Genomic DNA, 57,281 nt, shown 5'->3' on the forward strand with positions numbered 1-57,281 from the left:
TTTATCTCTTTACTATCAGCCATCTTTCAAGGCTCCCTCACGTACTTTTTTCAGGAACGGGCCAAAACCGTTATCACCCAGCCAGAAATCAAACATATGCTGAACACCGTTAGAAGTCAGGGTTGCTCCAGACAGCCCATCTACACCGTAAGGGTTATCACCTGCACCGCCACGGACGATCTTAAGTGCCGGAACACCTTGTGGGTTATAGAGTTTTTTACCTACCCACTGCTTACGCCACTGTGGGTTATCAACTTCACCACCCAAACCCGGGGTTTCACCATGAGAGTAGTAAGTGATGCCGTGAGATGTGACCCCATCTATATCAATGGAAATAAAAGCATACATCATTGACCACAGGCCAGAACCGTATATTGGCAGAACCAGCTCAGTCGTTTTACCGCTTTCATCCTTAACCAGATAGATTTCGGTCATATTGGCTCGCCGGCGGATCTTCGCCAGATCTTGCTCTGGTAACAAAGCAATACTGGTTTCATCACTGCGCAGGGCATTATTCAGGTCAAAATTACCATTGCTTTTTTTCAACGTTGCTGTTTTCAAATCAAGCAATTCAGGCTGAATACGGCTCTTATAGATTTCGTTGATTTCCGCCGTTGTCATGGCAGGTTTTAGTAAACCCGCCACATCCAGAATATTACGCTGCTTATCCAGCAACTTCTGTTCCTGCTGCTGCGCTTTCAATCCCACGGCTGAACCCGCAACCACAATCGAACAGACAAGACACAGCACAAAAACAACGAGGAACGTTCTGCCGATGCTATCATTATTTCTTGGTTTATCATTAGCCACGGGCTTTTCTCCGCTTAATATTGGCCTGTACGACCAGATAATCGAACAGTGGCGCGAACAGGTTAGCGAACAAAATCGCCAACATCATTCCTTCAGGATACGCTGGGTTTACAACCCTGATCAAAATGCACATAGCACCGATCAGGATACCGTATGCCCATTTCCCTTTATCCGTAAACGCTGCGGATACAGGATCAGTCGCCATAAAGATCATGCCGAAAGCGAAGCCTCCCAAAACCATATGCCAGTACCACGGCATAGCGAACATTGGGTTAGTGCCAGAACCAATCGCATTAAACAGATAAGACGTTGCAATCATACCGATCATCACACCAGCAACGATACGCCATGAAGCAATACGGGCAAACAGAATGATGGCACCACCGATAAAAATCATCAAAGTGGATACTTCACCAACTGAGCCTGGAATGTTACCAATAAAAGCGTCCATCCAGGTGATTGGCTGACCGGTGATGGTATTTATCAGACCGTGGCTACCCGCTGCTGCCCATTGGGACAACGGCGTTGCCCCCGAAAAACCGTCAGCCGCAGTCCAAACCAAATCACCAGAAATCTGGGCCGGATAAGCAAAGAACAGGAAAGCACGACCCGCCAAGGCTGGGTTCAGGAAGTTACGACCCGTACCACCAAAGATCTCTTTCGCAATCACCACGCCGAAAGTAATCCCCAAAGCCGCCTGCCACAATGGCAGTGTTGGTGGAACAATCAATGCGAACAGAATGGAGCTAACAAAGAAGCCTTCATTAATTTCATGTTTGCGGATAATGGCAAACAAAACTTCCCAGAAGCCACCCACGACAAACACAACCGCATAAATTGGCAGGAAGTAGGTCGCTCCCAACAGCATCTTACTGCCCCATCCGGCATCTGGTGTTAATGATGCACCAAGATACTGAGCAAGGACATAATGCCAGTCAGAAGTCAGAATCTGCTGTAAGGCATCTCCGTTATATAAATGAGTCAGAGCAGGTATTGCCTGATTGCCGACGTTATACATGCCCCAAAACATCGCAGGGAAAACAGATAACCACACCAGGATCATCATGCGCTTGAGATCGATGGCATCACGGACATGAGCTTTCCCTTTTGTCACTGTGCCCGGCGTATAGAAAACGGTGCTCACTGCCTCATAGAGAGGATAATACTTTTCCAGTTTGCCACCGGCCTCAAAGTGGTGCTCTACTTTTTCAAATAAATTTTTCAGGCCCATGAATTACCCTTCCAGCTCAATCTTCGTCAGCACTTCACGCAGTACTGGACCGTACTCATATTTGCCTGGGCAAACATAGGTACACAATGCCAAATCTTCTTCATCCAGCTCCAGACAACCCAGCGCCTGAGCGCTATCAGAATCACCTGCAAGCAAGTCACGCAGTAGGTGAGTTGCCATGATATCCAGTGGCATAACACGCTCATAGTTGCCAATTGGCACCATAGAACGTTCCCCACCGTTTGTTGTGGTTGAGAAAGCAAAACGTTTCTTTTTCAGGAAATGGCCGATTGTGGTGCGGGTAATCGAGAACTTATTAGCGCCTGGCGCGATCCAACCAAACAGCTCTTTTTCCCGACCTTCAGCAAGTACAGAAACCAACGTATGGAAGCGGCCAAGATAATGACAAATGTCATCTGATTTTGTACCACACAGTACGGAACCAGAAACAATACGGTTTTCACCCTCTTGCAACTGATTTTGCGTCAATTCCCGCAAATCAGCGCCCAACCGAGTACGTACCAAGCGTGGCGATTTGACCTGTGGTCCCGCCAGAGACACCACACGATCAGTGTAAAGCTCCCCCGTGGTAAACAGTTTACCGATAGCAATAACATCCTGATAACCCAGATGCCAAACCATTTTTTGGGCACTAACAGGTTCAATAAAATGAATGTGAGTCCCCACCAAACCGGCTGGGTGTGGGCCAGTAAACTGGTTATAGGTGATTTGAGCATGATTTCCCACGGTTGGAATATTTCCAGCGCCGTAACAAACGTGGACTTTCCCCTCCGTCAATTTTGACAGAATATTCAGGCCATCAACAAAAGCCTCTTCCTGAGTTGCGATAACGACGAGTGGATCAGCAGCCAGTGGCTGGGTATCCATTGCCGTGACGAAGATTGCCTTTGGTGTGGAACCGGAGACAGGGGTACGGCTGAAAGGACGTGTACGCAACGCTGTCCACAATCCTGACGCCAGCAGATTTTTCTCTACTTGTTCACGGCTCAGACCAGCAAGTTCAGCACGCTCATAGCGATCGAATGTGACTTTCTCATCGCCACTTACTTCAATAACAACAGATTGCAAGACACGACGTTCACCACGTCCAATGGTGACAACTTTCCCGCTTGCGGGACTCGTGAAAACAACCCCTGGATTCTTCTTATCTTCAAAAAGAATTTGCCCTTTTTTGACATGCTCACCTTCCTTAACCAGCATAGAAGGACGCATTCCAACATATTCTTCACCCAGTAAAGCAACATGGCGAATTGTTGGACCATCTTCTATAACTTGGGCAGGCGCTCCTGCTATCGGGAGGTCGAGTCCTTTTTTAATTTTAATCATAAGATTTGCACAAGTTTATCAGTTAAATCATATACTACAGATTACCTTGCGGTATTCCCGTGAGGTAATGCAGCGACTCTAGTAATACAAAAAACCTTGAGCAATATATGTCTCAAGTTATTCACTCCGATAATCGTTACAAAGTTTCTCTTAATTTTCGCCGGGGTAATTCTAACACCTCCCCCACTGACTGTCTGATTAATCAAGTGACACAGTTCAAGCAAATAAAAATAATTTCTCTGCTAAACCGTCAACCATTCGATAAAGACGAATGTTTTTATCACTTTTCTCTACGTCAGGGCAATTTTCAATCAAAAATTAATTATCGCGCCGTTAATTTGAGTCTTCCCAATGAGTTCGATAAATCAAAAGGATATTCCGGCAGGAATTTAATGGAAGCGGCACCAAAATAACGACAATGACGTGTTTTGGAAACAATGACAGCCCGCCTATGCGTATTTCGTCCAAAATAGTATCCCTGCCACAGTTAACGTAATAGACGGGCAATATGTCATTAATGTAAAACCAGAAAACCAATCACCCTTTTGGAACAGAAAATCAAATTATCCTCTCTCCAAGATGAAAAAGCACATAATCACCTGATTCAATACGGTGCCAAACTTCATTTCCGGTTAAAGGTTGGGTGGCAATCACGGATACGACATCCCCTGGCTGGGTGTGCTGCTGGAAATCGATTTCAACATCCTGATCAAGTAATTTAGCCCTGCCGAAAGGGGCACGACGAGTAATCCAATGCAATTGAGTCGAACAGTAAGCCATGACAAACTGTCCGTCTGACAACAGCATATTGAAAACACCTTTCTTTCTCAGGTGATCCGCCAGGGAAGCAATAAATTTAAATACCGCAGGCCAATTGGAAGGTCGCTTGGGATATTTCAACGATAATTGATGTAATATCCAGCAAAATGCCCATTCACTGTCTGTCTCACCCACCGGACGGTAACTACCCGTTTTCAGCTTACTGTATCCCTTAAGCTGACCATTATGGGCATAAGTCCAATATCTTCCCCACAGTTCACGGGTAAATGGATGAGTATTGGCCAGGGAAACATGACCACTGTTTGCCTGACGAATATGGGCAACAATCACTTCCGATTTGATTGGATAGCCTTGTACAAATCGAGCTACAGGTGAATGGCAACTGGATTGGTGATCTTTAAATGTCCGGTATCCCAATCCCTCATAAAAGGTAACGCCCCAACCGTCTTTATGCGGACCGGTATGCCCACCACGCTGAATTAAGCCACTCAGACTGAAAACAATATCTGTTGGCACGTTGGCACTCATGCCAAGTAATTCACACATCACCTACCCCTAACGCCGATTCCTAATAAAAAGCAATCAGGCTTTTACCATTTCTTTTTCAATCAATTGAATCAAGATGTGAATGACTTTGATGTGAATTTCCTGAATACGATCTGCATAACCAAAATGTGGCACCCGAATTTCAACATCTGCCGTTCCTGCCATTTTTCCGCCATCTTTGCCAGTCAGCGTAATGATTTTCATGCCCTTAGCGCGGGCTGCCTCAACGGCTTTAATGATATTACCGGAGTTTCCAGAAGTTGAAATGCCCAGCAGTACATCACCTTTTTGACCGACAGCTTCAACATAGCGGGAAAATACATAGTCATAACCAAAGTCATTACTCACGCAAGATAAGTGGCTGGGATCAGAAATCGCAATGGCCGGATATCCCGGACGATTTTCACGGTAGCGGCCGGTCAATTCTTCCGCAAAATGCATAGCATCACAATGCGAACCACCATTACCACAGGAAAGCACTTTTCCTCCGGCCTTGAATGAATCAGCCAGCAAAACCGCAGCTTTTTGAATGGCGTCGATATTTGCATCATCATTGAGGAAATTAGCCAACGTATCTGCGGCTTCGGATAATTCACTGCGAATCAGTTCTTGATACATGGAACTCATACTCCTGAAAAGTCTTCGGGATTAATAATGTCAGTCAACAAGTGTAACGGATTCCCCCATCTGAAAGAAGATATCATCACATCTCGAAAGAATTATCGTTTGCAAAACTAACTCGACTTTGTGAGCTGGATTGTAATTAAGATGTAAATGTATTGATAAATACACTTTCCTCATCTAAAAAAGAAGAACATCCAAACAGGTCAGACCTCTGACAACTCAACCTGAGATTTACAGGAGTTTTACTATGACCGCTTTCAGCATTATCTTATTTTTAGTCTTGATTGGCGGGCTTTGTTACCACAAAGTCAGCTTAACGCTCAGTAGCTTACTGCTTGTTGCCTATACATTCGTTATGGGCATAACCGGTCTTTGGAGTTACTGGCTGCTGTTACCACTCGCTATCGTCCTGTTCCCGCTGGTCTTTACACCAGTACGTATCTCTTTATTCTCTGCGCCCGGCCTAAAAGCTTTCCGTAAAGTTATGCCAAGCATGTCCAAAACGGAGAAAGAAGCCATTGATGCAGGAACCACATGGTGGGAAGGCGATCTATTCCGTGGTAGCCCTGACTGGCAAAAATTGCATAACTATCCAAAACCGCAATTAACTGCTGAAGAACAGGCATTTATTGATGGTCCGGTAGAAGAAGCCTGCCGCATGGCAAATGATTTCCAAATCACCCATGAACTGGCTGACTTACCCCCAGAGCTTTGGGCCTACCTGAAAGAACACCGTTTCTTTGCCATGATCATCAAGAAAGAATATGGGGGTCTGGAATTTTCCGCTTACGCTCAGTCTCAGGTATTGCAAAAACTGGCCGGCGTATCGGGTATTCTGGCAATTACTGTTGGTGTACCCAACTCCCTGGGGCCAGGTGAATTGCTGCAACACTACGGCACAGACGAACAGAAAAAACGTTACTTGCCCGGTCTGGCTCGCGGTGAAGAAATTCCCTGCTTTGCTTTGACCAGCCCAGAAGCCGGTTCAGATGCCGGAGCTATTCCTGATACTGGTGTTGTCTGTATGGGAGAATGGCAAGGCGAGCAAGTGCTTGGTATGCGTCTGAACTGGAATAAGCGTTACATTACTCTTGCCCCTATCGCGACCGTGCTGGGATTAGCATTTAAACTGTATGATCCTGATCATCTGCTGGGTGATACTGAATCATTGGGCATTACCTGTGCTCTGATCCCAACCAGTACGCCAGGAGTGGAAATTGGTCACCGCCATTTCCCGCTCAATATCCCATTCCAGAATGGTCCAACCCGCGGTAAAGATATTTTCGTTCCTATCGATTACATCATTGGCGGGCCAAAAATGGCAGGTCAGGGCTGGCGTATGCTGGTCGAATGTCTGTCTGTTGGTCGTGGTATTACTCTGCCATCCAACGCAACCGGAGGGTTAAAAAGTGCAACGATGGCAATCGGGGCTTATTCCTATATTCGCCGTCAATTCAAGTTGCCTATCGGTAAAATGGAAGGTATTGAAGAGCCACTGGCACGTATCGCAGGTAACGCTTACCTGATGGATGCGGCTGCAACCATGATCACCGGCGGTATCATGTTGGGCGAAAAACCTTCCGTTCTGTCTGCTATCGTGAAATACCATTGTACGCACAGAGGCCAACGTTCCATCATTGATGCCATGGATATCGCTGGCGGCAAAGGCATCTGTCTTGGGCCATCTAACTTCCTTGCCCGCGGTTATCAGGGTTCACCCATTGCTATTACCGTTGAAGGTGCGAATATCCTGACCCGTAGCATGATCATCTTTGGTCAAGGGGCAATCCGCTGCCATCCTTATATACTGGCTGAAATCGCCGCAGCAGAAAACAACAATGTGAAACACTTTGACAAGGCTCTGTTTGGTCACTTAGGCCATGTTGCCAGCAACACTTTGCGCAGCCTGTGGCTTGGTATTACCAAAGGCAGAAGCAGTCATTCGCCAGTCAATGATGCTACTCGCCGTTACTACCAGCAGATCAACCGCTTAAGTGCCAACCTTGCCCTGCTCTCTGATGTTTCAATGGGCGTATTGGGAGGCAGTCTGAAACGCCGTGAACGCATTTCAGCTCGTCTGGGTGACATTCTGAGCCAAATCTTCCTGGCTTCAGCCGCGTTGAAACGCTATGAAGACGAAGGGCGCCAAAAAGAAGATTTACCATTGGTACAATGGGCAGTAGAAGATAGCCTGAATCAAGCTGAACAGGCCATGAATGAGTTACTGCGCAACTTCCCAAACCGTTTGGTTGCAGGTTTAATGCGTGTAATCGTCTTCCCATTGGGACGTGTACATACCGCTCCATCTGATAAATTGGATCACAAACTGGCCCAGATATTACAGACTCCTTCTGCAACCCGTAGCCGGATTGGACGTGGGCAATATCTGACGCCCAGCGAACATAACCCCCACGGGTTACTGGAAGAAGCATTGCACGATATCATCGCCGCAGAGCCTATCCATGCTCGCTTGAGCCGCGAAGCAGGCAAACATCTAAGTTTCACCCGTTTGGATAAATTAGCTGAACAGGCACTGGCTGAGAACAAAATCACTCAGGAAGAAGCAGAGATCCTGAAACGTGCTGAAAGCAGTCGGCTGCGTTCAATCAATGTCGATGAATTTGAGCCAAATGCATTCGCTGTACCCAATCCAGCAAAAAAGCCTGAAAGTCAGCGTCAAGATAAAGCCGCATGATGCTGACCAGAAAATCTGATTAATGCAAATATGGGACTAAGAAACGGGCAGCATCAACTATGGGACAACGGGGCCGAACCCCGTTTTTATTTAAATGGTTTCCAGCAATAACAACTCGTTGATGGTCTGGCGACGACGGATCAAACGCACCTCCCCCTCGGTAAACAAAATTTCCGGGATCAAAGGGCGACTATTATAATTTGAAGACATAGAGGCACCGTAAGCGCCGGTATGGTGAAAAATCAGATAATCTCCGACACTAACACGAGGCAACATACGTGATATAACTTCTCCGCCTTCCAACTGAGTGAACACATCACCAGACTCACATAACGGCCCCGCGACAATGGTTTCTGCCAATGTGGTTTCCGGCAGCGCGTTTATCGGCAATACAGAAATAGGGTGATAACTGCCATACATCGCCGGACGCATTAAGTCATTAAAACCCGCATCCACCAGCACATAATGCCGATTGCCCATAGATTTAACCGCCCGTACTTCCGCCAGCAAGATCCCTGCCTCAGCAACCAGAAAACGACCAGGTTCGATTTCTAACCCAACGTGATGCCCCAGATGCTGCTCAATACGTTGGCGAGCTTCATGCCACAAGCTGTAATAATGTTCGGTATCGACTGACTCTTCACCGTCCTTATAAGGAATTGATAAGCCACCGCCTGCGGAGATGGCTTGAATATCTTCCCCGCATAACATGACCTGCTCCACCATAGCATTACAGACATTGGAAAGATGCTGATAATCTACTCCTGAACCAATGTGCATATGCAACCCGACTAACTGCAAACCATATTGATGAATTTTTTCAATTGCCAGAGGGAGATCCTGAAACCAGATCCCATGTTTGCTGTTTTCGCCGCCAGTATTGGTCTTTTGGCTATGCCCATGCCCAAATCCGGGGTTGATGCGCAGCCAAACCGGATGACCAGACTGACGTTCACCAATTTGTGCCAACATATCAATAGAACCGGCATTGACCGGAATATCCAGCTCAATGACACGCGACAATGTTGCCTCATCAATCACATCCGCTGTGAATACAATTTCTGCTTTCTCACGCCCAGGTTTAAAACCTGCATAAAGCGCCCGCTCGATTTCACCCAATGACACTGCATCAACTTTCACGCTCTGCTCTTTCATCAAGCGTAAAATATGGGTATTGGAACACGCTTTCTGTGCAAACCGAATGACATCAAACTGTTTTAATTTTTTAATTTGTTTGATGATGCTATCGCCATCATAAACCCACAATGGTGTTCCATACTGAGCAGGTAAACGAAGCAGATTTTCAGGGGTAAAATGTTTCCTTAAGTCATGAGGCAAGGTCGATATAGTCATTGAAGTGTCTCACAAAATCAGCCGATTCCTCATTATTGACAATAATAGGACAGGAAAAAAATATCCATTTAGCTATAGTCTATTCATTTTTGATATCCTTTTGGCCACTTTTCAATCAAAGAGAGCGATATATGCACTCCTGCTCATGGCGACACATTGAAATTTTTCATGCTGTAATGACCACCAAAAACCTGACTGATGCAGCATTATTACTGAAAACATCCCAACCCACGGTCAGCCGTGAACTTGCACGCCTTGAACAATTACTGAAACTTAAATTGTTTGATCGAATCAAAGGGCGCTTGTTTCCCACCGCGCAAGGATTACGGTTCTTCGAAGAAGTGCAACGCTCTTATTATGGGCTGGAAAGAATAATCAATGCGGCTGACAGTATCCGACAATTTGAACAGGCGCAGTTATCCATCGCCTGCCTGCCAATGTTCTCCCAATCTCTGCTGCCAAAAGCCTGTTGCAGTTTTATTGAACACTATCCCGAAGCCAGGCTGACCATCATTCCACAAGAATCTCCCCTTTTGGAAGAATGGCTTTCAGCACAGCGCCATGATATTGGCTTAACCGAACATTTACAGACGCCAGCAGGTACTGAGCGAGAAACGTTGATAACCTTAAATGAAGTTTGTGTTTTACCCATTAATCATCCGCTCGGTCAAAAATCACAACTGACGCCAGCAGATTTTCACAATCAAAAATTTATCAGTCTTTCGATCACAGACAATTACAGGCAACTGATTGATACCATTTTTACTGAGCATCAAATCAATCGCAAGATGGTGATGGAAACCCATAGCGCAGCCTCAATTTGCGCCATGATTAACGAAGGCATTGGAGTGTCTATCGTAAACCCGCTAACTGCATTGGATTATTTAGATAACAGCGCCAAAATTTGCATTCGGCCATTCAGTATCGACATTCCATTCACAGTCAGTTTAATCAAACCCATCCATCGCCCCTCCTCAGAGTCCGTAGAGGCTTTCATTACATATTTAAAACAACAGGTTGCTCTATTTGCCGAAAAATTGACATTAGCGTTTCAACATTAATTGCTGCCAATGAGGTGATATCGCAAACCAATTCACCAGAAAATCCAACAGTGCACGCAAAGTCGCTGGCATATTCTGGCGGCTGGCATAAATGCCATAGATCCCCATTGCTTGAGGTTGGTAATCAGGCAGCAGCTCAACTAACTGCCCTGACATCAAATAAGAAGAAACTGAATAGTAAGGCTGCATTGCAATTCCTGCTCCCTGCAAAGCAGCTTCCATCAATACGGTCGATTCATTGGCACTTAACGTACCACTGACAGGAACTGAACAGTGCTCATGCTGTTTTTTAAATACCCACAAACTTTTGCCGAAAAAGTTATAGGTCAGGCAATTATGTGATGTTAAATCCATAGGGTTGTTGGGAATAGATTTTTCCGCTAAATAAGACGGCGCAGCACAAACGATGGAATGGCAAGTTGATAATGGGCGCGCGATTAGATTTGGCTCCAGATTATTGGTAATACGGATTGCCAAATCAATGCGTTCTTCTATCAAATTGACAACTTTATTATCCATTTGCAAATTGACGGCAATGTGCGGATATATCCGCATAAATTCAGGAATGGCAACTGCCAGCGCACTAATGCCCAATGATTGGGAACAACTCACTCGCAACAATCCCTTCAAGGTTTGTGCTTCCAAAGATTGCTGCGCAGGCATTCCTTCTGCTAATTCCATTAACTTAAGGCTACGCTGATAAGCACTTTCACCTGCCGAAGTCAGGCTAATTTTACGTGTTGTACGATGCAATAAGCGAATACCTGCCCATTTTTCCATTTCAGCCAAATATCGCGATACCATTGCCCTCGACATATCCAACCGTTCTGCTGCCGCGATGAGGCTTCCCTGCTCAACAATCGTAACAAACACTTGTGCTGCGGTGATCCTATCCATTTTCGGCCAACCTATTTTTCGCCCTAATTTGCTCGATTTATGCAACAAATAGTTGCTGGTTATGGGGTTTTTAAATCGGAATATGCAACTTATCATACATACCATTCAAGCTCACAAGCTTTTTGCTATAGGAATTCGACGATGGCTCGCAAAACAACATTAAACATCGCTCTGGCAGCGACACTCTCCTTGGGGATAGCCTCACTGGCTCAAGCAACCGATCTGAAATTGGATATCTACAATCCAGGTGAAAGAGGTGTTTTCCCTGTTTCTTCTGAAATTATCAGTGGTGATCATGAAGTGGTCCTGATCGATGCCCAATTTAAGAAAAATGATGCACAAGAGCTGGTAAAAATGATCCAGCAAACAGGTAAAAAGTTGACAACGATCTATATCAGCCAATCCGATCCTGATTTTTATTTTGGCCTTGATGTGATCACCGAAGCTTTCCCTGACACCAAAGTTATCGCATCACCAGAAACCATCAAAGCAATCAATGAAACCAAAGATGGCAAGCTGGCTTATTGGGGTGGAATTCTTGCAGACCAGGCACCCAAAAAGATCGTCGTACCAGAGCCACTAAAAGGAAATTCCTTCACTGTTGATGGTGAAAAACTGATTATTGAAGGTTTAGATGGCCCGGCTGCAGATCGTACTTTTGTCTGGGTTCCTAAATTAAAAGCCGTTGTTGGTGGTGTGACTGTTTCTGACAATATCCATGTATGGATTGCGGATACCCAGACCAAAGCGTCACGCCAGCATTGGCAACAAACATTGGATCACATCAAGAGCCTGCAACCTAAAACTGTTGTACCAGGCCACTATCTGGGGGATTCATCAATGACGTTGGATTCAGTGACTTTTACCCAAAATTACCTGACTACATTGGAAAAAGAGTTACCGAAAGCAAAAGATTCCAATGCGCTGATTGCAGCTATGAAGAAACACTATCCAGATCTGGCTGATGAATCGAGTCTTGAGCTAAGTGCCAAAGTATTAAAAGGCGAAATGAAGTGGCCTCAGTAAGTTAAACATCATCACGGGCGTTGCGGATAGTAGCGCCCGTATAACAATATTTGAAATATTACCTTAATGCCCCTTTTAATTTTAACGTATCAAAAACGCCAACTAAAAAAACAAAACCTCAGCCCCATTATTAATAAAACCAGTATCAAAATCCATTTTAATACTTTATATTCACCCCCATATAAAAACCGATAATGCATTAACTTTAAAAATGAAAAAAACTTATTAAATAAACATAATTCCTTTTTGATTGATGTGATATTTAACGCCTTTTTATAATTTGAAATAACTAATAAACTTAAGTTGTGATCAATAGTCCATAATCCAATAAATCAGCTTGAATAAAAATCTCATTTTTTTTAAATTTGCAATCAGCGGAGAGATAAGCCAGCAACCTAAAGCTAACTAGATGCTTCCAACGTCTAGAATATGCAGGGCAAGCAGCTTAAGCCAACTAGATGCTTCCAACGTCTAGCGCATACAGGATAATAGCCTAAACCAACTAGATGCTTTTAACGTCTAATGTACGCAGGATGCGCTGCTCAAGCTAACCAGATGCTTCCAACGTCTGGCATATGCAGAAAAGCAGCTTAAAACAACTAGATGCTTTTAACATCTAGCATTTACAGAATGCGTACCGTAGGTTAGGCTCCTGTTCTCTCCGCCACTTTTTATCTATTGTCCCACTTTGCAGATGAATACTATACTCTGCCAATACCATACCCCAGTAATACTATCGCGGATAAACATAAATAAGGCCCAAATGCGATAAATTCAGGAAACGATTTTCTTTTCACTCCAATTATTACAAACCCAAGCACTCCAAATAATGAAGCCATCAGCATCAATATTGGTATCATTTCCACACCCAACCAAGCACCGATCGCCGCGGTTAATTTAAGATCACCATAACCTATTCCCTCCTTATTTAAGATATATCGACATAACCAATACAAAAACCACAAAAAAAGATACCCTGATATGGCGCCATATATTGCACTCTTTATTGAAACCAAATTACCATCAATATTAACCAAAAGCCCAAACCATAATAAAGGAAGAGTGATAATATCTGGCAAGCAATACGTTTTAATATCGATAACGGCCAATAACAATAAGGTACTACAGAAAAACATAACTATTATATGATCTACGTTAATTAAAATAGAACCCTTCCTTTTTCTCACCTGTAATAAATTAAAATCCATTTATAAATAACATCCTTGTTACCGTCTTCTTTCCTTAATTTCCTGACATCAATCAGGACAAGATGAATATTAATTTTTCATTCCGGTTATTGGCAATAAAAATTTAGCTAAAAAAGCAATTATAAAATAAATATGCGAACCAGCTCGCAAGGAGATATCTTGTATTCCTTAAGCCAAGAGATAACTTGATCACGCAAACAGCGCTCATTTATCATGGCAATGAATCAATTTTGTCATATGGCTGTTTGCGCCATACCGGAAGAACCCGGAAATAAAGAAGGAAAGAAGAATATGCGAATACCCCGCATCTATCACCCTGAACTGCTCTCAACAGGAGCGGAAATTTATTTGAGTGACGATGCTGCCAATCACGTTGGTCGCGTGCTTAGAATGAGTAACGGGCAGGCATTGCAACTCTTTGATGGCAGTAATCAGGTTTTTGATGCAATCATCGCGGAAGCCAGTAAAAAAACAGTTAAAGTGTCTATCCTTGATGGCAAATTGTCTGATCATGAATCACCACTGAACCTGCATCTGGGGCAGGTCATGTCTCGTGGTGAAAAAATGGAATTTACAATCCAAAAATCCGTTGAATTAGGTGTCAACACGATTACTCCGCTCCTGTCTGAACGCTGTGGTGTAAAACTGGATACAGAAAGGTTGGATAAGAAATTACAACAATGGAAAAAAATTGCCATTTCTGCCTGTGAACAGTGCGGACGTAACCGAATCCCTGAAATCCGCCCCGTTATACCACTTGAAACCTGGTGTGCAGAAAACGATGGCAGCCTGAAATTGAATCTGCATCCCCGCGCCAGCCATAGCATCAATACCCTCCCACTTCCTTTGGAAAAAGTACGCCTGCTGATTGGGCCTGAAGGGGGATTGTCTGCCGAAGAAATAGAAATGACGGCAAAATATCAATTTACTGATATCCTGTTAGGGCCTCGTGTCCTGAGGACAGAAACGTCGGCACTTACCGCAATTACCGCATTGCAAGTACGTTTTGGTGATCTGGGTTAAGGAGAAAAAATGATCAAGCTCGGTATTGTGATGGATCCTATTTCATCCATCAACATCAAGAAAGACACTAGTTTTGCCATGCTGCTGGAAGCACAAAAACGCGGATGGGAAATCCATTATATGGAAATGCATGATCTCTACCTGCATCAAGGGGAGGCTCGCGCCCGCACACGTTTGCTCACAGTAGAAGAAAATCCACAGCAGTGGTATCAGTTTGGCAGTGAGCAAGAAATCGCCCTTGATACTCTGCAAGTTATTTTAATGCGCAAAGATCCCCCTTTTGATACTGAGTACATCTATGCGACCTATATTCTGGAAAGAGCAGAAATCAAAGGCAGCCTGATCGTTAATAAGCCTCAAAGCCTGCGCGATTGTAATGAAAAACTGTTTACGGCCTGGTTCCCGGAATGGACACCCGATACGCTAGTCACCCGCAGTGCCAAAAAACTACGCGAATTCCACCAAAAACATGGCGATGTTATTTTTAAGCCTTTAGATGGTATGGGGGGCGCTTCCATCTTCCGTCTGAAACAAGATGACACCAATGTCGGCGTTATCATTGAAACACTGACTGAACATGGCAATCGTTATTGTATGGCACAAAATTTTCTGCCTGCCATTAAAGATGGAGATAAACGCGTACTGGTTGTCGATGGTGAACCTGTGCCTTATTGCCTTGCCCGTATCCCTGCTCAAGGAGAAACCCGTGGTAATCTAGCGGCAGGTGGCCGTGGAGAAGCACGCCCATTGTCAGAAAGCGATTGGGCCATTGCCCGTGCAGTTGCTCCGGTATTAAAAGAGAAAGGATTAATTTTTGTTGGGCTGGATATCATTGGTGACCGTTTAACTGAAATCAACGTAACCAGCCCAACTTGTGTTCGTGAAATTGCAGCGGCATTCCCAGACATCTCCATTACTGGCATGCTGATGGATGCTATCGAAAAACGATTGGAAAAACAGATAGCATAACAGGTCAAACAACATTCGTTTCCTGACAATATTTGCCATTTATAATAAGAGCCCACATACTGTGGGCCAGTCATTCTTACATAGCCAAAATAATTATCAGAAAACACATGAATCTACAGCATCATTTTCTTATTGCCATGCCTTCGCTCTCTGATCCTTATTTCAATCGTGCTGTAGTTTATATCTGCGAGCATGATCAAAACGGGGCTATGGGTTTAATTATCAATAAGCCAATAGCCAACGTTTCTATCCAAAGTATCTTACAAAAATTAGATATCCCCCCTAAGGATAGGGATAGTGCGATCAATCTCAATCGGCCAGTGATGGCGGGTGGCCCTCTGTCTGAGGAACACGGTTTTATTTTGCATACGCCACAATCAGGTTTCAGTTCCAGTATTCAGATTTCTGAACACACCATGATCACCACATCCAAAGATATGCTGGAAGCTCTGGGCACATCGCGCCAACCGAAAAATGTTTTGATGACCCTTGGATATTCAAGCTGGGAAGCGGGTCAGTTGGAAAGGGAAATTATGGAAAACAGTTGGCTTACTGTCAGCGCTGAACCTTCCATCATTTTTGATACCCCTATCACTACCCGCTGGCATGAAGCGGCTTCTTTACTGGGGGTTAATATTTACAATCTCTCCTCACAAGCAGGGCACGCCTGATGAAAAACCGGACAATCATCGCTTTTGATTTTGGAACCCGCAGTATTGGAGCTGCCATCGGGCAAGAAATCACAGGCACCGCCAGAGCATTAATCTCTTTCAAAGCCAACGAAGGTTCCCCCAATTGGGAACTTATTGGGAAACTACTTAAAGAGTGGCAGCCCGATCTGGTTATTGTTGGTCTGCCACTCAATATGGATGGCACAGAGCAACTGGTCACCGCACAAGCCCGTAAGTTCGCCAATCGCATACACGGCCGTTTCGGGGTACAAGTTGAACTGCACGATGAACGATTGACCACCGTGGAAGCACGCTCTCACCTGTTTGATCACGGTGGCTATAAGGCACTGAATAAAAGTAAGGTTGATGCCACTTCCGCGGTTATTATTCTGGAAAGCTGGTTTGAACAGCAATATCAGTGATAACAATACTTATAATAACCATATCCGTAATAGCCATACTGATCATTAGGCATGGCTGTTACTGCAAACGGCTTATCCCAGCAATCCCAACGAATTACGTTGTTGTCGGCTTTGCTCGTAAGTTTGCATACCACAATTTGCTCCTGTCTGCATTAATGATGCTATTTGATGATTCTTGCCTTCCCTTATCAAATGACTAACAGCCTGATTAATGACTAAAACTTCATAAATAGCCACCCTGCCCCCCTCTTTAGCAGGCAGCAGTTGCTGAGAAATGACTGCCTTTAAACTTCCGGCTAACTGACTGCAAATCCAACCTTTTTCTTCTGCGGAAAAAACATCCACCAGGCGATCTATCGCCTGAATTGCACCGCGGGTATGCAGCGTCGACAAAACCAAGTGCCCCGTTTCAGCCGCGGTCAGGGCCAACCGGATCGTCTCTTTATCCCGTAATTCTCCCAGCAAGATCACATCAGGATCCTGGCGTAATGCCCCTTTCAGTGCGGTTTGATAATCCGTGACATCTTTACCAATCTGTCTTTGCTGTATCAAACAGTTTCGGCTTTGGTGAACAAATTCGATTGGATCTTCCAGCGTGATGATGTGCTTACAAACATGGCTATTCAAAGCATTAATCATAGCTGACAACGTAGTGGACTTACCGCTTCCCGTCGCACCTGTCACTAATATCAATCCACTCATCTCCTGTAAGGTAAGATGCTGGATGATGTCAGGCGCATAGAGTTGTTCCAACGTCGGGCATTTATTCTCAATCAATCGCAATACCAATGATAAATGAGATTGTTGATAGAATAAATTTCCCCTGAGTCGCTGTTTATCTGGCATCGTTACCACAAAATCGACATGACCGTGATTATGTAACTGCTGTTTCTGCGCATCCGATAATATTTCTTCACTCCACTTTATAAGAGTATTGGATTGAATTTCCTCGCATTGTCTCTGTGGGTATAACACACCATTGATACGCAAAACCGGAACTTGTCCGATACAAAGATGCAGATCAGAAGCATTATGCTTTACACTAAGGGCCACCCATTTTTCCATATTCATTTTTTTATCTCCTGAGTCAACTATGAACAATATCGAACAAAATCTTCACGATGTCAGGAACCGCATTACACTTGCAGCGCAAAAATGCGGACGTTCTCCAGAAGAAATTACCTTGCTTGCAGTCAGTAAAACCAAACCTGTGGATGCCATCACAGAAGCCATAGCCAATGGCCAGCGAGAATTTGGTGAGAATTACGTTCAGGAAGGGGTTGAAAAGATCCAACACTTTAATAACCGTGACGATTTAGTATGGCACTTTATTGGCCCATTACAATCTAACAAGAGTCGTCTGGTTGCAGAAAATTTTGATTGGTGCCATACCGTTGACAGGGTAAAAATCGCCCAACGTTTAAGCGAACAACGTCCTGAAAAAGTCGCCTCTTAATATCCTGATCCAGATTAATATCAGTGGAGAAAAGAGCAAATCTGGCATTTTGTTGGATGAGTTAACCGAATTGGCTGCAACTATTAATGGATTACCTAATATGGTATTGCGCGGCTTGATGGCAATACCTGCACCGGAAAATAACTTTAAACACCAAATAGCCATTTTTCACCAAATGGAACAAGCATTTATTGGGCTAAAAGCGAAATATCCCCAAGTTGATACACTATCAATGGGTATGACGGATGATATGGAAGCCGCCATTACTTGTGGTTCCACACTGGTTCGGATTGGAACGGCAATATTCGGTGTCCGTCAGTACAAGTCTTAATATAGAAAATGAAAAACACCAGATTCAATACCTGAAATTAACTGATTAATAGACGAGATTATCTAATGGAAAATCGTAAAATCACCTTTATTGGCGCAGGAAATATGGCTCATGCCATCATTGCCGGGTTAGTCAGAAAAGGTTATCCCGCTGAGTTCATCACTGTCTGTTCTCCAACTACCGCCCGCCGTGATGTGCTGGCAAAAGAATATGGCATTAATAGTCAGAGCGATAATATTCGTTACGCGCAAGAAGCCAATGTCATCGTTCTGGCAGTTAAACCGCAAATGATGGCAGAAGTTTGTGGATCACTGTATTCACACGTCGATTTCAATGGAAAACTGGTTATTTCTATTGCTGCGGGTATTCCCGTTCCTCGTTTTTATACGCTCTTGCAAGATAACCTCAATATTATCCGCATCATGCCAAATACCCCTTCACTTGTAGGGCAAGGGATGAGTGGATTGTTTGCGCCTGAGCATATCGGGCAAGCTGATCGCGACTTTGCAGCATCGCTAATGAGCAGTGTCGGAAAAGTCTGCTGGGTAAATGATGAAAACGGTATCAACGATATCATCGCCATCGCAGGCAGTGCCCCTGCTTATTTCTTCCTGTTCATGGAATCGATGCAACAAGAAGCGGAACGTCTGGGATTTGACAGTGAAACAGCCAGAGAACTTGTCCTGCAAGCAGCCACGGGTTCAGCTAAACTTGCTGAAACGCAAAAAGATCTTCCTTTTGCTATCCTGCGTGAGCAGGTAACATCTAAAGGCGGTACAACGGCTGAAGCATTGCGCATTTTTTATGAAGGCAAGCTGCCTGAAATTGTGTCCAATGCCATGCAAGGAGCCATCCGCCGGGCACAGGAAATGGAAAAATTATTTTAATTCAATTGGTTTAATTCAATCAGGGCTGCTACATGCAATTCTTAAATTTCGTCTTTTTCACCGTTCTGGATTTATATATTGCCGTTTTACTGCTGCGTGTCTGGATGCAGTGGGCACGTTGTGATTTTTATAATCCATTCTCACAATTTATCGTTAAAATTACCCAACCTGTGGTACGCCCATTACGCAGATTCATTCCTGCCATTGGTCCCATTGATACCGCGTCCATGCTTCTCTCCTATCTGCTGATTCTTATCAAGATCTTGTTACCTATATGGTTAGCCACAGGGCAATTTCTCATTCCTTCTGGTGCCATATTCTTGTTTGGATTGATTGAATTACTGACCGCTGCCGGAAAGCTCGTATTCTGGTTAGTGATCGCCCGCGCGTTATTAAGCTGGATCAGCCAGGGACGCAACCCCGTGGATTATGTCCTGCTTCAATTAACTGAACCACTAATGGCACCTATCCGACGCATCATCCCTTCTATGGGCGGTCTTGATTTCTCTGCCATGATTGTCATTCTTATTCTCTATGCACTCAATGCCCTGCGTTACGATGTGATGGCATGGCTGGCTTCAATATTTGCAGGTTAATTAAATAAATTAATTGGATACACAGGTTAATTAAATAAATGGCAATGAAAAAAGTTGTTCTCGCCACGGGAAATACAGGTAAGGTACGCGAATTGGCTGATTTATTGGCTGATTTTGGCTTAGATATCGTGGCGCAAACTGAATTAGGCGTGGATTCAGCCGATGAAACGGGTCTCACTTTTATCGAAAATGCAATCATCAAAGCGCGCCATGCCGCCGCCGTGACGGGGTTACCTGCAATTGCAGACGATTCAGGGTTATCTGTTGACGCATTAGGTGGTGCGCCAGGTATTTATTCCGCTCGCTATGCGGGCAGCAATGCCTCTGATCAGGAGAATCTGGAAAAATTATTGCAAGTTATGCACGATATTCCTGATGAACAGCGTCAGGCTCAATTCAATTGTGTGCTGGTCTTCTTACGCCATGCAGAAGATCCTACTCCTCTGGTATTTCATGGTCGCTGGTCAGGCATGATTACCCGTGAACCGGCCGGAAAAGGCGGTTTTGGTTATGATCCCGTTTTTTATGCGCCTGAATTTGACTGTACAGCAGCCGAACTAACTCGTGAGCAAAAAAATGCCGTTTCACACCGTGGGAAAGCATTAGCAATGTTGTTGGAAGCCATGCGTAATGCTTAAGTTACCACCTCTGAGTCTTTATATTCATATTCCGTGGTGCGTGCAGAAATGCCCTTATTGTGACTTTAATTCACATGCCTTAAAAGGGGATGTGCCGCATCAAGAATATGTCGATCATCTATTGGCAGATTTACAGGCGGATCTGCCAATGATTGGTGAGCGTGAGATATCAACGATTTTTATCGGTGGAGGAACCCCCAGCCTGTTAAGCGCCGAAGGCATGCAACGATTGCTTGATGGAGTCAGGGCTGCATTGCCACTCTCTCCACAAGCAGAGATTACCATGGAAGCCAATCCGGGAACCGTTGAAGCCGATCGTTTCAGTGCCTATCAGCAAGCGGGGATTAATCGCATTTCCATCGGTGTACAAAGTTTCGGTTCAGATAAACTTATCCGTTTAGGGCGTATTCATGGCCCGGAAGAGGCCAGACGAGCTGCACAATTGGCTGACGGACTCGGATTACGCAGTTTCAATCTGGATTTAATGCATGGCTTGCCTAACCAGACACTCAATGAAGCACTGAATGATTTGCGTCAGGCTATCGAGCTATCTCCGCCCCATCTGTCCTGGTATCAACTGACGATTGAACCCAATACCCGTTTTGGCTCTCGCCCCCCGGTTTTACCGGATGATGATGCGCTATGGGATATTTTTTCCCAAGGCCATCAATTACTGACGGAAGCAGGTTATCAACAATATGAGACTTCGGCCTATGCCAAACCGGGTTATCAATGTCAGCATAATCTCAATTACTGGCGTTTCGGTGATTATTTGGGGATTGGTTGTGGCGCACATGGCAAGATTTCGTTTGCCGATGGGCGTATTCTCCGTACCGTGAAAACCAAACATCCACGCGGTTATATGCAAGGGCGTTATTTGGATCAACAAAATCAGGTGGATAATAAAGATCGTCCATTTGAATTTTTCATGAACCGTTTCCGCTTGCTGGAATCGATGCCACGTCAGGATTTCAGTGATTTCACTGGGTTACCGGAAGGTGCCATTCGTCCACAAATTGACGAAGCATTGTCGAAAGGTTATATCACTGAAAGCGATACACACTGGCAAATCACTAAACACGGAAAACTATTCCTGAATTCCTTACTGGAGCTGTTTCTTTAAGAAAAAACTGCACCTTAAAATTCAAGGGGTGCAGTTTTCTCACATTATTTAATTCTGCCTGACGCACGGGCGTAAGAAAATAACCCGCCGGCAGAGACAATATTGGCCAGTTCACCAATAGGATCGGTTTGATATTTTTCACCATCTTTCAGCAGAGTGACTGTCTGGTTTTCAATATCAATCTCAATACTGTCTCCCGTGACTAATTTGTCACACAAGCGTTCTTGGGCTGCAACAGGCAATAACTGTCCGGTTGATACACAATTTCGGAAGAATATACGGGCATAAGATTGAGCAAGAACCGCTTTCACACCTGAAGCACCTAATGCGGCGACAGCATGTTCACGCGAAGATCCACAGCCAAAATTCTGCCCTGCCACAATGATCGGATATTTCGCTTTTCCTTTACTTTCATCAATAAAAGGCAGTGAGCCTTCCGGTAATCCACACATCGCCAGTGAAGCCAATTGGGCATACCCTTCTGGAGTGGAAGGATTGACCTTGAGATATTCGGCTGAGAGGATTTGGTCAGTATCAATATTATCGGTCAAGACATACACCTCACCCCGAATGATATTGTCCTTTAACTCACTCATAAAAATTCCTCAGGATTTGTTATTTGACCAGTAATAGCTGCCGCGGCAACAGAATAAGGGGAAGCAAGATAAATGTTGGCACGTTTATGCCCCATTCTGCCGACAAAATTACGATTGGTGGTGGATATCACTGATATGGGATCATTGACACGACCAAAAGTGTCTAGCGGGCCACCACAACAAGCGGCACATCCTGATTCAGCGGAGAGTTTCACACCTGCATCGCTTAAAATTTGGTAGACAGAAACGCCATCGATTTGGGTCGTAATCGTTTTATGGAAAACTTCTTTTGTTGCAGGTACAGCGTAAGTCGGGATGGCGACTTTATGCCCTTTGATAACGCGCGCTGCCGCAACAAAATCCGCCAACTTGCCCCCCGTACAAGAGCCAATATATGCCTGAGAAATGGCGACATTAGCTACCTGATCAATAGAAACGACGTTATCCGGCGAATGGGGTTTGGCAATCTTTGGTTGCATCGTGGAAACATCAATATTTAACACACGGCTATATTGTGCATCCTCGTCAGGGTAGACAATGTCAAACGGGAGATGATTGCGTTCAGCCAGATAATCCAGAGTCGCCTGATTGGGCACCATAATGCCGTTTTTCGCCCCACACTCAACGACCATATTGCAAATTGTCATACGCTCTTCTACTGATAACTCATCAATGACGTTACCACCAAATTCTATGGCCTGATAGGTCGCACCATCAACGGTTAACTCTGACAATACAGATAAGATCATGTCCTTAGCTAAAACATGGGCTGGCTTGGTTCCGGTAAAATTGACCCGAATGGTTGTTGGCACCTTAAGCGGAATTTCTCCCGTCCCTAACGCATAAGCGGCATCAGTAATACCTAACCCAATGGCAAATGCACCAAAAGCACCTGCGGTCACAGTATGAGAGTCTGTACCCAGTAACACTTCTCCGGGGCGAATATGCCCTCCTTCTGCAAGTCCTATATGGCATACACCTTTATAATTGGGCGTTCCAACGTCATAAAAATATTTTATGTTCTGTTCAGCAGCAAATTCACGCATAACCCGAATGTTCTGGTTAGCTTGTGAGTCAGCCGAGTAGACAAAATGGTCCGGGATCAAAATAAAGCGTTCAGGGTCCCATATCTTTGCATCTTGCCCGAACTCCTTTTTAAATACGCTGGCTACACCTGGTGTACAGGGATCGTGAGACATCAGAATATCCACTTTCGCCCAAACCACTTCACCCGGAGTGACTTGTGCTCGCCCGCTTGCCCGCGCAAGAATTTTTTGTGTAATAGTTTGGCTCATCTCACATTGCCCTCCGAAAGATAAAAACAGACTCAATAGATTGTCATCCTAACAAGATTACGACGCCTTAATGTAAGGAAATACCATTGTATCGCTCACTGTTTCCAGTATGGGACAGTTGTTCACAAAATGGGAAATTCTTATCCATTGAATTTGGCACGTCACTATAGGTTATGTGATATGTTATAGAGTGGTTCCCACGCGTAAATCATCAGGTTATTACATGAATAATATTGAGAATCTTACCTCAATGGTGGTCTTTGCCCGTGTTGTAGAGACACTGAGTTTTACTGAAACAGCACGATCGTTAAGGTTATCTAAATCTTCCGTCAGCCGTGAAATTGCACAATTGGAAGTAAGGTTAGGCACCCAATTGCTCAACCGCACTACGCGCAAAATTCAAGTGACAGAAGTCGGGATGAGTTATTACCAATACTGCCACCGGCTCCTTACCGAAGCCCAAAATGCTGAACATTTTATCCGTAATTTCCATGAACAACCGATGGGAAGTTTGCGCTTGATTGCTCCAGTATCCTTTGGCAGCCAATGTATTGTGCCCGCCCTGAATCACTTTATCGCCGGAAATATTCATATCAGCGTTGATCTGGAACTAACCGACCGAACCATTAATATGGAAGAAGATCAATGCGATATTGCCATCATCATAGGGCGTGAAACGCCACAATACCCACTTGTCATGCCTTTAATTGATATTACTTGGGGACTTTACGCAACCCCAGATTACATAAGCCAATTTTCCGCAATAGGGAAACCCGAAGATCTTCCTCGTTACGATTACCTGCTATTTCGTGGCCCTGCGCATACTATTTCCCTGCCATTCCGTAAGGAAAGAAATAAGCTGGATATTGAAGTACGCAGCCGATTTCGCATCAATAACAGTGTGGCGTTAATGAGTTCCGCTCTGGCTGGAGCTGGCATTGCCTATCTACCCGACTATGTTACCCATGAAGCTGTGGCAGAAGGGAAATTAGTACGGATCCTCCCAGAATGGAGCATGGATATTTATCAGGTATGGATACTGTTTAAATCAGAAAATACGTTATCTTCGCGTGTACAACAGTTTGCAAATTCTTTGCAGCGCAAATTAAGGCAAGATTTGGAGAACGGAAAAAAGCGTAGCTACAGATATCAATGCGGGTACAACTGCACCCGCCAAAGATATTATCTGTAAGAGGTATCAATAAGAGTTACTATTAAATAGTATTAATAGTAGTTACCGTGACGGTAATCCCAGGTAGTGAAAATATCGGACATCATCGCCATGATTTTATGTACATCCAATCCCTTGCGGATTAATACCGGACACGGGGTAATATCGCGCTGCCCTTGTTGCAGCGGAACTAATTGACCATTGTTCTCGACCATTGAAACCATAACACCTTGTTCATAACGGGTTTGCTCAGTTTCATTTGGCTGGATAGATTTAACGTAATCATTAGCGCAGATAATCAGATCAGCCCGCTCTTCTATCCTCTCACCGATACATTCAACCAAGCCACGATTACCCTTACCTGATGGATTAGCTGAGCTGGCAAAAGAGAACTTACCATATTTTTCCCACAGTTCTTTCGCCAGGATTTCACCGGGCTTGCCAAATTTAATCACGAAACAGCTCGTACCACGCTGATCCATCATCAGTTCTTTAGAACCATCATCTGGGATACGGGCTATCGCTTCTTCTTTCCACGGCAAAATACAACCTAACAGTACGTCTTCATCCCAATGTCTTTGATACAGTTCTTCAATTTCCGCGTTAAGTTGAGCCAGCTCTTTCAACTGTTCCAAAGAACCACATAAAACCACACCGGGTTTGTTACGATTACGCTGTTTAGCTTCGAATTTACGCTCCAGACCTTGTGCGTCAGATGTCATGATAATGTAGCCAACTTTAGTTGGGCAGACGATCATACCGCCGTTATTAGCAAGGATCTCTACCGCTTCCGGCTGTAACCCATAGTTCCATTGAATTTTTTTGCTGCTCATATTGATACCCCTTACTGGAAACGGAAGAATTATTAATCGATTAACGCTGGTAGTAGCCGGTAATCGAAACTGTTGCCAAGGTATTGGCTTGGATCATAAAACGCGCAACGGCATTGGTTGTTTCAGCATCAACTCCCGGTAGTTTTTCTACCGATAAGGCGTGTACAGTGAAAATATAGCGATGGGCTTTATCCCCCACAGGCGGACAACAACCACCGAACCCAAACAGACCATAATCATTTCTGCTCTGAATTGTACCGATTGGTAATTGGCTACCATCACTTTGCCCGGCATTTGCAGGTAAAGATTGTGTTTCAACGGGAATATCGAAAGCGACCCAATGCCAGAAGCCACTACCCGTTGGTGCATCAGGATCATAGACAGTAATCGCAAAACTTTGGGTTCCGGCTGGTGCGTCCGCCCAGGAAATTTTGGGGGAACGGTTATCACCATTGCCATCAAATTGATTAAATTCATGCTCTTTTTTCAAGAAATCATTATTCTTAAATTCAGTTGAACTAATAATCATGCTTATGTCCCCCCATTTGGATGCCTTTTGAAATATCCTAACGTAGATTTTCTGTGCCGCAAGGCTAAGTTATTATTTAACTTGATTGTTTCAATTTAGGAACAATATCAGGTTAGGAATAATAAGTGAGTCGAATTTACAATACATCAGCAACTGCATTGATTTGTCGCGTCATGCTATCCAAACCACCACCAGACAAGTACCAGAGATCAGGCTGTAAGTACACTATCTTGCCGTTTTTATAGGCATGAGTTGATTTGACTTGATCATTTTCAAACTGCGCTTTTTCTAACTTACCTGCACCAATGGCTTCACTCCGGTCGATAATAAAAATCACATCAGGGTTAGCTTGTGCAATCATATCCGCCGTCACAGCCCGGCTTTTGTCTTTGTCCGATTTAGCCGGCAATACAGCACGAGGCGCTTTAATCACATTATAAACAATAGCCTGATTATTAGGATATAATTCACCCGCATTATGCAGTAATACTAATACTTTATTGTTCGCTACTTTCGCTTTTTCCTGAGCGGCTACAATCGTTTTTTCCAAATCAGCAAATTGGGCTTTCGCGGTATCCTGCTTATTAAATAGTTCACCCAACAATTTGAGATTACTATCAACGGATGACTGGTAATTTTTATTGTCCATGCTTAAATCAATGGTTGGTGCTATTTGTGACAGACGATCATAGAAAGCACCTTGACGACCAGTAATGACAATCAAATCTGGTTTGATTTCCGCTAATTTTTCCAAATTTGGCTCTTTCATTCCCCCGGCATTGTGCATAGTTGCAAGCACACCATTACGCACATATTCAGGTAAATTATTAATGGGTAATGCAATCACCCGATCAGACAATCCCAGTTTCACCATCGAATCGTACGTTCCAAAATCGAACAAAACCACCCGTTTTGGATTCTTTTTAACCTGAGTTTCACCGGAAAGATGTTTTACCGTGACATAATCACCAGACTGAGCCGTCACTGAATTTGGCGTAAATAATTCTGGTGACTGACTGAATGCAGAGTAACTGGTAGCAGAAAGCAGTGATGCAATAACAATTGGCAGGATTTTTTTCATTAGTTACACCTAAATTAAGCCTATCAATAAGAGGTGACTTGCATTCTAGGTGGCAGCGTTAATATGTCAACAAAATAAGAATCAATTTCATATTGATTCTTATTTACTTTAAAGGTAAGTAGCCTATTTCACTTAATCGCATTCATAAGACTAATGCGCTGTTGTTCTAATTGACTGGCTTTGCTACATACTTCCACTTTTAAACGTTTTAATTCTTGTTCCTGCTTTTTCCATTCTGCATCAAAACCATTTTGCATGCCGCCTAACCCCCCAAGGAGAGACATTAGCATCTGTTTGCCGTCACCATTTTGTTCGCTATTTTTACGGCTCATTTCGTTAATGCTATCTTGCAAAATACCACCAAGGCTCTGTTCAATCAGTTTTCGGCCTTCAGGTTCTACCTGCTTGACTGCCTGAGCATTAAAAGCAAAACCATTCGCACGGGTTTCAATCATTTTATCGATTTGTTTACTGAGGCCAGATTCCAATTGAGACAAACGGTTACGAATATTACTTTCCTTGCCCATCGTTTCGACTACCACTTTGTCCAGTGACTGCCGTGCATTCGTCAAATGACTTAGCGCTTCTTTCTTAACCCAAGGTAAATCCTGACGGATCGTCTGTTGATATTGCTGGGCTTTGCTACGTTGTTCTATATTCAGCGATAACACCTTACCGTCTCTGGTTATGGAACCATCAGGCAATATCTTTAAGTTTCCACTCGCCCCTGTAATCTGGACAGAATTTGGTGTGACAATAATGTCATCATTAAGCGTCGCATGACATTCAGAACTCGCCTGTGCCTGAGTAACAATGGCTTGAGACGCAAATAACAATGATGCCGCAATCGTGATCCTGCGTAACATACATTCTCCTGATTTCTAAGGTTAAAACACTGACAGGTTAAAAGATAGAGCGTCCAATACGCCCGGCTAATTTCTCCAGTGCTGCACAACCTGCCAATGAGTTGCCGGCTTTATCCAATTCAGGCGACCATACCGCAACCGTAAATTCTCCCGGAACCACACAGATAATGCCACCACCAACACCCGATTTCCCTGGCATACCGATCCTGAAAGCAAACTCGCCAGAACCATCGTACATACCACATGTCAACATAAGCGCATTAATCTGGCGAGTTTGCCGAAGGCTCAAAATTTGTTGGCCGGAACCCATCATTCGTCCCTGGTTGGCTAAATAAATAAAACATTGAGCCAATTCAACACAATTCATTTTTAAAGCGCAGTATTGAAAGTATGTTTGCAGAACAGTAATGACATCATTCTCAAAGTTACCGAATGATTTCATCAGGTAAGCTATCGCAGCATTGCGACTTGAATGCTCCATTTCTGAACGGGCAACGATATCATCATAGGAAATATTTTTTTGCCCAGTGAGGCTACGGACAAATTCCAGCATTCGATGTTTAGGCGCACTCAAACGAGATTGCAGCATATCGCAAATAATCAAGGCTCCCGCATTAATAAAAGGGTTGCGGGGAATTCCCTTTTCCAACTCCAACTGTACCAATGAGTTAAACGGCTGTCCTGAAGGTTCCGTACCCACCCGTTGCCAGATATCCTCTTCCTTATAACGTGTCATCGCTAATGTTAAGCTCAACACTTTAGAAATGGATTGGATGGAGAAGCGTTTTTCTGCATCTCCTGCGGTAAAAATCTGCCCATCTACCGTACAAATGGCCATCGCCAAATTGTTTGCCGGCACTTCCGCCAAAGCAGGAATATAACCTGCAACTTTTCCTTGACCAATCAAAGGGCGTACTTCTTCTAAGATATCTGCCAACAACGAATTAGAGAACCTTACCTTCACCACTTTTTCTCCAGACAAACAGGGGTCCCTAAAGAACCCCTGCATACAGCGCTATTTTTACGTAATACGCTTTTTCTTATGCAACAGCGAATCAATCCCACCACACATCAAACAGTTCTGATGTGATAACGTCTTCCATACCGCGATCTTTCAGCCAATTCTCAACCAACTGGCAATGTTCTGCCGTACATTTGCCGATTTTTTGCAGGCAGATAATGCCTTCCCATTGCAAATAACCGCTGGCATCCAGAGCAAGGCCATTTGGCTCGATCAGTTCTTCAATTAAGGCATCAACCGTGCTATCAACAACCTCAACGGAGGTATCAGCCGGAAAACTCCACTTTACTGAAAAACCCAATTCCTGAAATTCATCAATACGCAATTTTTTACGCAGACGACGACTACGGTTTTTAGCCATTATTTTACCCTCTCAAACATTAAATCCCATACGCCATGACCTAACCGCTGACCACGTGTCTCAAATTTTGTGACCGGGCGCGACTCAGGACGTGGCACATAATCACCGTTTTCCGATAAGTTGCGATACCCTTCTGCGATACTCATCACCTCCAGCATATGCTCTGCATATGGCTGCCAGTCGGTCGCCATATGGAAGACACCACCGATTTTCAGCTTACTTTTAACTAATTGGGCGAATTCAGGCTGCACAATTCTACGTTTGTTATGACGCGCTTTATGCCACGGATCAGGGAAGAAAAGCTGAACCATTGCCAAGCTCTGATCTGGGATCATGTTATTCAATACTTCGATAGCATCATGGCACATCACTCGCAGATTACTGAGATTTTCATCTTCTGCGAATGCCAAACAAGCCCCAACTCCCGGCGCATGAACTTCGATTCCCCAAAAGTTTTTATCTGGATTTTCGCTTGCCATTGTGACCAATGATGCCCCCATACCAAAACCGATTTCCAGCACAACAGGGGCTTCACGGCCAAAGATCTCTTCCATATCAGACAATTCTGCCTGATAGTCCACTCCCATCTTTGGCCACACATTATCAAGCGCTTGCTGCTGGCGACTTGTTAACCTCCCCTGCCGACGCACAAAACTGCGGACACGGCGCAAAGCCCTGCCATTTTCATTATATTCCGGTGAAATTACGTTATTTATCATGGTACTTTCTGTCAGTTTTAAAGACATTTTTTTCAGGCGTCCGGGACTTTATATACCACGGGATTGCCCAAAGAGAGCGCAATTATGCAAAGATGGCTGAGTTTATCAAGTTCAGTGTCCATAAGCACAACTTTAATGCTATGTTTGCGTAAGTGCTTCGAAACAAAGTTCGGGTTTACACTGAAGTTACACTATGTTGCAATCCCGCTCACAAAACAATTACCAGATATAAAGACAATTATTCTAATGATGGAAGCTGAACAATTTTCACAATTGGTACTTGAGTGGTATCACCGCTACGGCCGCAAAACCCTGCCGTGGCAATTGGAAAAAACATCCTATCACGTCTGGCTTTCAGAGGTGATGCTGCAACAAACTCAAGTTGCGACGGTTATTCCCTATTTCCAAAAATTTATTTCACGTTTTCCCGACGTCTCTTCTTTGGCTGCTGCCCCACTGGATGAGGTTCTCCATTTATGGACCGGTTTGGGATATTACGCGCGTGCTCGTAACTTACATAAGGCTGCACAACAGATTGTCACGTTACACAGCGGCAAATTTCCGACGACCTTTGATGATGTTGTAGCTCTGCCCGGTGTAGGGCGTTCAACTGCCGGAGCTATTCTCTCACTATCTCAAGGCAAGCATTTCCCTATTCTTGATGGTAACGTGAAACGTGTTTTGGCACGCTGCTACGCTATTGATGGCTGGCCGGGGAAAAAAGAAGTTGAAAACCAGTTATGGGATATCAGCACGCGCGTGACGCCCAAGCAAGGTGTCGAATATTTTAATCAGGCGATGATGGACTTGGGCGCGATGGTCTGCACCCGTAGCAAACCAAAATGTGAGATTTGCCCACTTAACACGGGTTGTATCGCTTACGCCAATCACAGTTGGGCAAACTATCCGGGGAAAAAACCCAAACAGAGCATCCCTGAAAAAACAGCCTACTTTTTATTAATGCAACATGGCAATATGGTCTGGCTGGAGCAGCGCCCACTTTCTGGTATTTGGGGTGGTTTGTTTGCTTTCCCACAATTTGCTGATCAAATATCACTGGAACAATGGCTGGAAAACTCAGGTATCTCACACAGCAAACTTGAACAACTGACAGCATTTCGCCACACATTCAGCCATTTTCATTTAGATATCGTTCCGATTAAAATCGATATTTTAACTTTTGATTCCTGCATGGATGAAAGTAAGGGACTTTGGTATAACTTACGTCAGCCAGCAACCATTGGATTGGCAGCTCCCGTTGAGTATCTTTTGCAACAATTGGGTTAAGTTGCCCACTATTTTGAGGATTAATTATGAGCAGAACTATTTTTTGCACTTTTTTACAACGAGAAGCGGAAGGCCAAGATTTTCAGCTTTATCCGGGGGAGTTGGGCAAGCGTATTTTCAATGAAATTTCAAAAGAAGCATGGCAACAATGGATGAGTAAACAAACCATGCTGATTAATGAAAAAAAACTCAATACCATGAACCCAGAAGATCGCAAACTGCTTGAACAAGAGATGGTGAAATTCCTGTTTGAAGGACATGACATTAAAATCGACGGTTATACACCTCCAGAACAATAATATTACTACTCGTAGTATAATAAGAGCCATTTTGTATGGCTCTAAACATTGATTGAAACTTTAATATCCAACAGCATGAATATCCAACGGCATTGTAAAATGAAAAGACTGCTGGCTTTGCTCCTCCTCGCCCCACTTTTAATTTCCTGTTCAAGCAAAAAAGACGTTGAGTACAACGAAGAATATATAAAAGACACCAATGGTTTCGATATTTTGATGGGGCAATTTGCTCATAATATTGAAAATATTTGGGGATTGCAGGAAGTTTTAATCGCAGGCCCAAAAGATTACGTTAAATACACAGATCAATATAAGACCCGCAGCCATATCAATTTTGAGACGGGAAATATTACGATTGAAACCATCTCCCCCATTGAGCCTACTGAACATTTACGCAAAGCGATTGTTACGACATTGCTGATGGGAGGTGATCCTGGCACTATTGATCTTTATTCCGACGCAAACGATGTTCAGATCAGCAAAGAACCTTTTCTATATGGACAAATTTTGGATAACACGGGTGAACCCATTCGCTGGGAATGGCGCGCACGTCATTTTGCCAATTATCTACTCCAGAATAAGTTGCAAAAACGTCAATCGGGATTGCACGTTATTTGGTCGGTTACTATCCAATTAGTTCCTAACCATTTGGATAAACGTGCCCATAAATATCTTCCTATTGTGCGCAAAGCCTCCATCAAATATAGCGTTGATGAATCTCTAATCCTTGCCATCATGCAGACTGAATCCAGTTTTAACCCTTATGCCGTCAGCCGCTCTGATGCCTTGGGGCTTATGCAAGTAATGCAACACACCGCCGGACGAGATGTTTTCAAGATGCAAGGAAAATCAGGCCAGCCTGGCCGCAATTATCTCTTCGATCCTGAGAACAATATTGATACCGGCACAGCCTATCTATCAATATTGCAAAATACATACTTGGGGGAAATCAAAAACGCTACCTCACGTCGGTATGCTGTTATCACAGCTTACAATGGCGGTGCCGGCAGCGTATTGCGCATATTCTCCAATGATAAAAAGAAAGCGGTTCAAATTATCAATTCAATGGCACCGGGTGATGTTTATGCAACCCTGGCCAATAAACATCCTTCTGCTGAATCACGTCGCTATTTGCCGAAAGTAAACAATGCTCAGAAAAGCTATCGCAGATAATTAATAACAGATTCGTTGATAGTAAAAAATAGCAGATGGAGAGGTAATTCCCTCTCCATTTTGTTTAGATTTATAGCTTATTGTGTGATTTAAACGCATATGAATAAATTTATGCAGAAAGTGTTTGACGGATTGGGCTGAATACGGTTTAATGCGCCCCGTTAGCCCGGATAGCTCAGTCGGTAGAGCAGGGGATTGAAAATCCCCGTGTCGGTGGTTCGATTCCGCCTCCGGGCACCAAGTTCCCTAACCTGGGCGTTGAAAGTGAGAAACTCAACGAACAGTAAAACTTCTGGAAACTGGATTTCAATCATGCTTAGTTGGTAGTTGAACGCATGGTTGAATGTAAACCTAAAAGAGGAATGCATGTTGCATCATGTATTCTTCTTCTCGTCTATTTTTATACATAGAGTTGGACTATTCGTCAACTCTATGTAAATTTTTTTTAATTTTTCTGCCTATCTCATCACAGTCAAACGTTTATGTTCCCCACCTAACCCCATGCCTAGGTAGGTAGATAGCTCATTCTCTAACATGTGAAGAGTGTTATGAATATCTTGGCCTATATATTCCATCGTAGAAGACAAGCTTCTATGCCCCAACACATTCTTTGTCAAGTGCATATTACGGTCAGGGCTACGCATTAATGTGGTTGCTAACGTATGACGAAAACGGTGTGGGCTAACTGGAAAACCACATTCCGTAGAAAAACGCCGAAAAAATGATTTCACAGGTTGGCTATCAATTATCTTTTCTCTATCTACTTCTCTATCTGATAACCGATGTACATTGAAAAATATGTCATTAGGAGTAGCTCCTCTTAATACCATTTCATTTAACAAATTTTGCAATAGTGGTTTCAGTGGGCTTAATAAAGCTACTTGGTGCTCACAATGGTTTTTACTACTTTCGCTCCGTAAGAAAATGGCATTTTCTTCAAAATCAATATCTTTGATCCGAATATGAACTAATTGGTTTAAACGTATACCCGTTAATCGAAATGTTTCCATTACAACAATCCAAAATCGTGTCGGGTATAATGCACAACAGCGATAAGTAGCTTGCTGTGCTGATAATTCCTTCTCTAGTTGCGTAAACCTTTCAAAAACACGATACATAGTACGAAGCTGTGCTTCTGTAAAAACTTTCTTCCTTTTTATCCCTGGTTCAACCTGGCTATCAAAAAACGGGTTATCTTTACTTGTTTCAGCTAACAAACCTTTTTTTATCCAAAAGCTATATAGCACTTGCATATGTCTAGCTTTTGTATTCCAAGTTCTTTCTGCCACACCTCTAATATTTAACTCATGCCTACGCCAACGCAAAACATGTTTATGAGTTACTTCTTCTGGGTTTATTTGTATATTTTCTATTCCCCTTAAATATTTAAGAAATAGTCTAACCACCTTACGATACGTTTTTTCTGTATCTGGGCGCAGAACCTTTGAGTAAAAATACTCATCCAATAGTTCATACCAAATAGGATCATCTTTTTCTTGCTTTAAAGACATTTGTTTTTTCATAAGGAATACTTCCATAATAATTTTCTTAGTATCATTCTGAGGAAAAATCGACGAAGAGACTGTCTGGGGTGAATTCAGAAAAAATCAAACTCATTTTCACTAAATATCCGCTAGCACGTAAAAATTTATTATTTTTACATGCTTCCTCTGTAACAGGAACTGGATATATTTTGCATGTGTAATGGCGTTTTCTTCTGTTTCCCTTCTTTTCGACTCTATGCACATTCAATGACTCGAATGCAGATAATAATTGCTTATGATCGATTTCTAGTTCTGGGTGTTGGCGCAAAAAAAGAAAAAAGATTGCTGGAGTTTGTAAAAATACAAACCCTGCAACGCAATGTACTTTTGCGCTAGCAGTGTTGTACTCAATTTTTTCAGCCTGCAACCCTTGTTTAAGCCATTGCCAAAATTTGACCTTCAATGGTTCATTTTTTCCTTGTTCTTGTCCATCCATCCTTATGTGTGCTTCCTCTGTGTCCTTTTCCTCTCTCCCTTTAAGAAACACATTTTCTTCTATAATTTCAACTGATTTATTTTCAGCAAGTGAATTATTTCTAATTTTACTTTCACCATTGGGCAATTCATGCTCAACATGTTGATTTTTCAAACTATTTAATGATGAACTATCAACACAGTTGTCTTGCTCTTTTTGTGCTACTTCTTCTTCTTTTATGTCTAAAAGCGACATTGCTGTTTTTAAATCATCACTAATAGCTTCTTTTGTGTTCACTACAAAAGCAGTTTCTGATAGTTCCTCTTTTTGGGACGTAGTTTCATTAAATGCACTTTTTAGTGACACTATATCTAAACTCTGCGTTTCTTCTTGAATTTTGTTTGCATCACTCTGTGTGTATATTGCAGATTGGGTTGGAGGTATAATGCTAATATTTTCAGTTGGTTCTAAAACAGAATTATTAATATTTTTTCCTATAACATCATTTATATTTGGCAACTTATTTACAGCTTCATCTATCAAATTACTAACATCTCTTCCACCTTCCCATTTTCCTACCATACAGTGCATTAAAGCTTGTAGTGCCACAGGAGTTTCACTCAACCAGTAAATAACTTTTTCTGGTAACAGTGTATAGCTCATTAATGCACCTGAGACAGAACGCAATTCCTCTAAATTTGAACTATTAGGCTTGGATCTAAATCGGTAGGCTTTATTTGGTGTCACTACTCCAGGCATCCAGCACGTTTGATCTATATACTCTCCATCAAATTGTCCCATCAACGGTAACCAATGAAACATTGATGCATAAAAGACTACCGCGTTCCAAGCGCTGCTTTGACTAGATTGTTCTTCCGGTAATGCTCCGGTTGGCAATAACTTTTTTTTTGATAGTCTGACTGAATAGACCATGGTAAGTAATGTAAGGTCAAGCAGCCCTCCTTCCAGAGCAAAAATTCCCCGATTAAACGCTGGCAAGTTCTGAATTCGTTCTGCGGCTGAAGACAATGGGAATAAAAAAAATTCTTGATATTGTGCTTTTGATAGAGAAGCATTTTCCCAAAGTTGCTGTAAGCAATTCTTACGTAATGTAGTATTAAACAAGTCACATGATTTTTTAGGCAGAAAATAACCATCTGGTGCAACGGGTATCTCGCTTTTAGATTTGTTTCCCCCCGAAACATCGAAACTACTATTTAACCACTTTTTAAATATCTTCATATAAATCTTCCGGTAATTTCAGTAAAACATTAAACACACTTTCCATGATTTTTTAGGTAAAAAAAATAACCATCTGATGTAACGGATATCTCGCTTTTAGATTTGTTTCCCCCCGAAACACCGAAACTACTATTCGATTTTTAAACATCTTCGCATAAGTCTTCTGATGATTTCAGTAAAACATTAGATACACTCTGATCAACTAAATTTTCTTTTGTTAAATTATTTCCGTTCTCAAGTACGCTTTGAATAATGTCGTTAATCATAAGCTTTTTACGAGCACGAGTTGCAGCAACATAAAGCAAATTTATTTCATCTCTTCTAGACAGTTCTGTTAATTTAGGATCAAATAAATCAGGGAAATCATTATTTAACTCAACAAATTCCCATTCTAATCCCTTAGCTCTATGCGCCGTTGAAACCGTTATATTCGCGTTACTTTCATTAGTTATCGCAAATTTGCGCATTATTTCTAAATTTTGGGGTAACGGAAAATATCGTTCTAACAGATTGATAGATTGCATCATTTCAACATCTTGTGTGGCCCTGGCTATTCGGCAATATTCATCATAATTTTTGTAGTCCCGCATTAAACGAGGCTGTTGTACTTTTTGTGGCATATCTACCGAGAACCAATACAAATCTTCTAACTCTTCAGTTCGATAAGCTTCAATCCCTCCAACCCAATATACTGATTTTTTTTCTCTTGCTGCTCCTAGTGCTGTATCAATTACACCTGCCACCGTTCGGCTCAATACTGCTTTATGAGGTACATCAAATTGTTGTGGTAACAAAACTTCATCTTCTTCCCCTAACCCAATAACTTGGTGAGTTTCACCATCAAAGGCAAGTAACGAATTCGCTATCTCAGCAACATGTGAACCAAAACGAAAGCTATTTGTTAGCCATAAACGATCAGCATCAGCTAGTTGTGGCACATCCAAGGCATTATCTGCTCCCCGAAAACGGTAAATTTGTTGATGTTTATCGCCAACTAAAATTACATTTGTATGCTGATTCAAAACAATCGCATGAATGACAGGGTTAGCATCTTGGGCTTCATCAAACAAAATTGTTTGATAGTTGCGAGATAAATCAGGTTGAGATAATTGATAAAGTTTCAAATAAGTATCATGTGTAATCGGAAAGGAGTCATTCAAATTTTTCATCAAATTCCAAATATGCTCTGATCTTTGAATTATTTTAATTGGGTCAATGCCCTCTATTACTTCTTCATCTGGGCAATGAATTAACTTTATTTTTCCATCAGCACTAGATAGAAAACGATTTAACGTACTTTGAACCCTATGGATTAATGACCAATGTCGAGTATTTAAAGCCCGCGCAATGTCTGTAATACGTAGTTGATTAACCAGTCTATGCTTGTAATGACGACCTTGGGTTGACCAGGCTAATTGGTGTGATGTTTTACAGTCAACATTAAAAGGAAATTTACGTTCTGCTTCTTCTCTTACGGAACGATTAAAAGCCAAATAGAGCATCGAAACTTTAGGATTAGCTAACGCATAATTTACTAATGTACATGTTTTCCCTGTTCCCGCAAATGCATTTACTACTAATTTCGAACCATTCCATTCTACTACTGCTTTTTGTTCATCCGTCAGCGTAAGCATAAATAGCACCTCTATTTTAAAGTAGCCAATTTAATTTACGGTAATAATTAAAAACGCGGGGACTTAAGTACAGTAAAAATTCTTTTTGTGTATTGATAAAAAAACGCCTCCGAAGAGGCGTTCAGTAAAAGTATCTCGAAGAAGCATTTTTTTAATAAGAAACTGATATTTTCGATATATCTATCGGTATTCCTATCTTATTAAAAGTTTCTGCGGGAGACAGACCTTGTTTAATAAAACTTTTTACTGTTTTATCATCATTTAAAACTGTACCACTTAATGTCATACCAACATGTTGCATTAACAACATATGCGCCAGCAATTTGAAGCGAATAATGTCATATCGCATAAATTCCCTCTATGCTACTCTACTTTTGTATTTTCGATCCTGGTTAATAATAAATCAATTTGATTATTTTTTAATAAACAGAGGCAGCACTTTAATTGCTTTCTGCGGTTTCCATTTAACAAATCCATCCAGAATATCGCGCAGTTCGGAATATTTCATTCCTCTTTTCTTAGCGTGTGCTTTAATTAAATCCTTATCAACGAGCGCCCATAATTTTTTAGCTGCTTCTTTATTTGTATTAAAATCATATTTGATACACTCCTGCTTGTCTTTTTTCTGCCTAGCTTGCTCAGCTTTCCATTTGTCAATCTGGTTATCGATATTCCCACGTTTATGCAGTGGAATATTTAAAAGCCCGTGGTCTAATGACATATTGTCATACCTTAATTATCTGTTTAGAAGAATAATTGCATTGGTAGGTAACATACCCCCAAGCTGTTTAGTCGCAGAACGCTAAATAGGTTTTCATAATACTGAGAGTATCAGATGTTGGAGTTCCTTACCCCGCGCTCCGCGCGGGGTAAGGAATACTCCTAAGATAAAAATGCGTACTCCCCCTAGGCGGTGAGAGTACACCGCCTGGTGAAAAGTAAGTAAGATTAGAGTATTAAATCAGCCATCTGATTTTTACCACCACGCCCAAAAAAATAGATCGTGGTTATCAAAATCAAAAGATTTCAGCGTACTGCTAACCCAGTTTTTTACTTCTTCAACATCCGATCAATAATATTGATCATATTCAGTTGAACCAAAGAAAAAACCATCTTCTGTAGGGAATATTGTCATGCAATTATCTTTTGTCAGTCTATTTAAATCTGCTAATAATTGTTCTAACTTTTGTTTTGGTATCAATATACTTTTGCAATTATCGACACTTTGAACATTGTAATTAACCCAACGAAAAAGCGAGTTAATTTTTCGAAAATATCCCACTTGTGTATCATAATCAACACGTTCTTTCTGTTTTTCACCTGAAAAAAAGTGAATATCAAGTCCCATTTTTTATTCCTCATATAATAAAAACAAAGACAGGGACTTTCCCGCAGGAAAGTACCCTGCGGGGTTGGTCAATTAAGTTATTATTAATTATCTTCAGTCTTCACTGGTAGTTCATCCCATGAAACAAAATAATGATTGCGATAATAGCCTTCCTCAACTTGGATTATTCCGTGGTTTCCACATTGAGTACATATAGCATCATCATTTTCACAGAGAAAATCATCATCGCCATCAGTTAGATACACTCCTTGATATCCACAATTTTCACATGGTTCCAACCAATTGATGAATACTTTCGTAAGTATATTTCCCATTAGGCGTTCCCTCTAAAGCGGCTCTTCCATGAAATTATGGTGTCTTGTGAAAAAAAAGCATTTGCATTTATTTCATCATGTAACTGATATTTAGAATCTACAACGTGCAATAACAATAAACCAGCTTTATGCCACATTTGTCTGGCTGTTTCATAGTCATTCCAACGGTGCTCACCAGATCCTTCGTCCCAAAATTTTTTGTGCATTTTGTATAATTCAGTTTCATTTGTAATAGGGTGTGCCCAAGTGATGCCACCATTTAATAACTCACCACCTAACACTTTTCTATTATGACGATCATAAATGATTACAGTCATAGGATAAAAATTAATCGGCCCCATATCACGCCCTAAATCAGGGTCATAATAATAATCCTCATCTTTATCCCGAAAAGGCCAGGAGTTTGCTTTATACATAATTTTGAGCTTATTAACAGCATCAGTAAATGTAGATGTTTCACAAATGATCAGAGTTCCTTTGTTTTTATAAGTACCATAAATCGAATCGTCTTCAGGATACTCAAACATACCTGTGACTTCGACCCTAAACTGTCTATGGTAAATATCCCAACGTAATGAAACGCCTGGCTCATAAGGTGTACGTAAGAACTTCTTACTCATAAGACTTCTCCATAATTAAATAAAATAGAGAAATCTTCCCAGGGGAAAATTTCCCCATTAGGTGAAAAGAATAATTGAAAATGTTACTGTCTATTGTTATGAAAAGTTTCTTAATCGCCTTAACGATCCCCGTTTTCAAAGAATAAACGGGTTTACCCAGAGTATTTACTGTCTGCTTTTTCAGGTATAGCAGATGGCGCAGTCACCCGAAAGCGTTCCTCTCAGACTACCGGAACATTAGTTATATAGCCACCCGAAAGCGCTCTTCTCAGGCTATTAGAGCATTAATAGATTGCACAAGGCAATGTAAGAACAACATTATTTTCTAACTAAGATTGCTACCTGTCAATAGCAAAAATAAAATTATAAAGATAACTTCAAATATTCCATCACTAGATTTGCTCCGTGCTTAGTAATATGGATTCCATCATCTGTTCTAATTTTTTTTCCATCTAAAAAACCTGTATACTTTTCACCCATCACAGCATTTTGTGTTATATCTAAATACGTAACACCTAATTGTAATAAAGATTTTTTAATAATATATCGTGTGTTTTTTAACAAAAAATCATGCTCCTTATTTTTTAAAAATGGGGGAGAAATCCAGATAATTTTTATGTCATAATTTTTACTCCTAATCCTGCCAATCAGTTCAAAAATAGAACGAGAATAATCAATTGAGTTTATTTCTTTATTGAAGTCGTTTGTTCCAATGCTTATAATAATGAGGTCATATTTATCAAAATCAATACGTTCAATAGCAGAAAACCAATCATACCTATGCCTATTTAAAAGCCCAGAGCCAACTTGGTAAAAAACATCCGCACTTTTATTAATTAAAGATTTATATGATTCACTATAAACATAACTTAAAGAGTCACCTAAAATTAAAGCCTTACAATATCCATTTAATGAAAAAAAGGAAAATAAAATGAAAGAAAATTTCATTGAATGAATAAAACTCATTCGTCACCTCCATTTACACTCTGGTAATATACTTGATTAATATACCTACCTCTACCATCACCATGACCTAAATCCATAGATACCTGTGCTAATATTTCTTTTTTATTAAATCCTGCTTTCTGATAATGGGCACTGAGTTCTTTAGCAACATAATATCGCATACTGTGAGGTGCTTTTTTACCAACTAATCCGGCTGAACGAACTATGTTTCTATAACGATCAACCGCCTGATGAATATTAGGTTTATCAATTAATTTACCATCACGTTCTTTCATCACATTTTCAGCATAATTAATAGCGTTTTTAAGTTGTTCATTATTTAAAATTGTAGTATCTCTAGGACGCCCGCCTTTTGTGCCAAAGACCACTCTGACAGAATGATGTCCATTGCTTAAAGATTGCTTCCACGTATTTATAGATTTACAAGCTTGAACAGCTTCTTTTGTTCTCAGCCCTAAAACATATGCCAATTGTAAAGTTGCAGCAACACCTTTATCAATTTTTTCTACTTCTTTAAATGCTTTCTTAAATTCATCGGGAGATAATGCTTCTTTTGTTCCCATACGGCTTGCGCCTGCTATTCCAAGAGAACGATTATTCAATCGTTCATTATTTGGATCAGCTAATTTATGTTTTCCTGCTTGTGAAAGAATACCACGCAATGCTGACATCTCATTTTGTAAAGTTCGATTGCTAATGTTTTCAGATTTTCTGTTTTCAATATACCCCTCGATATATTTAATTTTCAGGCTATCTAACTGACGTAATTTAATGCCCGAAGAATTCAAATAGTTCAGAAATTGTTTGGCTATTCGAGTGCGATCGGCCACCGTAGTAAAACTCCCTCCTGCTTTACGGGCACAAGTAATAAAATCTTTCTTAAATATTTCTACCTTTGATCGTGACGTTTTTTTATCCATAAAAACCTCCAATAGCAATAATGTTATGAATAATAAAAGTTATTTATAACATTATTGCCTTATCACAAATTGTTAGTTTTTCGTCATTACAGACGTTCCCTGCGTATCGGTTATGTGTGTCATCCTGACAGTCAGATATTGTGTAGCAGGGCGCTATCATGTTGAGTTATTGCAGGAGCGCGCTCTGTGCTCTGCACTGCGCTTTAATGCTCCCCGTTCAGAGCCTGCTACCAGGATGAACGCCTCAATATCTGGACTACTTATCTCCTATTTATCAAAAAGTTAGATTCATTATTAATTGAAACTAAAAGTCGAAGTTTTCCCAAGCGACCGTTCGTAAAACGGGCGCGTCGGGCGCTTTGTAAAAAATTTAAGACACTCTCTTACAACGTTTTGAAGCATACTAACTTTTGTCTTCATTTGGTAAAACCGTTTGAAAGGATGTCTTAACGTTAGCTGTAATGCGGTCTGGAAGTTTTACGCCTGGCGGCGTCACTTGGTAATCGCTACGCTTTTACTCAAGTGACGCCGCTCATCTTTCTACTCCCAATGCCGCTATTCGAAGATGCCGAAGATGCCAAATGTTCCAAATGGCATACCGTCATATTGAAGCTGGCAAAGTTCGCACAAAGCTCTCGACTTGTTGATAAAAAACGCATTGATGATAAAAACGTTTGATGTTTTTCTGCATCAAACAGCATGTTTGAAGGGGTTCATCTACATTTGACGAACTTTAGTTGAATATTTCTTAATCGCTTTAGCGATCCCCGTTTTCAAAGAATAAACAGGTTTACCCAGAGTATTTACTGTCTGCCTTTTCAGGTACGGCAAATGGTGCAGTCACTCGAAAGCGTTCCTCTCAGACTACTAGAACATTAGTATTTGCAATCACCCAAAGGCGCTCCTCTCAGATTGCTGGAACATTGATTGGTTACCATAAGGTAACGTTACAGCGATGAAAATCTTACACTTGTAGCTCATACTCGTCAATGATTGAAAACCACACACAAAAATCAGGTTGCTTTTTTTTGCACAAAGTACATACTTTAAATATGTATTAATAATATACACTTTAGGTGCATAATGAAACATAGAGTTAATGTAACAGTTGATAAAGAAAATTATCTAATTCTAAGCTCCGCTGGCATAAATATTTCAGGCTTTGTTAATGAAACCATGGCAAAGGAAGCTCAGCGCATCAAAGCTGAAAATTGGAAGGTAAATAATCGTAAAGGAATGGAAGAGGTTGCACAATTTATTACGCAATATGGCTCATTTGCTGATGAAAATAGGAACTGGTAAATGCAATTTATTGTTTATCAATATAAACGAAAAGAAAGCAAATACAGCCTGCTTATTGATGTGCAAAGCGACATTATTGAAACACCAGGAAGGCGTATGGTCATACCTTTGATTGAAGCGTACCATTTGTCAAACAAGGTAAGTCACCATTTATTTCCCATAGTGCAAATAGAACATAAAGATTATCGGCTTTTAACAACAGAGCTTTCAAGTGTCCCAGAGAACGCAATTGGAGAGAAAATTTCTGATGTGGCTCAATGGTCGTCAGATATCAAAGATGCACTTAATCTCTTATTTTGGGGAATTTAAATAATCGTTCTTGCATACTGAATGATACTATCTACTTATTATAGAATAAGGGTGGTTATATGCAAAAAGATCTAAAGGTGAGATCCCGAGGAGAATTTTGGGGGATAAAAGCAGCGTGTATCTGGAAACGCTGTTTTAATAAATTGAAAAGCTGGGATAAGACGTGCGTTAGTAAAGCGAAGAAAAATAATGTTCCTGCATGGATTGGTCATATTCCAGTATTTGTAGCAAGTGCCTTAGCCATAACAGCACTTATCTTAAGCACTATTATCACTATAATTACAGTGTCAATTTTCTTTATTATAATATTAGTTTTATCTAAAACACCTAGTGTAGAGCCTTTAAAACATGGGCATTACGATTTAGACGGATATCATTACCCTGATGGGAGTATTGATCAGAGTGATCCGTGATAATTATTTAGCATTAACGAAATTCCGCTTCCTCGCTTTAGCTGTTCGTTCCTCGCTCTGCTGCGGTACGCCTCAGCTAAAGACTGCGGCGAGCGTTGCGAGGGTGGAAGGTGGAGATTGTTTCCATCCTAATATAGGTTATCGAACGCTGTTTTGGTTTTTTGAAAGATAATAGACGTATTTTAGCTGTTATTAGGTAAACTAATTAGCACGCGGTCATTTGATATGATAAGAATTCTGTTTGAAAGAAAATCATCACCTAACAGGCCATCAAAATCTATCCGTTCATCTGGAATTTGATAGATAGCCGCAGATAACTTAATTCCATCAGGTGTTATAATAGTTTGCTTTGGGCAGGTCTGTGATAAATTGGCACACCCGTTCTTTGAACGAGTAAAAAGCACCGTATGACTTGCACCAGTATCAATAACCATGCGGTTTATCTTCTTACCTTCAGATAATACACTAATTTCTATCCCATTCCTTGTGCGAGTAAATGGAATAGATTGCCAACGATAGCCATCGGGAAGAGCTTTGAGATGATCGGTTATCGTCAGTACCTTTGAAGCGTAGTTGATAATAAGCGTTTTGTTTTTGGCAATACCCAGCCCCAACACGCCATCTATGATAAGTTGTCCCTTATTATCGAACATGCCGTTCCCCCACGGTTTAAAGAGTTCAACGTCAACATCTGAAAGGTGTTCACCATTAACAGTCATATTGGCCGTCCTTGCCACTACAGTAGATTTATCAACTCCAAAAACATCTACGGAATTTTGCACGGTTATTGTGTGATAATTCCGCTTTGGAAAAAGAGAATCAAAGATAGATCGAGGGAGATAAAAAGCACCAGACGCCCCAGTATCAACTGAAAGTCTTTTAATCTCTTCACCATTGATATTGAGCGAAACAGAAGGAGTTATATGCTCAAGGTAAACAATCGGTGCAGTTATATCTGCCTTTACTGCTTCAACTGGAACGATAGTAAGGCACAACAACAGGCACCGACTCAGAATTCTATTCATATTAAACAACCCATTAAGAGCAGTGGATGATATTTAATTCAAACTTTTTCCCCATCTTAAAACATAGCAATGAATAGTTTAGACTACAAATATTTTTGTTTTGGAATTAATTTATTTCATTCACATAATAATAGTTGATAAAAATTGTGTGGTCAATGACCACACAATTATATCACGTACTCTTATCTTCTATCCCATGTAGTTTTAAAAAATATACCATCATCATCAGATGAACCACCGCGAACAGCATCAAGTAGTTCAGACGCTTTTTGGCCCTTCTGATTTTTCAGGTTTGCAGAATTTTCCTGAATCACTTTCTGTAGTTCTTTCATATTAAGATCCTTAAAAAGATTGAAATAAAGAAGATAATAACCTAATTTGTGTTTTATTTTGCTAGCCTACAAGAATTAATTTATTAAAATTCATTTGTAAGCCACATTGTTTAATATATATTATTCCAGATTAAGATCAACAGTATTTTTACATAAAAAACAAATGCGTAACATCCGTAAAATATAAACATATCAACATAATATAATTAATATTATTAACGTTAAAAATTATAACTATAAGGGCTGATTACATATTCAAAGGATATCTCTAAAATGGTAACCTAAATACCCCGCGGGTTAATATGAACCCGTATCATCAATCAATGTGTTTGAGTGATTGCAAATACTCTTGAGGGGTTGTAAATACACCGTTAACCATATCAAAAACTTTGTCGGCCACAGCGATAGCATCTGGTCGATGAGCCGCAAAAAGACGCGTTATTTTCATGGCCTTAATGGCTTCGTTTATTTTCCGCTCGTTTTCGATATCCAAAGCAGATGTGGATTCATCCAATATGAGAATTTTAGGTCTTCTATAAAGTGCCCGTGCAATGGAGACTCGTTGTTTCTGGCCTCCTGATAACACACTCCCCATATCCCCAACCCTAGAATTATAGCCATCTGGCATCATCTCTATTCCATCATGAATAGCGGCCATCCTTGCACATTCATGCATAAGTTCAATGTCTGGCCTTTCGGCAAAGCCAGTAATATTTTCCTGTAATGAACCGGTAAACAAAAAATCATCCTGTAAAACATAGGAAACATGCTTACGATAAGCCTCAAGGCCAATGTTAGATATAGGAACACCGTTAATTTTTATAATCCCTTCAGTCGGTTCAAGCAGTGAAGCAAGAACATGAAGCAATGTGGATTTACCACAGCCTGATGGACCTACAAACGCAACACTTTCTCCTGATTCAACAGCAAAAGATAGTCTCTCAAAAATATAAGGTTCATTAGCTGAGTAAGCAAAAGACAAAGATGATATTTCTACTTTCCCGTTAAATTCCACAGGCAAATTTTGAGAGGCATCAGAGTGCATATTTTCGCTTTCGGTAAGGACTACATCGCTAAGCCGATTTGTATGCATTGAAAGCATTTTAAATTCATAAACAGCATCACAAAAATTAATCGTCCTTTGGATGAACATATCAGCGTACACCATGAAAGCAAACAGAACACCAACAGTAAAAAAACCATTTTCAGTCAACTGTGCACCAATATAGACAACCAAACATGCTGACAGCCCTGTGATAAACGCACTAATTAGCCGAAAAACGAGATCAATTCGAAAACGCTTGATATTTGCAGCAATGTTTTCAGTTGAGAGGTTCAACCATTTTATTTTTCTGTTAGTGCTCAGACACAGCATTTTGATCGCTGAAATACCGCGAACAGTTTCTATAAAATGTGAACTTTGAGCGGCAGTTTTACTGATAGATTCAGCCAGTGCGATTCTGTACATCCCAAAACAATACCATTTGATCAGAGCATAGAGCAGTGCCAGAAAAACTACACTAGCGCAAAGCACTACGCTGTAACTGCTCATGACTACCAATAATGCAACTGTAACCACCGCATCAAGAATCGCATTTACCATACGCGCAGTAAACGCCTCCTGAATTTGGTTTAGGGATTGTAGGCGAGATACAACATCGCCTAACTGGCGTTTTCCAAAGTAGGTAACAGGCAGACTGATTAATTTGCTCAAAAATCCTTCAGACCAACTTAATCCAATAGAATATTTAGCTGCGGTAATAATCCAGTCACGAAGCCATGTCAGCAGCATTCGCATAAAAAGCAAGGCAATAACAGCGGCTGAGATAACATTCAGGGCAAACATATTACTCGTGCTAAGAATGTTATCTATAATGAACTGTGAAGAAGCGGGGATAAGCAGCGTAACAAGTTCTATAGTCGCTGATATTGCAATGAGTCGTGCTATCACACCGCCTTTACCTTCTATCCCAGCTAGCATGTCTCTGATAGAAAGTGCTGAAGATACTTTTTTTCGCTCAAACGTAGCACTGGGTTTCATTTCGAGTGCTATACCAGTGAAGCAATCTGATAACTCAGAAAGCATTATACTGCGTTCGCCAACAGCCGGATCATGAATAGTTGCGCCTTTTCGGGACAGTTTTTTGAGCACCACAAAATGATTAAAAGACCAATGCAGGATACAAGGCAACGAAAGTGAATTCAGTTCTTCCAGTTCTACTTTTACGGGACAAGATGACAACCCTACTTTTTCACCTACGGTCACTATTTCCTTAAGGCTCATGCCATGTTTTGAAACATCAAAAAGTTTCCGCATAGAAAGAAGATCAGTATTGAAACCATGATAACTTGCGATCATAGCGATACAAGCAAGTCCGCATTCTGAAACTTCAGACTGAATGATTACCGGAAGAGATTTCCCGACAGAAAACGTTGAAAAAAAATCTTTCACATATTTATCCATAAATTTAATCAACCATTCTAAGCAGCCATCTATAAAGACGTTTTTCACCTGTTAAAATTGAGGCATCAACCTGCATTCCCTGTTTCAATGGTAAACTCGAACGCTCTTCAGGAATGGCTATTACAGTAAAGTACATGTCATCCTCCCGCCTAATTGCAGCCTCTGATATTGAGGCGACTGTAGCAGTAAATTTTCCGTATCTTCTCCACGGATAAGCCGATACGCGTAATTTCACCTTCTGTCCAATTTTTATTTCACCTGCTGATTCAGCACCTACCTGAAGTCGGACAACAGGCATCGCGTCACTAGGTATAACTACGGCCAAAACATCTCCGCGCGTTACATTATCCCCAATCATCTTATCTACCCCAGCCACTCTTCCATTTATGGGACTAGTGATTTTTATTCGTTCAACGACATCCAACTGTGCTAAGGATTGAGAAATTTGAGTAATTTCTTGATATACATCGTTTGTTTTTTCTTCTAATTTATGAGTTTTTATATCCATTTCAGTTTCAAGAGCGATGATATCAGCCTGCGTTTTGGTGATATTAACTAAAGTGTTTTGCATCTTTTCATCAGCCCGTAAGATTTCCTGCCGGGATTCATGAATCATCATTTCAGAAATGATCCCTTTTTTGCTGTGTTTTACAAATGAGTTGTATTTCTTCTGTGATTCGGTAAAAGCGTTTCGATTAATCAAAAGTAGTTCATGCAGTTGCTCCAACTCGTTTTTTTTATTAGCTATAGCGGTAGGTATTTTGATGAGAGCGCTTTCTCTTTCCTTCTCAAATAATACTAATTTTTCAGTAAGTAATTGTTTTTTTTCTGTCAGCGCAGCACGTTCCCTTTGAGAGATCAACCCTGATTCAGTCTTTATCTCATGCGAAACTACCATGATTTCCTGGCCTACGTTAACCTGTTGACCGTCAATGACTCCCAAACTCTCCGCTATACCATCCATCGGAGAAACGAGAGAAGATGCATTAGGATTAAAGATTACTCTTCCAGGAGCTTCTACATTAATCCCGTAAGATCCCCAAATGAGGCAGGAAAGCAACATTATGCCAGTCGCAGCACTTAGAATAAGGGGGAAAGTTGTTGATTGAGGGATATTAAGGGTATGCCTACCAATCCATGTGTTTTTACGATGAAAAATAGCTTCTTTACGAAATAATCCGTTCACCAGAAATCCTTAACTGTTATTAGTAATTAACAATCGGTTACTTCAATATCGATTACAAGTCTGTTAACCTCTTTACCGCTGATATTGATTGCTAAGAGGTTACAGACTCAAGGTGAACAATCGGCGAGGTTTATTTCTTCAACTGGAATTATCGTAAGATCCTGAGCCACACATACACTCAGAACTTTATTCATAATTCAGCAATTCCGATGTTTTTTGCGAGTTCATTTTCACTCAGGCCAAGTTCCACAAGGTAAGCAGCCCCCCGACCGAGTAATGCCGCCATTGTATCGCAATAAATCGTTTTATTGTTAAAGGCATTATCTCGCGAATACCTGTTTACAGGTTTTCCACCCGCACAAATTTTTTGCCAAATACATCCTTGGCAATCCACAGGTAAAGAGGATTCAATTTTGTGAAATTCGCGCATGGGTTGGCTGTTTACTATCTGAGCGTAAGTTGCATCTGCGATATTACCTATTGGTGTAAATATCTCTGAAACCGTTGAGCGCAAAGTATCATCAATGTAGATGTCACCAGTAGACGTAACAGTTATGGCTAAGGCTTCAAATCCTTCAGTCGGAGGCGTCACTCCCAATACTATATATTTCGATGATCCAGCCAGTCTAGTGAAGTAACTGGATAAAATTCTTACATCACAATTAGGATCACTTTGTTCAAACCAAGCATCGCAGACATCAATAAGAAAACGTTTAACTCCTTCTGTGTTGGTTGTATTTTCGTAATTGCTGTCAGGTAATAGAAAATCAAATCTTTTACACTGCATATCATGATAAAAGTGGTCAAAAAGTTCTTTACCACTGGCTTCGGGATCAATAACAGAAAGTATGGAGGGATAGTTAAGAATATTTCTTTCTTTCGCCGCTGTACACAATGCCTTATATCCGTTTAAGGTTGCCTCATATGAGCTACGCCCTTTGTGATCGATACGGTATTTGTCGTTTATGTGTTTCGGACCATCGATGGAAATGTTTACAGAAATATTAAACTTTTCAAAAATGGCAATCCATTCATTGTTGATCAAGGTTGCGTTAGTCTGTAATGCAAATCGCAACTCTGCCCCCTTGTAATCTCCAGAATTGAGCGTTTCACATAGGTAAATTAAACGCTCTTTCTTGAGCATCAATGGTTCACCGCCATGCAAATCAATTTGTATTACGTCTGGGTTAACATCTTCAGCAACCCTTTCTAAAAAACCTTTCAACCCTATTATAGTGTTGTGGGAAATAACTGGAGCACTGTTTAGTGCAATATCACTTCCCATATTAAACACATAACAATATGAACAGTTTAGATTACAGCGCTCGCTTATTTTGAGAATTACTTCTAAGTGATTTATTTTATTCATATTTAGCAAGCCATTAAGGAAGTTGGTAAAAACATGTTGTCATCGACCACACGTTGACGTAAAGATCCGCCTTCTATGAAGGCGGAATTAATTTCGCCCCAAAAGGACGTACTAATAAAATACCTAAAAATAAATCTCTACCAATTCTGATAATTTCAAATCTAAAGGCTAATAAAAGGCAGAGTCAAAACCTATTGCTGACCACCTCCACATAAGGTGGTCTTCAGTTAAGAATCAAAAGCTCTTTTTCCAATCAAGTTTGAACCATGTTTCAGCAGTAGATGCGCCACCACGAACAAAATCAAGTAATTCAGACGCTTTTTGACCTTTCTGATTTTTCAGGTTTGCAGAATTTTCATGAATAATTTTTTGTAATTCTTTCATATTAATATCCTAAAAAAGGTTGAGTAAGAGAAGATAAAAATGGAATTTAATATAACTTTAATTCCATTTTATTTCGCTGATCTACAGAAATGTTTTGTTAAAATTTATCCGTAATCAGCATGATCCAATGTATATTACCCAAAATTAAAGTCAACAATTTTTTTACAAAAAAATAACAGACATAACACATGTGAAATATAAACTAATTCATATAATTCAATTGGAACTATTAAGTTTTTAATTATAAATTAAATGTATTAAATATAGTATTTTATTGGTGATTGTTTTTTTAGGAAATAATATTGTGTTGTTTTTATATACTTAAATTTTAAGTATTCTTTAATTTTAATTTTTGGTAATGATTCCAATTTATTGTTAGCGGTTATCACAGCTATCCAATCACTACCCAAACTCAGAACTTCATGAGCAGTTAAAACTGTGCGGCCATTGGCCGCACACCACATAAAATGCTTCTTACATTTTTTAAGCTAATCTAAGCTCTTGAGCCAACTATTAGCAGGAGCAGCTCCGTCACGAACAGCATCTAGTAGTTCAAACATTTTCTGATCCTTATTATTTTTCAGGTTTGCAGAATTCTCATGAATAATTTTTTGTAATTCTTTCATATTCAAATCCTTAAATATATTGAAGTAGAGAAGATGATAATAGAATCTAACTATAAACACATTAATATAATTTAATTAACATTATCAACATTTAAAATTATAATCATAAGACAGATTGCACTCACATATGATATTTTTGCTTAAAGCCTATTGCTGACCACCTCCTTTTACTTTTTCAATTTATTAATAGCCGCCTCCCCACCTTTACCCCCTGCTTGCTTAGATTCGGTAGTTCCTCTTTGCATTGCTCCAGTTTCCAATGTTCCACCGACTTTAACACCTGCCCAGGATAACGCTCCCATCCAGACTGCGGGTAGTACTAAAAACATTGTTCCCATGACAAAGTTGATAATAATATCATCCGACGTATTTTGTATTCCCATCATATTCCAACGGCTATGTGTATCTGAACTATATAAAGCTTCGATCATCCAGCTATCCAACCAACGAGCTAATTCCCACCAGAACGTTAAGAAATTCAAGGCAAAGATCACAAATGTTAGTGTAATTGCTGTTTTAAAGTCGTAAGCTGAAAACATTAAAATCAACGGTAACATTACATATATAGCCATCAGTAATAAGCTTTGAACCATAGGCAGTGATTGCCGCATCGCGTCTAGTGCTGGAAATATTGCCAATGAACCCAAAGCTTGTCCTACCACAGATCCGACACGTGTTGCCGTATTTATTATAGTGAAATCAGCATTACCGCCATATCCCATAAACACAGAATCCCCCTGGGACACTTGTAAGCTAGCAGGGCTGACTAAACGGCGAATAACGGCTTCTTGAAATTCTTTTGAATCTTCATTTATTAGTCTCATCGCTGATTTAGCGCGCAACCACATCCCCGGATCAGCCTGTTCCATTACTAGTTTTCTAAGCCCAACTTTTTCATCTGACCACCACTGAGCGCATGTAGGATATCCTCCAGTTCCAGTATTAGAATAACCATCATCACGCTTAGAAACCCATGGAAAACCCTCTCTTGGAGTACGTGACTGTAAAGTTTGATAGGCTCCGTTTAAAAACGTTCGAGAACCTAGCCACTCCACATCTCTCAAAACACTTTCACTCGACTCCTTACCCTGGTCTTGACTCTTCCAGTCATATAATGCAAGTGAGTAACAGTCATTAGTAAAATCCTGTAATGCGGCTACTAATGAACCATTCTTTATATAACTATGCTGAACTTCAAAACGAACTTGGCGTAGATCCGGACGACACGGAATAGTTGCAACAGAAGCTTGAGTAATCCCCTTAGATAATTTATGGACCAACATCCACCATATTGGCGCTTTTGCCGTTTTATCGTCTAGGGATGAAATAGTGCCTTTAAAACCAGAATCTTCTGGTTTTGCTGCTGTCCATGTTCCACAATATTTGCTCCTACTTGAATCAATTTGCATAGTACTAAGACTAACGTTAAAAAGTGGAACACAACAAAACACCATTACGACGAAAGCACCATAAATTGCATTTTCAATCCGAACAATAGATAAAGTTCCTTTATTTCCTTCGTCCTCCCCTTCTTCACGTACTTTTAACCATATACCCGCCACTTTAAATAGTAGTGGAACAACAAAAAGCCCTGTACTGAGTAGTATGTTCCATAAACCATTATTAATTACCCAGCCCAATAAAGTCAGAAAATACTCAAGATAGTTATTTGTGGTCATAATTATTCTCCATTGTTATTGTTTATCCAAATAACCGCTTCACTGACCAGGGCGAACAACACGAACATTATCACTACACGTTTAAAAGGTTGTTGTGATTCTAAGGGTACTTTTCCTGATTTCCATAAATTCCATAAGAAAACGCCAATCAATGCATATACAACCACGCGCCATAATAGTGAAAAATAGCGCCAGCGATACATTAATTGATTAAAACCTCCGGCTAAATCAGGGTTTATTAAACTTAGGTGAGCAACAAAGAGCAATCCCATCATAAGAATAACAATGAAAACCATCCATTTTAAAAATATTTTAATTTTCATTTTCTATTTTCTTCCGTAGCAGAAATACCCAATGAATTTACTCGTTTATCTGTGTTATCGTGAGATTGAGTCTGTGGGTTAGCTAAAGTTCTTTGATGGTCGCGCTCAATAATAGTCAAAACAGTATTATTAGAAATTTCTCTTCGCAGTTCCATTTCGGTTTTTAGTGCATTGATTTCACGATCAAGAATATCAATCCGGCGATCACTCTCTTTAACAGCTTGTGATAAGTTAGCTGCATTAGGTTCTGATTGTCCGGTCATTAGCATCCTGCGCATAGTTAGCGCCAATTCAATTGTGTCTGACATAGCTAATTCGCCAGCTAAACGTTGTACTAGTGCACCGTTATCAGGATCTCTCCTTAATGACTGAATAACACCTCGTGTGACTATCAAGCTACCAGTTTTTAACTTAGATAGATTTTCAGTTGTAGGGGAAATATTGCCGTTGACTAGTTTTACTAATTGCTCTTGATTATCTTTAGCTGTCTTTTCAATCACTGGAGCAAAACCAGTTCCAGCGACGCTACTTCCAGGCTGATTTTCTGCTGTACCGTCTGCACATTGGCTAGTATCTGTACAAGTGCGAATTGATTGATCACCCAAAATTTTCACAACAGTTTGTGCGGCTTCTTCACTATTTTTAAATCTCTGACAGGCTCCCCCTGAGCACTGACCTGTAGAAATAGTTTGATCACTGTTGACTGGTAAGTGATTCATCATATTAAAGCCAGCTTTAGCCAGATCACGCGTTGGTTGGATAGCTTTTTGCCCTTTTCCTCCTTTTTTTTTGCCCTCCAATCCAAGGAACTCCTGCTTCCCCTTTAGCGCTATTAAGCTGATTGTTTGTCTTGACGGCATCATTACTACCATTATTCACTAATGTTTTAGCTTCTTCCATAACCGCTGCTTGTGACCATTTGCTGTTATCAGAGAAATCCATCAATCGCTTGGACAAGTTCTGACAGTTAAATTGCGCTTTATCAAAAGCAACATTGGCCTGCAAAACTCCATTAGTCAGCATTTCGTACAATCCTGGGTTAGCTCGTTGAATAATTAACCCAGGAAGACTGGCTACAGCTCCTGTTGCTCCTTGAACAATCTCCCCCATCAAGTTTTTAAATCCATCAGTGATACCATTTAATTGGTTACTAATCGTAGTTTTTAAATCGAAGTTTCCACACATCAAATCATTGGACCATCCAATTCCCATTCCAACTCGCTGCATAGTACTTCGGCTAGGCGGTTGAGATAGAACAGTACCGCCACCAATCGTGTAGAACAATTTATCTGATACAGCACCACTCACATTTTTACCGTAACCTATTTTATTATCCTCCCAAGCAGAAGCAGAACCCGAAAGAAATAAAACACCTATAAGTACAGATTGCGAAATAATTCTCTTATTCATTTTTATTTTTTCCTTAAAAATTAGTACTACTCAGGAATTTTTGCCCACGACGTTTACAACAACTATATGGTTGCCAAAGTGCCCAAGCATAATTACCATTTTCTGCAACTGTTCCAGTTTTATCAGGAAAAACAGCACAGCTATTACTAAGTTGAGGTGATAATTTCTGCCACTTATGATTTTTAGTATTTTCTTGCACAGGATCAGGAGGCCAATAGCCAGGCTTTTTATTTGCTTTTAGAGGCGAATAAATATGGGACTGGCCTGTACGAGTTATGATATCGGCAACACGCTGAGCTACAACCGCAGCCGCTTTATAGTCGTCTTGTTGTGTAACAAAGCCGCTGCGAGGGTAAACATTTCCCCACATATTTCCCGTATATTGCGAACCAATTTCCCTTTTACCAAGAATGACGGATTCAGGGTAGAAAGTTTCAGGGATACCCGAACGCCACGGAAAGCTATCTAGCGTGCTAAGAAAATAAGGGTATAACGGCGTTGCTGCACCACTACAAGAATACCCAGGAATGCTCTTTCCAATTAAAGATGAACCAGGATGGCCAATCGCATCGGCATATTTAAAATGTAGATTAATTTTTCTCTTTGGTGTTTTCTGTTCGTTATGCCCACCTCCCGCAGATACACCAGACAATGCTCCTGTAATAGCGTTTTCCAAACCTCCAGAGGCTCCACTTACCATAGACATTTCTACCCATGGATTTCCGCTTGGTGAGTTGTATATGGATACAACAACTTCTGGAATAAAGTGTTCTACCTTTACTGAAGTTCTGACTTTGCACCCCCAGGGAGTACAGAACAGCCAATAGCAGATACCTTTTATTCGCCAACTAATACACGATGGAGATATAGAGCTGGCTATGATACTAGCACTATTAATACTAGCAGCAGCCAGCGGAATATTAATTGCTCCTAGTAGCATAGAAGCCACTAGGAGCTTCAATTTTTTCATTAATTATTCCTCCTACGATATGTATCTACCAAGATTTGAGCACGAGTAGCATCAGTACTGCCATACACAACATAGCGATCATCTATTACAATGGCTGGGTATTTTTTTATACCCAATTCCCAAGCACGGATAACTCCCTGGTATGCTATGACCATATCCTTTTCTTTTTCCCTCCATTCTGGCGATTGTAATAATTCAGTTATTAAAGAAGAGTTACTTGTATTTACAGAAATATTCATAGTGTTAAACCAGTTTTCTGAAAACATATCAGGAGCATCAAGCCAAACAACTTGAATATCGTTTCTAAAGTCGTTTCTACTTGGTGGGTTTTCATGATCGGTGTAAATGACAGTTGACGCTTGAGCTATTGATGTCAAAGCTATTACGATAAAAACAACCAGCATTTTCATTAGAATTGCCCTCAACTATTAAGTTGAAACAAGATTGCAATAACTTTCCAATAAAATCAGTAAATAATTCATAATCCAATAAATATAATTTTTTATTAAAAAAATAAATAATAATCAACTGGTTATAAGCAATGAATAAAGATACCCATTGCTTAATTTGTAGTTATTCAATTTGGTAGCTATTCATTTCATACCAAATTATTAAGATATTTTTCATATTATTCTTTATTTATCATGATATTAAATCCTTATCAGAATCGATACCTAACATTAAACAAACCGTTAATACCTTGTTTTTCTCCTATATAACCTGTGAATTTAAATTCGCCGCTAAAATTAGATTTTTCGCCGAAATCGACACCAATTGATGCAAACCCACTACCTCCTTTCGAAGATAAATCACTAACCTTCATTCCTTCAATAATTCCTTTTGATTTACCATCAAACTCATATTGGTAGCCTACTCCAGTATTTAAAGTAATATTTTCCGTAATCTTATTATGTAATAACACCCCTACTTTCATTTGATGAGAATTAATTGCATCAAATTTGATTTTTTCATGACCAAGTGCAGTTTTAATATTTACCATATCATGATTAATATGCGTATACTGATAATCACCATGAACAGTTAAACTTTTTTTACCACTAGCCTTAAATTTTTTATTAATTCCGACATGGGATCCAAAATATGATGAATCACTATTATATTGACTCATTATATTCTGATTTACTCCGAAGTCATGTGATTTGAAATCATAATTTAATTTCCCAACTCTCAATGAACCTGTGATTATCAGATCGTCAAAATTTTTTCTTTGCACTAATAATCCTGTACCTCGATAATTTACATTTCCTTTTCCTTTAATTATTGGTAAACGGCTTTGATTGTATGAAGTGTATGATGCATTTCCGGCCTCAAAAAATACTCCTAGTGAGGAATTTATTTTATCAGAATAAATAGCATTCCCAACTAAAAGATTAGCTGTTATTAGGTTCAGTTTTTTTCCTATATTAAAACGATTCTTGCCTGATTCAATTAACGCAAAAGGCTCTATGTTCATACCTTTTAATTTAACTTTTGTGACCAAACTATCATTAGCAACTAAAATTCCAGCATTTCTCCCAAACAAATAAGCTGTTGTTTGCGG

The 57,281-nt window shown here is 40.9% G+C and carries 60 protein-coding genes, 1 tRNA gene and 2 pseudogenes (2 of these 63 running past the window's edge); 21 read left to right on the forward strand and 42 right to left on the reverse strand.

Translation table 11 applies throughout. The features are described 5' to 3' along the window. The 4 genes in view from ACSJJG_RS13825 to ACSJJG_RS13840 are tightly spaced (at most 3 nt apart) and all read right to left on the reverse strand, a layout consistent with a single transcriptional unit that may run on beyond the window. Nucleotides 1–23, reverse strand: the 5' portion of a protein-coding gene (locus tag ACSJJG_RS13825) for an NADH:ubiquinone reductase (Na(+)-transporting) subunit D (RefSeq protein ID WP_047769693.1). 607 nt of this gene lie to the left of the window's left edge; 23 of the gene's 630 nt are visible here — the first part of the coding sequence; its start codon is at nucleotides 21–23; the stop codon falls past the left edge of the window. Then, nucleotides 16–810: a Na(+)-translocating NADH-quinone reductase subunit C gene (locus ACSJJG_RS13830; RefSeq protein ID WP_481089715.1), complete on the reverse strand. Its 795-nt coding sequence runs from the start codon at nucleotides 808–810 to the stop codon at nucleotides 16–18. The genes ACSJJG_RS13825 and ACSJJG_RS13830 overlap by 8 nt, the downstream gene beginning before the upstream one ends. Then, complete coding sequence (locus tag ACSJJG_RS13835; protein ID WP_481089716.1) at nucleotides 803–2,041, reverse strand: NADH:ubiquinone reductase (Na(+)-transporting) subunit B; 1,239 nt, start codon at nucleotides 2,039–2,041, stop codon at nucleotides 803–805. The genes ACSJJG_RS13830 and ACSJJG_RS13835 overlap by 8 nt, the downstream gene beginning before the upstream one ends. Before the next feature lie 3 nt (nucleotides 2,042–2,044). Continuing rightward, complete coding sequence (locus tag ACSJJG_RS13840) at nucleotides 2,045–3,388, reverse strand: Na(+)-translocating NADH-quinone reductase subunit A (protein ID WP_481089717.1); 1,344 nt, start codon at nucleotides 3,386–3,388, stop codon at nucleotides 2,045–2,047. 107 nt (nucleotides 3,389–3,495) lie between these two features. Between ACSJJG_RS13840 and ACSJJG_RS13845 the strand changes: the two genes are divergently transcribed. Next, on the forward strand, nucleotides 3,496–3,801 hold the full coding sequence (locus tag ACSJJG_RS13845; RefSeq protein ID WP_481089718.1) for a hypothetical protein: 306 nt from the start codon (nucleotides 3,496–3,498) through the stop codon (nucleotides 3,799–3,801). 145 nt (nucleotides 3,802–3,946) lie between these two features. Here ACSJJG_RS13845 and ACSJJG_RS13850 read toward each other — a convergent pair whose 3' ends face one another. After that, a complete protein-coding gene (locus ACSJJG_RS13850; RefSeq protein ID WP_481089719.1) occupies nucleotides 3,947–4,714 on the reverse strand; it encodes a class II glutamine amidotransferase in 768 nt (255 codons plus the stop codon). Between the two features lie 36 nt (nucleotides 4,715–4,750). After that, nucleotides 4,751–5,332 carry a D-sedoheptulose 7-phosphate isomerase gene (lpcA, locus tag ACSJJG_RS13855; protein WP_481089720.1) on the reverse strand — a complete coding sequence of 194 codons (582 nt, stop codon included), beginning with the start codon at nucleotides 5,330–5,332 and terminating at the stop codon, nucleotides 4,751–4,753. Nucleotides 5,333–5,585: 253 nt separating this feature from the next. Between lpcA and fadE the strand changes: the two genes are divergently transcribed. Continuing rightward, nucleotides 5,586–8,033: an acyl-CoA dehydrogenase FadE gene (gene fadE, locus ACSJJG_RS13860; RefSeq protein ID WP_481089721.1), complete on the forward strand. Its 2,448-nt coding sequence runs from the start codon at nucleotides 5,586–5,588 to the stop codon at nucleotides 8,031–8,033. A gap of 90 nt (nucleotides 8,034–8,123) precedes the next feature. On the opposite strand, the gene lysA is transcribed toward fadE, so the two are convergent. Beyond that, nucleotides 8,124–9,386 carry a diaminopimelate decarboxylase gene (lysA, locus tag ACSJJG_RS13865; RefSeq protein WP_481089722.1) on the reverse strand — a complete coding sequence of 421 codons (1,263 nt, stop codon included), beginning with the start codon at nucleotides 9,384–9,386 and terminating at the stop codon, nucleotides 8,124–8,126. Between the two features lie 131 nt (nucleotides 9,387–9,517). Between lysA and ACSJJG_RS13870 the strand changes: the two genes are divergently transcribed. Further along, nucleotides 9,518–10,447, forward strand: a complete 930-nt coding sequence (locus tag ACSJJG_RS13870) for a LysR family transcriptional regulator (RefSeq protein ID WP_481089723.1) — start codon at nucleotides 9,518–9,520, stop codon at nucleotides 10,445–10,447. Here the strand turns inward: ACSJJG_RS13870 and ACSJJG_RS13875 are convergent. Beyond that, the gene (locus ACSJJG_RS13875; protein ID WP_481089724.1) at nucleotides 10,430–11,344 is read right to left on the reverse strand and encodes a LysR family transcriptional regulator; all 915 of its coding nucleotides are present in this window, start codon (nucleotides 11,342–11,344) and stop codon (nucleotides 10,430–10,432) included. The genes ACSJJG_RS13870 and ACSJJG_RS13875 overlap by 18 nt on opposite strands. 141 nt (nucleotides 11,345–11,485) lie before the next feature. Between ACSJJG_RS13875 and ACSJJG_RS13880 the strand changes: the two genes are divergently transcribed. After that, the gene (locus tag ACSJJG_RS13880) at nucleotides 11,486–12,370 is read left to right on the forward strand and encodes an MBL fold metallo-hydrolase (protein WP_481089725.1); all 885 of its coding nucleotides are present in this window, start codon (nucleotides 11,486–11,488) and stop codon (nucleotides 12,368–12,370) included. A 701-nt stretch (nucleotides 12,371–13,071) separates the two neighbouring features. Here the strand turns inward: ACSJJG_RS13880 and ACSJJG_RS13885 are convergent. Continuing rightward, complete coding sequence (locus ACSJJG_RS13885) at nucleotides 13,072–13,578, reverse strand: prepilin peptidase (protein WP_481089726.1); 507 nt, start codon at nucleotides 13,576–13,578, stop codon at nucleotides 13,072–13,074. A gap of 291 nt (nucleotides 13,579–13,869) precedes the next feature. On the opposite strand from ACSJJG_RS13885, the gene rsmE reads away from it, so the two are divergent. The 4 genes from rsmE to ruvX all read left to right on the forward strand — a co-directional run bounded on the left by rsmE (nucleotide 13,870) and on the right by ruvX (nucleotide 16,663). Continuing rightward, nucleotides 13,870–14,601 (forward strand): 16S rRNA (uracil(1498)-N(3))-methyltransferase, encoded by a 732-nt coding sequence (rsmE, locus tag ACSJJG_RS13890; RefSeq protein WP_481089727.1) that lies wholly within the window; start codon nucleotides 13,870–13,872, stop codon nucleotides 14,599–14,601. 9 nt (nucleotides 14,602–14,610) lie between these two features. Beyond that, complete coding sequence (gshB, locus tag ACSJJG_RS13895) at nucleotides 14,611–15,570, forward strand: glutathione synthase (RefSeq protein ID WP_481089728.1); 960 nt, start codon at nucleotides 14,611–14,613, stop codon at nucleotides 15,568–15,570. Nucleotides 15,571–15,677: 107 nt separating this feature from the next. Further along, complete coding sequence (locus tag ACSJJG_RS13900) at nucleotides 15,678–16,241, forward strand: YqgE/AlgH family protein (RefSeq protein WP_481089729.1); 564 nt, start codon at nucleotides 15,678–15,680, stop codon at nucleotides 16,239–16,241. Continuing rightward, nucleotides 16,241–16,663, forward strand: coding sequence for a Holliday junction resolvase RuvX (gene ruvX, locus ACSJJG_RS13905; protein ID WP_481089730.1), 423 nt, complete (start codon nucleotides 16,241–16,243; stop codon nucleotides 16,661–16,663). Before ACSJJG_RS13900 ends, ruvX begins: the two co-directional genes overlap by 1 nt. 72 nt (nucleotides 16,664–16,735) lie before the next feature. Here the strand turns inward: ruvX and ACSJJG_RS13910 are convergent, their stop codons facing one another. Continuing rightward, nucleotides 16,736–17,734 carry a type IV pilus twitching motility protein PilT gene (locus ACSJJG_RS13910; protein ID WP_481089731.1) on the reverse strand — a complete coding sequence of 333 codons (999 nt, stop codon included), beginning with the start codon at nucleotides 17,732–17,734 and terminating at the stop codon, nucleotides 16,736–16,738. Nucleotides 17,735–17,756: 22 nt separating this feature from the next. Between ACSJJG_RS13910 and ACSJJG_RS13915 the strand changes: the two are divergent. From ACSJJG_RS13915 to hemW, 5 genes and pseudogenes are all read left to right on the forward strand, one after another. Continuing rightward, nucleotides 17,757–18,450 (forward strand): annotated as a pseudogene (locus ACSJJG_RS13915) (YggS family pyridoxal phosphate-dependent enzyme). A 65-nt stretch (nucleotides 18,451–18,515) separates the two neighbouring features. After that, entirely contained in the window at nucleotides 18,516–19,337 is an 822-nt protein-coding gene (gene proC / locus ACSJJG_RS13920) for a pyrroline-5-carboxylate reductase (protein ID WP_481089732.1), read from the forward strand. A 32-nt stretch (nucleotides 19,338–19,369) separates the two neighbouring features. Beyond that, nucleotides 19,370–19,933 carry a YggT family protein gene (locus ACSJJG_RS13925; RefSeq protein WP_481089733.1) on the forward strand — a complete coding sequence of 188 codons (564 nt, stop codon included), beginning with the start codon at nucleotides 19,370–19,372 and terminating at the stop codon, nucleotides 19,931–19,933. A 44-nt stretch (nucleotides 19,934–19,977) separates the two neighbouring features. Then, the gene (locus tag ACSJJG_RS13930) at nucleotides 19,978–20,571 is read left to right on the forward strand and encodes an XTP/dITP diphosphatase (protein WP_481090446.1); all 594 of its coding nucleotides are present in this window, start codon (nucleotides 19,978–19,980) and stop codon (nucleotides 20,569–20,571) included. After that, nucleotides 20,564–21,694 (forward strand): radical SAM family heme chaperone HemW, encoded by a 1,131-nt coding sequence (gene hemW, locus ACSJJG_RS13935; protein ID WP_481089734.1) that lies wholly within the window; start codon nucleotides 20,564–20,566, stop codon nucleotides 21,692–21,694. Before ACSJJG_RS13930 ends, hemW begins: the two co-directional genes overlap by 8 nt. A 44-nt stretch (nucleotides 21,695–21,738) precedes the next feature. Here the strand turns inward: hemW and ACSJJG_RS13940 are convergent, their stop codons facing one another. Both ACSJJG_RS13940 and ACSJJG_RS13945 read right to left on the reverse strand, forming a co-directional pair. Further along, entirely contained in the window at nucleotides 21,739–22,290 is a 552-nt protein-coding gene (locus ACSJJG_RS13940; protein ID WP_481089735.1) for a LeuD/DmdB family oxidoreductase small subunit, read from the reverse strand. Beyond that, nucleotides 22,287–23,585, reverse strand: coding sequence for a 3-isopropylmalate dehydratase large subunit (locus ACSJJG_RS13945; RefSeq protein WP_481089736.1), 1,299 nt, complete (start codon nucleotides 23,583–23,585; stop codon nucleotides 22,287–22,289). The genes ACSJJG_RS13940 and ACSJJG_RS13945 overlap by 4 nt, the downstream gene beginning before the upstream one ends. A 223-nt stretch (nucleotides 23,586–23,808) precedes the next feature. Here ACSJJG_RS13945 and ACSJJG_RS13950 point away from each other — a divergent pair, with 223 nt between their 5' ends. After that, nucleotides 23,809–24,777: a LysR family transcriptional regulator gene (locus ACSJJG_RS13950; RefSeq protein ID WP_481089737.1), complete on the forward strand. Its 969-nt coding sequence runs from the start codon at nucleotides 23,809–23,811 to the stop codon at nucleotides 24,775–24,777. A gap of 32 nt (nucleotides 24,778–24,809) precedes the next feature. Here ACSJJG_RS13950 and ACSJJG_RS13955 read toward each other — a convergent pair whose 3' ends face one another. The 7 genes from ACSJJG_RS13955 to trmB form a co-directional block, all read right to left on the reverse strand. Then, nucleotides 24,810–25,589 (reverse strand): L-threonylcarbamoyladenylate synthase, encoded by a 780-nt coding sequence (locus ACSJJG_RS13955; RefSeq protein WP_481089738.1) that lies wholly within the window; start codon nucleotides 25,587–25,589, stop codon nucleotides 24,810–24,812. Between the two features lie 40 nt (nucleotides 25,590–25,629). Beyond that, complete coding sequence (locus ACSJJG_RS13960) at nucleotides 25,630–26,118, reverse strand: YbhB/YbcL family Raf kinase inhibitor-like protein (RefSeq protein WP_481089739.1); 489 nt, start codon at nucleotides 26,116–26,118, stop codon at nucleotides 25,630–25,632. 136 nt (nucleotides 26,119–26,254) lie between these two features. Further along, a complete protein-coding gene (locus tag ACSJJG_RS13965; protein WP_481089740.1) occupies nucleotides 26,255–27,199 on the reverse strand; it encodes a siderophore ABC transporter substrate-binding protein in 945 nt (314 codons plus the stop codon). A 128-nt stretch (nucleotides 27,200–27,327) separates the two neighbouring features. Next, nucleotides 27,328–28,065 (reverse strand): DUF2884 family protein, encoded by a 738-nt coding sequence (locus tag ACSJJG_RS13970; RefSeq protein ID WP_481089741.1) that lies wholly within the window; start codon nucleotides 28,063–28,065, stop codon nucleotides 27,328–27,330. A 37-nt stretch (nucleotides 28,066–28,102) separates the two neighbouring features. Next, entirely contained in the window at nucleotides 28,103–29,029 is a 927-nt protein-coding gene (gene glsB, locus ACSJJG_RS13975; RefSeq protein ID WP_481090447.1) for a glutaminase B, read from the reverse strand. 91 nt (nucleotides 29,030–29,120) lie between these two features. Beyond that, the gene (locus ACSJJG_RS13980; protein ID WP_481089742.1) at nucleotides 29,121–29,447 is read right to left on the reverse strand and encodes a YggL family protein; all 327 of its coding nucleotides are present in this window, start codon (nucleotides 29,445–29,447) and stop codon (nucleotides 29,121–29,123) included. Beyond that, complete coding sequence (gene trmB, locus ACSJJG_RS13985) at nucleotides 29,447–30,166, reverse strand: tRNA (guanosine(46)-N7)-methyltransferase TrmB (RefSeq protein WP_481089743.1); 720 nt, start codon at nucleotides 30,164–30,166, stop codon at nucleotides 29,447–29,449. The genes ACSJJG_RS13980 and trmB overlap by 1 nt, the downstream gene beginning before the upstream one ends. A gap of 246 nt (nucleotides 30,167–30,412) precedes the next feature. Between trmB and mutY the strand changes: the two genes are divergently transcribed. The 4 genes from mutY (at nucleotide 30,413) to ACSJJG_RS14005 (ending at nucleotide 33,165) form a co-directional block, all read left to right on the forward strand. After that, a complete protein-coding gene (gene mutY / locus ACSJJG_RS13990; protein WP_481089744.1) occupies nucleotides 30,413–31,453 on the forward strand; it encodes an A/G-specific adenine glycosylase in 1,041 nt (346 codons plus the stop codon). A gap of 26 nt (nucleotides 31,454–31,479) precedes the next feature. Beyond that, nucleotides 31,480–31,752, forward strand: a complete 273-nt coding sequence (locus ACSJJG_RS13995) for an oxidative damage protection protein (RefSeq protein ID WP_047770725.1) — start codon at nucleotides 31,480–31,482, stop codon at nucleotides 31,750–31,752. A gap of 99 nt (nucleotides 31,753–31,851) precedes the next feature. Beyond that, complete coding sequence (mltC, locus tag ACSJJG_RS14000; RefSeq protein WP_481089745.1) at nucleotides 31,852–32,925, forward strand: membrane-bound lytic murein transglycosylase MltC; 1,074 nt, start codon at nucleotides 31,852–31,854, stop codon at nucleotides 32,923–32,925. 164 nt (nucleotides 32,926–33,089) lie between these two features. Then, nucleotides 33,090–33,165: transfer RNA gene (locus tag ACSJJG_RS14005), tRNA-Phe, on the forward strand. 218 nt (nucleotides 33,166–33,383) lie between these two features. Here ACSJJG_RS14005 and ACSJJG_RS14010 read toward each other — a convergent pair. The 10 genes from ACSJJG_RS14010 to ACSJJG_RS14055 form a co-directional block, all read right to left on the reverse strand. Continuing rightward, nucleotides 33,384–34,448 (reverse strand): tyrosine-type recombinase/integrase, encoded by a 1,065-nt coding sequence (locus ACSJJG_RS14010; protein ID WP_189758011.1) that lies wholly within the window; start codon nucleotides 34,446–34,448, stop codon nucleotides 33,384–33,386. 31 nt (nucleotides 34,449–34,479) lie between these two features. Beyond that, a complete protein-coding gene (locus ACSJJG_RS14015; protein WP_189758010.1) occupies nucleotides 34,480–36,126 on the reverse strand; it encodes a TraI domain-containing protein in 1,647 nt (548 codons plus the stop codon). Nucleotides 36,127–36,266: 140 nt separating this feature from the next. Beyond that, nucleotides 36,267–37,760, reverse strand: a complete 1,494-nt coding sequence (locus ACSJJG_RS14020; RefSeq protein WP_189758009.1) for a UvrD-helicase domain-containing protein — start codon at nucleotides 37,758–37,760, stop codon at nucleotides 36,267–36,269. 151 nt (nucleotides 37,761–37,911) lie between these two features. Then, a complete protein-coding gene (locus tag ACSJJG_RS14025; RefSeq protein WP_189758008.1) occupies nucleotides 37,912–38,109 on the reverse strand; it encodes a hypothetical protein in 198 nt (65 codons plus the stop codon). 63 nt (nucleotides 38,110–38,172) lie between these two features. Continuing rightward, nucleotides 38,173–38,481, reverse strand: coding sequence for a hypothetical protein (locus ACSJJG_RS14030; protein WP_189758007.1), 309 nt, complete (start codon nucleotides 38,479–38,481; stop codon nucleotides 38,173–38,175). 348 nt (nucleotides 38,482–38,829) lie between these two features. Then, complete coding sequence (locus tag ACSJJG_RS14035) at nucleotides 38,830–39,108, reverse strand: hypothetical protein (RefSeq protein ID WP_189758006.1); 279 nt, start codon at nucleotides 39,106–39,108, stop codon at nucleotides 38,830–38,832. A gap of 83 nt (nucleotides 39,109–39,191) precedes the next feature. Further along, nucleotides 39,192–39,422: a hypothetical protein gene (locus tag ACSJJG_RS14040; RefSeq protein WP_189758005.1), complete on the reverse strand. Its 231-nt coding sequence runs from the start codon at nucleotides 39,420–39,422 to the stop codon at nucleotides 39,192–39,194. After that, nucleotides 39,422–40,042 (reverse strand): hypothetical protein, encoded by a 621-nt coding sequence (locus tag ACSJJG_RS14045; protein WP_189758004.1) that lies wholly within the window; start codon nucleotides 40,040–40,042, stop codon nucleotides 39,422–39,424. The genes ACSJJG_RS14040 and ACSJJG_RS14045 overlap by 1 nt, the downstream gene beginning before the upstream one ends. A gap of 363 nt (nucleotides 40,043–40,405) precedes the next feature. Further along, the gene (locus tag ACSJJG_RS14050) at nucleotides 40,406–41,008 is read right to left on the reverse strand and encodes an SGNH/GDSL hydrolase family protein (protein WP_189758003.1); all 603 of its coding nucleotides are present in this window, start codon (nucleotides 41,006–41,008) and stop codon (nucleotides 40,406–40,408) included. Continuing rightward, entirely contained in the window at nucleotides 41,005–41,928 is a 924-nt protein-coding gene (locus ACSJJG_RS14055) for an integrase domain-containing protein (protein ID WP_189758002.1), read from the reverse strand. Before ACSJJG_RS14055 ends, ACSJJG_RS14050 begins: the two co-directional genes overlap by 4 nt. A 1,083-nt stretch (nucleotides 41,929–43,011) precedes the next feature. Here ACSJJG_RS14055 and ccdA point away from each other — a divergent pair. From ccdA to ACSJJG_RS14070, 3 genes are read left to right on the forward strand one after another with little or no spacing between them, the layout of a single operon-like run. Beyond that, a complete protein-coding gene (ccdA, locus tag ACSJJG_RS14060; protein WP_189758001.1) occupies nucleotides 43,012–43,230 on the forward strand; it encodes a type II toxin-antitoxin system antitoxin CcdA in 219 nt (72 codons plus the stop codon). Then, on the forward strand, nucleotides 43,231–43,539 hold the full coding sequence (gene ccdB, locus ACSJJG_RS14065) for a type II toxin-antitoxin system toxin CcdB (RefSeq protein WP_189758000.1): 309 nt from the start codon (nucleotides 43,231–43,233) through the stop codon (nucleotides 43,537–43,539). Between the two features lie 59 nt (nucleotides 43,540–43,598). Next, a complete protein-coding gene (locus tag ACSJJG_RS14070; RefSeq protein WP_189757999.1) occupies nucleotides 43,599–43,952 on the forward strand; it encodes a hypothetical protein in 354 nt (117 codons plus the stop codon). Between the two features lie 182 nt (nucleotides 43,953–44,134). On the opposite strand, the gene ACSJJG_RS14075 is transcribed toward ACSJJG_RS14070, so the two are convergent. The 13 genes and pseudogenes from ACSJJG_RS14075 to ACSJJG_RS14135 all read right to left on the reverse strand — a co-directional run. Beyond that, entirely contained in the window at nucleotides 44,135–44,977 is an 843-nt protein-coding gene (locus ACSJJG_RS14075) for a pepsin/retropepsin-like aspartic protease family protein (protein WP_189757998.1), read from the reverse strand. 182 nt (nucleotides 44,978–45,159) lie between these two features. Further along, nucleotides 45,160–45,309: a hypothetical protein gene (locus tag ACSJJG_RS14080; protein ID WP_189757997.1), complete on the reverse strand. Its 150-nt coding sequence runs from the start codon at nucleotides 45,307–45,309 to the stop codon at nucleotides 45,160–45,162. A 316-nt stretch (nucleotides 45,310–45,625) separates the two neighbouring features. Continuing rightward, entirely contained in the window at nucleotides 45,626–47,773 is a 2,148-nt protein-coding gene (locus ACSJJG_RS14085; RefSeq protein ID WP_189757996.1) for a peptidase domain-containing ABC transporter, read from the reverse strand. A gap of 4 nt (nucleotides 47,774–47,777) precedes the next feature. Next, on the reverse strand, nucleotides 47,778–48,959 hold the full coding sequence (locus ACSJJG_RS14090; protein ID WP_189757995.1) for an HlyD family secretion protein: 1,182 nt from the start codon (nucleotides 48,957–48,959) through the stop codon (nucleotides 47,778–47,780). A 190-nt stretch (nucleotides 48,960–49,149) separates the two neighbouring features. Continuing rightward, nucleotides 49,150–50,328 carry a cyclophane-forming radical SAM/SPASM peptide maturase XyeB gene (gene xyeB / locus ACSJJG_RS14095; RefSeq protein WP_189757994.1) on the reverse strand — a complete coding sequence of 393 codons (1,179 nt, stop codon included), beginning with the start codon at nucleotides 50,326–50,328 and terminating at the stop codon, nucleotides 49,150–49,152. 234 nt (nucleotides 50,329–50,562) lie between these two features. Continuing rightward, on the reverse strand, nucleotides 50,563–50,712 hold the full coding sequence (locus tag ACSJJG_RS14100; protein ID WP_189757993.1) for a hypothetical protein: 150 nt from the start codon (nucleotides 50,710–50,712) through the stop codon (nucleotides 50,563–50,565). Between the two features lie 488 nt (nucleotides 50,713–51,200). Beyond that, complete coding sequence (locus ACSJJG_RS14105; RefSeq protein ID WP_189757992.1) at nucleotides 51,201–51,338, reverse strand: hypothetical protein; 138 nt, start codon at nucleotides 51,336–51,338, stop codon at nucleotides 51,201–51,203. A 167-nt stretch (nucleotides 51,339–51,505) separates the two neighbouring features. Then, entirely contained in the window at nucleotides 51,506–53,017 is a 1,512-nt protein-coding gene (locus ACSJJG_RS14110; RefSeq protein ID WP_189757991.1) for a conjugal transfer protein TraG N-terminal domain-containing protein, read from the reverse strand. A 2-nt stretch (nucleotides 53,018–53,019) separates the two neighbouring features. Beyond that, the gene (locus ACSJJG_RS14115; protein WP_189757990.1) at nucleotides 53,020–53,340 is read right to left on the reverse strand and encodes a hypothetical protein; all 321 of its coding nucleotides are present in this window, start codon (nucleotides 53,338–53,340) and stop codon (nucleotides 53,020–53,022) included. After that, nucleotides 53,337–54,750 (reverse strand): annotated as a pseudogene (locus tag ACSJJG_RS14120) (integrating conjugative element protein). The gene ACSJJG_RS14115 and the pseudogene ACSJJG_RS14120 overlap by 4 nt, the downstream one beginning before the upstream one ends. Before the next feature lie 13 nt (nucleotides 54,751–54,763). After that, on the reverse strand, nucleotides 54,764–55,720 hold the full coding sequence (locus tag ACSJJG_RS14125; protein WP_189757988.1) for a TIGR03756 family integrating conjugative element protein: 957 nt from the start codon (nucleotides 55,718–55,720) through the stop codon (nucleotides 54,764–54,766). Beyond that, nucleotides 55,720–56,130: a TIGR03757 family integrating conjugative element protein gene (locus ACSJJG_RS14130; protein ID WP_189757987.1), complete on the reverse strand. Its 411-nt coding sequence runs from the start codon at nucleotides 56,128–56,130 to the stop codon at nucleotides 55,720–55,722. The genes ACSJJG_RS14125 and ACSJJG_RS14130 overlap by 1 nt, the downstream gene beginning before the upstream one ends. 251 nt (nucleotides 56,131–56,381) lie before the next feature. Then, on the reverse strand, nucleotides 56,382–57,281 hold the final stretch of the coding sequence (locus ACSJJG_RS14135) for an autotransporter outer membrane beta-barrel domain-containing protein (protein ID WP_282885613.1). It continues 1,641 nt past the right edge of the window; 900 of the gene's 2,541 nt are visible here — the last part of the coding sequence; its start codon lies beyond the right edge, outside the window; the stop codon is at nucleotides 56,382–56,384.

The organism is Xenorhabdus sp. SGI 60, from assembly GCF_056632175.1.

Bases quoted from the DNA above. Each gene is read 5' to 3' on its own strand.
- ACSJJG_RS13835 (WP_481089716.1), bottom strand. From the start codon at position 2,041: ATGGGCCTGAAAAATTTATTTGAAAAAGTAGAGCACCACTTTGAGGCC.
- ACSJJG_RS13850 (WP_481089719.1), bottom strand. From the start codon at position 4,714: ATGTGTGAATTACTTGGCATGAGTGCCAACGTGCCAACAGATATTGTT.
- trmB (WP_481089743.1), bottom strand. From the start codon at position 30,166: ATGATAAATAACGTAATTTCACCGGAATATAATGAAAATGGCAGGGCT.
- ACSJJG_RS13980 (WP_481089742.1), bottom strand. From the start codon at position 29,447: ATGGCTAAAAACCGTAGTCGTCGTCTGCGTAAAAAATTGCGTATTGAT.
- ACSJJG_RS14055 (WP_189758002.1), bottom strand. From the start codon at position 41,928: ATGGATAAAAAAACGTCACGATCAAAGGTAGAAATATTTAAGAAAGAT.
- ACSJJG_RS14020 (WP_189758009.1), bottom strand. From the start codon at position 37,760: ATGCTTACGCTGACGGATGAACAAAAAGCAGTAGTAGAATGGAATGGT.
- lysA (WP_481089722.1), bottom strand. From the start codon at position 9,386: ATGACTATATCGACCTTGCCTCATGACTTAAGGAAACATTTTACCCCT.
- hemW (WP_481089734.1), top strand. From the start codon at position 20,564: ATGCTTAAGTTACCACCTCTGAGTCTTTATATTCATATTCCGTGGTGC.
- ACSJJG_RS13940 (WP_481089735.1), bottom strand. From the start codon at position 22,290: ATGAGTGAGTTAAAGGACAATATCATTCGGGGTGAGGTGTATGTCTTG.
- ACSJJG_RS14045 (WP_189758004.1), bottom strand. From the start codon at position 40,042: ATGAGTAAGAAGTTCTTACGTACACCTTATGAGCCAGGCGTTTCATTA.
- ACSJJG_RS13910 (WP_481089731.1), bottom strand. From the start codon at position 17,734: ATGAATATGGAAAAATGGGTGGCCCTTAGTGTAAAGCATAATGCTTCT.
- ACSJJG_RS13900 (WP_481089729.1), top strand. From the start codon at position 15,678: ATGAATCTACAGCATCATTTTCTTATTGCCATGCCTTCGCTCTCTGAT.
- rsmE (WP_481089727.1), top strand. From the start codon at position 13,870: ATGCGAATACCCCGCATCTATCACCCTGAACTGCTCTCAACAGGAGCG.
- ACSJJG_RS14035 (WP_189758006.1), bottom strand. From the start codon at position 39,108: ATGGGACTTGATATTCACTTTTTTTCAGGTGAAAAACAGAAAGAACGT.
- ACSJJG_RS13995 (WP_047770725.1), top strand. From the start codon at position 31,480: ATGAGCAGAACTATTTTTTGCACTTTTTTACAACGAGAAGCGGAAGGC.
- ACSJJG_RS14050 (WP_189758003.1), bottom strand. From the start codon at position 41,008: ATGAGTTTTATTCATTCAATGAAATTTTCTTTCATTTTATTTTCCTTT.
- lpcA (WP_481089720.1), bottom strand. From the start codon at position 5,332: ATGTATCAAGAACTGATTCGCAGTGAATTATCCGAAGCCGCAGATACG.
- ruvX (WP_481089730.1), top strand. From the start codon at position 16,241: ATGAAAAACCGGACAATCATCGCTTTTGATTTTGGAACCCGCAGTATT.
- ACSJJG_RS13870 (WP_481089723.1), top strand. From the start codon at position 9,518: ATGCACTCCTGCTCATGGCGACACATTGAAATTTTTCATGCTGTAATG.
- ACSJJG_RS14030 (WP_189758007.1), bottom strand. From the start codon at position 38,481: ATGTCATTAGACCACGGGCTTTTAAATATTCCACTGCATAAACGTGGG.
- xyeB (WP_189757994.1), bottom strand. From the start codon at position 50,328: ATGAATAAAATAAATCACTTAGAAGTAATTCTCAAAATAAGCGAGCGC.
- ACSJJG_RS14110 (WP_189757991.1), bottom strand. From the start codon at position 53,017: ATGACCACAAATAACTATCTTGAGTATTTTCTGACTTTATTGGGCTGG.
- ACSJJG_RS14075 (WP_189757998.1), bottom strand. From the start codon at position 44,977: ATGAATAGAATTCTGAGTCGGTGCCTGTTGTTGTGCCTTACTATCGTT.
- proC (WP_481089732.1), top strand. From the start codon at position 18,516: ATGGAAAATCGTAAAATCACCTTTATTGGCGCAGGAAATATGGCTCAT.
- gshB (WP_481089728.1), top strand. From the start codon at position 14,611: ATGATCAAGCTCGGTATTGTGATGGATCCTATTTCATCCATCAACATC.
- ACSJJG_RS13840 (WP_481089717.1), bottom strand. From the start codon at position 3,388: ATGATTAAAATTAAAAAAGGACTCGACCTCCCGATAGCAGGAGCGCCT.
- ccdB (WP_189758000.1), top strand. From the start codon at position 43,231: ATGCAATTTATTGTTTATCAATATAAACGAAAAGAAAGCAAATACAGC.
- ACSJJG_RS14025 (WP_189758008.1), bottom strand. From the start codon at position 38,109: ATGCGATATGACATTATTCGCTTCAAATTGCTGGCGCATATGTTGTTA.
- ACSJJG_RS14100 (WP_189757993.1), bottom strand. From the start codon at position 50,712: ATGAAAGAATTACAAAAAATTATTCATGAAAATTCTGCAAACCTGAAA.
- ACSJJG_RS13845 (WP_481089718.1), top strand. From the start codon at position 3,496: ATGTCTCAAGTTATTCACTCCGATAATCGTTACAAAGTTTCTCTTAAT.
- ACSJJG_RS13880 (WP_481089725.1), top strand. From the start codon at position 11,486: ATGGCTCGCAAAACAACATTAAACATCGCTCTGGCAGCGACACTCTCC.
- ccdA (WP_189758001.1), top strand. From the start codon at position 43,012: ATGAAACATAGAGTTAATGTAACAGTTGATAAAGAAAATTATCTAATT.
- ACSJJG_RS14125 (WP_189757988.1), bottom strand. From the start codon at position 55,720: ATGAAAAAATTGAAGCTCCTAGTGGCTTCTATGCTACTAGGAGCAATT.
- ACSJJG_RS14080 (WP_189757997.1), bottom strand. From the start codon at position 45,309: ATGAAAGAACTACAGAAAGTGATTCAGGAAAATTCTGCAAACCTGAAA.
- ACSJJG_RS13970 (WP_481089741.1), bottom strand. From the start codon at position 28,065: ATGTTACGCAGGATCACGATTGCGGCATCATTGTTATTTGCGTCTCAA.
- ACSJJG_RS14015 (WP_189758010.1), bottom strand. From the start codon at position 36,126: ATGAAGATATTTAAAAAGTGGTTAAATAGTAGTTTCGATGTTTCGGGG.
- ACSJJG_RS13925 (WP_481089733.1), top strand. From the start codon at position 19,370: ATGCAATTCTTAAATTTCGTCTTTTTCACCGTTCTGGATTTATATATT.
- ACSJJG_RS14070 (WP_189757999.1), top strand. From the start codon at position 43,599: ATGCAAAAAGATCTAAAGGTGAGATCCCGAGGAGAATTTTGGGGGATA.
- mltC (WP_481089745.1), top strand. From the start codon at position 31,852: ATGAAAAGACTGCTGGCTTTGCTCCTCCTCGCCCCACTTTTAATTTCC.
- ACSJJG_RS14105 (WP_189757992.1), bottom strand. From the start codon at position 51,338: ATGAAAGAATTACAAAAAATTATTCATGAGAATTCTGCAAACCTGAAA.
- ACSJJG_RS14115 (WP_189757990.1), bottom strand. From the start codon at position 53,340: ATGAAAATTAAAATATTTTTAAAATGGATGGTTTTCATTGTTATTCTT.
- ACSJJG_RS13885 (WP_481089726.1), bottom strand. From the start codon at position 13,578: ATGGATTTTAATTTATTACAGGTGAGAAAAAGGAAGGGTTCTATTTTA.
- mutY (WP_481089744.1), top strand. From the start codon at position 30,413: ATGATGGAAGCTGAACAATTTTCACAATTGGTACTTGAGTGGTATCAC.
- ACSJJG_RS14085 (WP_189757996.1), bottom strand. From the start codon at position 47,773: ATGGATAAATATGTGAAAGATTTTTTTTCAACGTTTTCTGTCGGGAAA.
- ACSJJG_RS14010 (WP_189758011.1), bottom strand. From the start codon at position 34,448: ATGAAAAAACAAATGTCTTTAAAGCAAGAAAAAGATGATCCTATTTGG.
- ACSJJG_RS14040 (WP_189758005.1), bottom strand. From the start codon at position 39,422: ATGGGAAATATACTTACGAAAGTATTCATCAATTGGTTGGAACCATGT.
- ACSJJG_RS14130 (WP_189757987.1), bottom strand. From the start codon at position 56,130: ATGAAAATGCTGGTTGTTTTTATCGTAATAGCTTTGACATCAATAGCT.
- fadE (WP_481089721.1), top strand. From the start codon at position 5,586: ATGACCGCTTTCAGCATTATCTTATTTTTAGTCTTGATTGGCGGGCTT.
- ACSJJG_RS13930 (WP_481090446.1), top strand. From the start codon at position 19,978: ATGAAAAAAGTTGTTCTCGCCACGGGAAATACAGGTAAGGTACGCGAA.
- ACSJJG_RS13945 (WP_481089736.1), bottom strand. From the start codon at position 23,585: ATGAGCCAAACTATTACACAAAAAATTCTTGCGCGGGCAAGCGGGCGA.
- ACSJJG_RS13965 (WP_481089740.1), bottom strand. From the start codon at position 27,199: ATGAAAAAAATCCTGCCAATTGTTATTGCATCACTGCTTTCTGCTACC.
- ACSJJG_RS13875 (WP_481089724.1), bottom strand. From the start codon at position 11,344: ATGGATAGGATCACCGCAGCACAAGTGTTTGTTACGATTGTTGAGCAG.
- ACSJJG_RS13960 (WP_481089739.1), bottom strand. From the start codon at position 26,118: ATGATTATTAGTTCAACTGAATTTAAGAATAATGATTTCTTGAAAAAA.
- ACSJJG_RS13950 (WP_481089737.1), top strand. From the start codon at position 23,809: ATGAATAATATTGAGAATCTTACCTCAATGGTGGTCTTTGCCCGTGTT.
- ACSJJG_RS13955 (WP_481089738.1), bottom strand. From the start codon at position 25,589: ATGAGCAGCAAAAAAATTCAATGGAACTATGGGTTACAGCCGGAAGCG.